Source organism: Ruficoccus sp. ZRK36 (assembly GCF_019603315.1).
Classification (GTDB): Bacteria; Verrucomicrobiota; Verrucomicrobiia; order Opitutales; family Cerasicoccaceae; genus Ruficoccus.
Map to the genome: position 1 here is coordinate 387501 of NZ_CP080649.1, position 56552 is coordinate 444052.

Below are 56552 nucleotides of genomic sequence, written 5' to 3' on the forward strand. Positions count from 1 at the left end.
TGACCGCGCTACTGGCCGTCCCGGCCTTTGGCATGAACGTCCTCAACTCGCTCGCCGAAACCGATCGCTATGCCTACTTCGCCGTGCCGATGGCCTTCGCCTTCTACACGCTGGTCAACATCAAGATCCTCCGCAGCGTCGTCACGGCAAAGGAAGTTAACTGGGACATCCTCTGCGGCGCGATCAGCGTGTACCTGCTACTGGGGATGAACTGGACGCTGATCTATACCTTTATAGATATGTTCGATGCCAACGCCTTCAGCATCCATAGCTCACTCGCTCCCGAGGAAAGCGTGATCGGCAACCGCGACTATTTCTTTTTCAGCTTCGTCACACTAACCACCCTCGGCTACGGCGACATCGTCCCACTGACCGTGCCCGCCCGTGTCTTTGCCGTCCTGGAGGCGATCACCGGGCAGCTCTACATCGCCGTCATCATCGGTAAGATCATTTCTGTCTCGCCCCTACGCAATGTCATGCCCGCCCCCATGGAGCGGCATAACAAATTCCATAAGACCGACGAGCACACCAACACCCCGACCGACGCCTCATGAAACGACTCCCTAAAGGTGCGCTGTCCTGGGCGCTCTACGACTGGGCCAATACCGGCTACGCTATGATCGGCCTGGCGCTGATCTTTCCGCGCCTTTATAAAACGTACTGGGGCAGCGGCCTGAGCGACGCCGACCAGACGTTCTGGTTTACGCTGACGGTCGGCGTGGCCAGCTTCTGCGTCTTCGTACTCGCCCCCATTCTGGGAAGTGTGGCCGAGCTGGGCGGCATCCGTAAAAAGCTCCTCCTGCGCTTTGCCACGGTCGGGATGGTGGCCTGCGCCGGGATGTACCTGATCGGCGAGGGCGACTATGTGCTGGCAACCCTTGTGTATCTAGTGGGCACGGTCTGCTTTTACAGCGGAAATATTTTCTTCGACTCGATGCTGGACCGCGTTTCCACCGTCGAGAACCGGCACACGATCAGCGGACTGGGTTTCTCCTTCGGATACGCGGCGGGCTTTGCCATCCTCCTGATGATTTTCGGGGTGACGACTTTTTATGAAAAGCTCGGCTTTTCAAATGTCGGCGATGCGAGTCGCTTCCTGTTTGTGCTGGCTGCCCTGTGGTGGGCGGTCTTCACCCTGCCGCTTGCCCTGTGCTTTCATGAGGAGCGCAAACACAACCCGCACAACCTCAAGCGGACGGCCGCCCTCGGACTGAAGGAGGCCTGGGCGACGCTCAAGGACATCATCCGCAACCGGAACATCCTCTGGTTTCTGATCGCCTATCAGTGCTACATCGACGGGGTGAACACCATCATCACCACCGCTGCCAACTACGGCAGCACCATCGGGTTTACCCAGAACCAGATCTACGCCGCCTTTTTCCTCGTGCAGATCGCAGGCGTGCCCTGCGCCCTTCTCTTTGGGGTGCTCGGCCAGAGGATAGGGCCGCGAAAGATGATCTTTGTCGCTATCCTGATCTATCTCGGGGTGAGCTTTTTCGGGGCATTTATCGACACCACGCCGATGGTCATCTTCGGGTTCAGTGTTTCGGAAATCTACATCCTGGCGGTGTTGATCGGGATGTGCCAGGGCGGCATCCAGGCACTGAGCCGCAGCTACTTCCTGAGCCTTGTCCCCCCGGACAAGGCGGTGGCGTACTTCGGGTTCTACTCCATGATCGGTAAAAGCGCGGCCATCCTTGGGCCGATGCTAATGGCGCTTTCGGCCCTGATTTTCAACAACCCGGAGCATCCGGTCCTGAGCACCCGCATCGGCATGGGCATGATTTCGATCCTGTTTTTCCTCGGAGCGGGCTTCCTCGCCATTGCCGGGCGCCGGTCAAAAGCTGCGGCATCCCAGCCTCTCTGATACCCGACCAGCAAGGGCTTTGAAAAGATCAGCCCAGCTCGAACGTCGTGACGCCGTAGATATTCTCCCAGGGCAGTGCCGGAGCCTCACCGAGGTACATGCGCGCACACCCGAAGACCTCCTTCAGGCCGTGACGCTCAGCCAGGGCGAGCGCGGCGGGATTGTTCTCAGGCGTATCGAGATAGACCGGGTACCCGCTGGCCCTGTCCGCCAATGCACGGTAAAGGTCATCCGCAATCTCTGAGGTCTCGGCAAAGAGCGGCCCGATCTTATAGCCCTCCCGGCACGGACGCACTACGCCGTACCCCGTGAGCCTCCCCTCACTCACCGCACCGAGAGCCAGACCGCCCGCGGGCTTGATCCAGCGCTCAAGAAATCTGCGGCGGGAAAACCCGAAGTGCCGAAAATCGCAGGCTTCCACCTCGCTGAAGGGCACGCGCGACAGTTCGCTCAAATATCCGGCGGGCGTCGCCGCTTGCCCAATCCCGGCCATGCGCAGATTTCGGTGCGAAAAGACAAAACCGTAGCGGGCATACGCCTCCTGAGCCGCGAAAACTCCGTCGATCCCGACCGGTGCCGACGGCTTCAGGCGCTTTCTGGCACTCTCCAGCAGAGCGCCACCCAGATGGGGAAAACCAATGCCCTCGTGACGCCGCCCCGGCTCGACGATAAAGAAACCGACAAAGCCGTAGTCACCGTCGTAGGAGACCATCGAGCCACACCCGACCATGCGACCATCGGCTTCGGCGGCGAGAAAGCCCTCAGGATCTGTCTCCCAGAACACATCGGCATCCCGCAGACCGGGGTTCCAGCCCTCACGGGCTGCCCACTCCACAGCAGTCTCGAGCTCGTCGCGGAGCATGGGCCGTACCGTCAGCTTATCCATGCCGGGAATCTAGCCCCGGTCTCCACCGACGGCAAGGCCCTTGGCGAATCAAAAAAGCAGACGACTTACAGTCCCAGAGCCTCGATAATTTCCTCGACCGGCTCAGTCCCGACGGACAGGCGGATCAGCTCGGGGTTCAGACCGCGAGCCTGCAGGTGACTGCGCCCCTCGGGCGTACTGACCAGATCGTAATGGGCCAGATACAGGAAGGGGCACATCATGGTGTAGCTGGTGCCAAAGCTCGGCCCCTTAACTACGCGCGCATGGTCATAAAAGTCCGCCAGAGGCCCGCTGAGATCAAAGGTCAGGATCGCACCGACTGAGGTATCGCTGCGGGCGATACGGCGGAAGTTCGCCGCCGATTTCCCCTCCAGCGGGGTAAAGAGCTTGGCCACTGCCGCCGAGCGGGAAAGGTGCTCAGCCAGAGCGAGGGCGTTGGCGTTGACTTGCGCAGCCACAGCAGGCATGTCCCCGATCTGCACGGCCAGCCGCGCGACGTCACCGGCATAGGGGGTCTCACACTCGACCGCTGCGCAGGCGCTCAACTCGTCATAAAAAGGGGACTCGGGGTTCAGGGCGAGCACGCCACTCATGACATCGCCCTCATGCGCGGCATACTTGGTCAGGCTCGTCACCAGCATGTCTGTATGCGGCAGCAGGTCGACATTGACCAGTCCGGCCAGACTCGGATCGTAGATGCGGATCACCCCGTGCTTTTCACAGAGCTCACCCAGCCGATCCACATCGAGCGTGTGCACAAGCGGATTCGTCGGCAGCTCGGTCACGACTCCCGCCAACCGGTCCCCGTGCTCGGCAAAAATTTTCTCAATCGCCGCCCCGTCAAAAACATCCGTCTGCACGATGACGTCCTCGTCCGGCCCGAGAAATTTCTCCAAGATCTTCATCGTGTCCAGGTAGAGCCAGCCGAGCTGGAGGTAGAGCCTGCGGCCACGCGGGGCCTGCACCTTTCGGGCTGCCTTGAGCGCCGCGTAAAAGGCGTTCATGCCGCTGCTGCACAGGTGCAGAGAAGGCGTGGGCAGATACTCCTGTAGTGTGGTGAGAACGGTTTCCTGAGCCCCGGCATCCTGGCGTACTTCAGGCTGAATCTTGTCGAGCAGACCTTCCTGCCGCAAGTACGCCTCGGACTGACGGGAGGAAATACTCGTCCCGGTGTGCTGGAGAAAGGCCTTGGCGGCATCGCAAGCGACGGGCGTATCCGGGAAGTGGATCAGGACAAAATCACCCTCCGGCACGATGGCAAACTCTGGCAGCTTCATCCAGGTGGCCATCTCGCGGGCAGACTGCTCGGAGGCGACCGCATAGACCGCTCGCCCGGCCAGCCCATGCTTTTTCGCCCCCTGTGCCGCGGCCTGCAGCACATAGTCGTGGAAGACAAAACGCGGGTACGCGAACTTGACCTCGGCCAGTGTCTCGGGGCGTTTTTCCTCGTAGCCCATGACGTCGCGCATCGTGGGCAGGCTCACGCAGACGGCGTGAACGCTGTCGGGGACGGGCTTACCGAGGGGATGGTGGGTCAGGTTGGACACGGGCTGGGAAGGGTTTTGGAAACGCAGACAGCGGAAACTCGTTCCGCCGCCGTATAGTTAGTTTATCTATGCAAGATAGTATAGAATAGAGAAACAGCGTAGGAAAAAGCCAGCCCGATGCGAGCCACAGCAGCACTTTTTTATCCGAAATACAGAGGCGGAAGCGGATAGATGTTGCCCGCACTTTTACTTTTTATCGGTAAAGCCCGAGTCCTTTTCAGGCGCGGACGGCAAAGTCTCGAAAGGATCGGGCACAGTCGGCCCGTGCGCGTCGCTGGTATTTGCCTGCGGCAGATAGGACTCGCGCGCCGCCGCCATTTCACCCTCGGCCAATTCGCGCACGGGCCACGTCTTCTGCTGATACCAGATACTCTCGCCCAGCGGAATAAACTCGAAGCTGGCCGGGTCGTTAAACATCGGGTCGCCCCAGGCCGAGTCCAGGTCCTGCCCACTCACCGCCTGCCAACCGGCGAAGTCGAGCGACGGCCGCCCCCGGTCGCCTGCCTTATCCGGGATAATATCCGCAAAAATAAACGGCTCATCCGAACCCCAGTAAAGATTACCCGAAATCTCCCCCAGCACGCCGAGATCGTCGATAGCCAGCAGCGGTATGTCCGCCTGTGTCGCGGATACGATGCAGTGCTTGAACGACAGCTTCGCCCCATCCATCGCCGCCAGTTGAGCTACATATACACCGGATTCCCGACCACCGTTTCCTGTAAAGATCGACCACATCGCAGTGCAGTCCGAGCCCATCGCCATAAGCCCGCCCGAGGAGTTAGCGGCGACGATAGTTTCCTTTAGAGTGACGTTCTTATCGTGGTAAAAAACCGCGCCAAGCCGGTTGTTGAGCAGCTTGCTGCTGCGCAGGCTCACCGTATCGGCATAGTACGCGCCCAGCCCGGCCCCCAGATTATCCGCTGCCTGAAAATTGCGCAGACTGAGTTCCTTGACCGACTGGCACTGCATGCCAAAGGCGTCAGCAGACATCATGTCCACGCCCGTGCGATAGCCATTGTTCGAAGTGGCCCCGCCGATCACGTCCATCGCGGCGACGTTGGCGGCTTTGATGCCCTCCTTGCCGTTGCGCAGGGCGTCGGCGTTGATGAGCTTCAGCTCGGTAATGTCCTCAAAACGATAGCCCGAAATGTGCTGATGTTCGCTGGTGGCGTGCTCGACACGCACCCGGCGGCAATCTTTCACAAGCACGCCAATCCCGCCGCCTTGCCGCAGGTACAGCCCGGAAAGCGTAACCGTATCCAAATCTCGAATACGCAAAATGCCGCCCGGAACTTCCGTCGCCACCTCGACCAGCCCGTCGGCCACCGTGGCATTCTCAGGCTGAATCATCTGCACCTGGTAACCTTCGAAGGGAGAGCCCTCTTGCACGACCCGGAACTGGCCCTGCCGCAGCCTGCGGTCCGCACGCACTTGCTCAACCCGCACGCTCTGCACGTACAGGCCGACCACACGTTCGCCCGCAGGGAAATCCATCTGAAAATAACCGCTGTCACCGACCTCCCAGCCGTCCACTACCCGACTGCCGCAGAGGATGGCGCGTCCCGGCTCCTCCGCCTCGATACTGATCGGTGCATACTCGTTTCCGGGCAACCCCTGCAATGAAAACTCCCCACGGTACATCCCCGGCCCAACGAGCACGCGCACGCTTTTTCCGGACTCGGCCTCCTGCACGGCACGGTCCAGCGCTGGCTGGAGCGCCGCATAATCCGCCTCAGCCTTTTCGAGGGACACGGTCAGCGTCAGCTCATAGTCCTCCGGCCACGGCTCGGGCGGCTGAGCCGCGTGCGCAAACGCCGCACACAGCATGGTCAGACTGACCAGCAGGAGCGCATGTTTAGCCAGGCGGCACACGCGCCGTGAGAAACGGTGAGAAAAGCAGGACACAGCCCTACCCTACAACACATCCGAGCCACGAATCACGCCCAAAGCAACGGTACTCACAAAAGGGCCGCCGAACGCGCCTACTCGTCCACTTCGTTTTGGAATATCTGGTCGAGCGTCTGGCGTTGGCGGATGAGCCGCACGGTGCCCTTGAGCCCGACAAGCACCTCCGGCGCTTCAGGGAAAGAGTTGTAGTTCTTCGCCGTCATAGCTGCGCAATATGCGCCCGCCCCCTCGACCACGCAGAGGTCGCCGGGCAGTGTCTCGGGCAGTGTGCGGGGCTGGAGAGCCTCCGGATCGTCGCTGCCCGTGGTCAGGATGTCCCCCGACTCGCAGCAGTGGCCGACCACGAGATAGTCCTGCTCAGGGCCAGCGGCACGCTCCTGCGCCGGGACGATGACGATCGGATGCTGCGCCGCGTAGAGCGAGGGCCGCAGGATCTCCGTCATCCCGGAGTCGAGCTTGAGGAAGTTCATGCCGTCGGGGCCGCCGGTGCGGACCACGTCGCGGACCGTCGCCAGCAGTGCCCCGGCATTAGCCATCAGGAACGTGCCGGGCTCGATCTCGAGCTTGAGCTTGCGGCCGGTTTCCTCCGCCAGCTTTTCAAACGCGGCCTTCACCGGTGCGCCGATCACCTGGAGGTCGGTAGCCTTTTCGGTCGCCATGCGGGCCACCTTGTAGCCGCCCCCGAGGTTGAGGGTCACGACATCGGGGAAACGCTTGACCGTCTCCAGGCTCATCAGCGCTACGCGCTCCCATACCTCCGGGTCGCTGCCCGACCCGATGTGCGTGTGGATGCGGATCACGCTCAGCCCGTACTTGGCGATGATCTTCTCGGCCTCGCCCAGCCACTCGTGCCAGATCCCGAAGCTCGAATTCGGGCCGCCGACGTTGGTCTTACCGGTACCACCGGAGCCGAGACCGGGGTTCACGCGCAGGCCACAGCGGCAGCCGGGGAAGAGCTGCCCGAAGCGCTCGAGCTGAGCCAGTGAGCAGGCGTTGAAGCGGATGCCGTGCTTGTAGAGCGGCGCAAAGTCTTCCGGGAACTCCTGCGTGCTGAGCGAAATGTGCTCGGCGGGGATGCCCGCGTGCAGCGCGCGGCGCACCTCGAAGCCGCTGGAGGCATCGATGTGCAGCCCGAGCCGGTGGAAGACACGCAGGATAGCAGCGTTCGGGGAGGCCTTCATGGCGAAGCGCACCGTCAGCCCAAAGGCATTCGGAAAGGCCAGCGCAGCCTCGGCATGGCGCTTGAGCGATGCCTCATCGTACACGTAAACGGGAGTGCCGTAGTCTGCCGCAATCTGGCGGGCGAGCTCCGGCGTCAAAAACTTCAGGGTCTCCATGACTACCCCGGAAAATGAACCACCCGCCGAAAAAACGAAAGCACAATCGGGAGGCGTAACTGCACAGGACGTTGATGGGACTCTACCAGGACAGAGTCCGAGGAATCATCAGCTTGCAGTAACCACCTCAAAAAGGCCGTCTGGCACGGTGGGGAGTTCCTGTTTCTGAACCTCGAAGACAAAATGCCGAGGGGCTCCGGCCCGGATCTGCTCAGCGGGATCGAGTCGGGCGGCAAACCCGTAGCGGAAATAAAAATCCGCCACCATGGCGTTTTTCTCCGTCGGGATATAGAGGCCGGTCACGCGGGTGACGCCGTTGTCCCGGGCGGCCCGCAAAAGCGTCGCCGCCATGTAGTCCGCAAGCCCGCGACCAATCACGCGGCAGCTCATTAAAAACGTATCGACCTCCCATACCTTCTCACCCCCCAGCGTGGCCACGACCACACCGACCAGGCCGCTGTCCCCGTAGGCATCCTTGAGCGAAAAAGCCTGCGTCCACGCCGTGGATGAGGACGCGAAACGCTCCAGCACCTCCATCGAGTGGCGACGCGTGGTCAGGTTAAACTGGTTGGTCTTGCCCACGAGCTGGGCGACGCGGGCGAGGTTATTTTCGTTAAACGGCCCGTGCGAGACGCGCATGCGCAGCTGGCGCAGAAAGGCGTTCACATCCGTGGCCGTGGAGGCGAGCTCACGGCGCGTGGCCTCGGCCCGGTAGGCGGCAGCGCGGGTGCGGTCCTCACCCGAAAGGCTAAGCGCCTCAAACCACCGCCCGCGATCAAGGATCTCGACGTAGCGCGCGGGGTCACTCCCCAGCTCCGGCACGGCGACCTCGGGCAACTCACGGCGCACGCGGGCGCGCTCCACCGGGCTATCATCGACAAAGACAAAACTCTCCAGCCCGAGGTTCAGCTCCTCAGCGATGCGGCGCAGGTTGGCGGGCTTATCCTCCCAGTTGGCGACAAAGGCCGCAAAATCGTCCAGCCCGAGCACCATGCCCTCGTGCTGCTCAAAAGGCAGGAGCGCGTCAGCCTCGTTGTTTTTCGAGCAGACGGCCAGCAGCACGCCGCGCTCCTTCAGCTCGCGGGCGTAGTACTGGAGCATGACAAAGGCTTCTCCATCGGCATGCGGCGGTCCCACACGAATGCCCGCCAGCCCGTCCTCCCCGATCACACCACCCCAGAGGGTATTGTCCAGATCGAGCACGAGCACTTTTTTGGCAGCACCCATTGCGGCCCTGATAAGGGACTGGCAAGCATCGGCGAGCGGCGGCAGCGCGGCCATCGCCGGATGCTGCTTGTGCATCAGCCACTGGCGCGCATCGCTCCACTTACCGGGCGCGGCAGCGGCAAGCGCCTCCAGATCCATCAGCGTGACGCCCGCCGGAGCTTCACGGCGGAGGGCTTCGTTTAACCCACGCAGGCGACGGATGCGCCCGGCTGGGTCGCTCGCACTGAGCGCACCGCCAGACTCGGGCACGGGCAGATCAAAGGCGAACTGCAACACCGTGCAGGGGCATCGCTCCAGCAGGAGGCTCCAGAGATTTTTAAAATCATCCACCAACTGCGCATCAGCCTCTACGGGCGCTTCCCCCTCTCCGGCAAAAGCCGGTAGCGCAGCATCCCGCCCATGCGTGGCGATCACCGTCACGTTGGGCTTAAACGCATACAGCCCCGAGTCGGGATCGAGTATCTCCTGCCGCCACGCGCCGTAGGGGCCTTCGTAGACCGTGGGTGCGAAACCATCCCGCACTGCTACCATGCGCAGGCAGGCTGCAAAAAACGTCGTCGTGGACGAGCCAACAACCGCGACCTTTAGAGGCTGACCCGGGGCCGGGTGTTTACGGGAGAGCCTTTGATAAAAACGATCTGCGCGGGTCCAGAAATCCACATCAGGTATGCCTAGGCGTAAGGCTTGCCGCAGAGACACATAGGCAGCATCCGGCTGCACCAAACGCCCCTGCACCCGAGCCAGCGCCAGCAGCGCCTCACCGGGCAGCCCGTAGCCGTCGGCCCCGGTAATCACTTCCCACACGGGGAGCGCAAGTGCGTCCTCGCCCAGATGCTCGCGGATGCAGGCCGTCAACCACAGCCCCATGGGCGTGGGGGCAGACTCCTTGGCCTGCTCGTCCAGCCAGGCGCGGTAAACCTCGTCCCCGCCGACATCGAGCGCATCAAAAAGCGCCTCGACCAACGGCAGGTCCACCGTCTCTCTCTCCGCGACAACCGGCCAGAGCGCCTTAAACGAGTCCGTCCCCGGCGCGGCACGCAGCAACGCGGTAAGCGCATCGGCATCGAGCTGGCGCAGGGCGGTTTCGGAGAGGTTTAACATGACGAGCGGTTTCTCTATTATAATAGACGCAGGATGTCGGCCACGGACTTAATCTCTGCGACCTCGGCCATCTCCAGCTCCACCCCAAACTCCTGCTCCACGGCCAGAACGATCTGGACCATGGCGACCGAGTCCCACTCGGGATGGTCTGCGGTGGAGTAGTCCTCCGTGAGCCGCAAGGCGGGCTCGTCGAGAACTTCACGAAAAATGCGCTGCAGGCGCGTCAGCTGGGCCGAAGACATGAAAGATGGAGTCAGAGGTGAACCGGGAATTGTTCCCTTCTATTAATAGAACCGTCCGCCACCGGGCAATGCCGGAAATGCAGGGCACCTGCACTAGAGCGCTTTCGGTTTAGCGCATCGCGGCGGCGCTACCGACGCCCGCCATCCGCAAGCGATGCCAGCGAGAGATCTCCCTCGCCTGCCTCGACCAGCTCGATGAGCAGACGGCGCTCATCCATAAACCACGCGATTTTGCGTCCGGAGAAGGCCGCCGCCGCGACAGGGGACGCCAGCGGAAACATCCCACCGGCCCGCAGGTGCGCACAGGCCGCCTCGATGTCGGCCACCTCGTAGCAGAGGTGGTGCAGGCCACCGCCTTTGGACAGGGCGTTGCTGAGTTTGCTCTTTTCCGAGGCGGGGCTGATCAGCTCCAGCCAGCTATCGGCTCCCGGCAGGCGCAGGAACTGGACGTGCGCGGTCTGCACCGGGTCCTCGATCACCGGGGACTCGATCCGGTAGCCCAGCAGCCCGGTGTAGCTGCTCGCGGCCTTCTCAATATCAGCCACCAGGTAGCCGGTATGGTGCAGGGTAAAGACAGGCGTGTCCATGGCCGGGGCGCTCATCGCTTTCAATCCTCGGGAGAATAGTCCACCGGCGCCGCCGAGCAATCAGCGAGGGAGTCCGGCAGGCGAATCAGCGCAGCCCCCCAGGACAGCCCGACCCCAAAGGCCGCCACTGCAATGAGGGTGCCGGGCTTGAGGCGGCCACTGCGCCAGGCTTCAGCCAGCGCCATCGGCGAGGACGCACCGCTCATATTGCCGACCTTCTCCATAAAGAAAAACTGCTGCTCCGGCCCGATACCCGCTTTCTTATAGATAAGGTCGAGCATCATCCGGTTGGCCTGGTGAAGGACGAGCAGGTCCAGCTCAGCGGGAGCGATTTGCCATTTCTCAAAGGCGCGCTTGAGGGCAGCCGGCACCTCGCGAATGGAAAACTGGAAAACGGCCGGGCCGTTCATATGCAGGTGCTCATCCGTCGTGACCGAGCCGGAGGTGTCCACGATTTCCCGCGAAGTCTCCGCCGTGCGCGGTCGACGCGCACCGGAAGCAGGGACCACCAGATGCTCGGCACCTGAGCCATCCGAGCCCAGCTCAAATCCGAGCAGCCCGTCCTCCCCGGTGGTCGGCTCCAGCAGGGCAGCCACGGCACCATCGCCGTGCAGCGGGACTAGCCCGCGATCCTGCGGGTGGATGATATGCGTCAGGGTATCGGCATTGATCAGGAGCACGCGCCCCTTTACTGTACCGGAGGCGATCAGGCCATTGGCCACGCTCAGGGCATAGGGAAAGGCCGAACACCCCAGGCCGATGTCGAAAGCACCACAAGTTTTCGGCAGGCCGAGACGACCGTGCAGCACGCAGGCCGAAGCCGGGAGCTGGTAATCCCCGGTCTGGCTGGCAAATATAATCATCTCGATGGTGTCCGGCTCGATAGCGTGGGCGGCCATCAGGCGTCGCGCCGCACACTCGGCCAGGTCAACGGAGGTCACATCCGGCTCGGCGATGCGGCGCTCGGTGATGCCGGAGAGCTTGGCAATGTCCGCGACCTGCTTCTCACCAAAGCGGGCCGCCAGCTCCTCCTGCCCCAAGACACGGGGAGGCAGGCAGTATTGCATCGCAGTGATGGTGGCACGGGGAGTGGTCATAGGATTAACCTCGCATAAAGGGTTTGGCCGGGACGCCGAGGACACGACTGTCGGCAGGCAGATGAGTAACCACCGCTGAGGCCGCCCCGATATTGGAACCAGCGCCGACCCTGCGGCCCGGAACGACTGTGGCGTGTGATCCCATAAAGACCCGCTCCCCCAGCTCAGCAAAACCGGTGATACCGCTGTAGGGGCTCAGCGTGGAGTAGTCGCCGATGCTGGCATCGTGGCCACAGCTGGCATAACAATTAAGAAAAACAAAATCCCCGACCTTGGCATCTGGAGCCACCAGAGAATACGGACCCAGCACCACTCCCTCGCCGACAGCAGCATTGTGCCCCACCATGGCAGTCGGGTGGGCCAGAGTCAGAAAGCGTGCGCCCCGCTCTTTCAGGACGGGACAAACCTTCGCCTTGATCGCGGGCGAGCCGATCGCGCAGACCAGCAGCTGGTGATCCGCAGGCTCATAGTCGGCGATGCTCCCGATAATGCCGCCCGGATAGTCATATCCGTCGAGCGCGTGGGGGTCGTCGTCCAGAAAGCCCTTGGGGCGGCAGGTCGCGGCAAAGTGCGCGTCCACCCGGCGCTTGTGCTCCAGATAGTCCCAGACTTCACGGCCCATGCCGCCAGCCCCGACGATCAATACATCTGTTTTTGAGTTACTCATGTCAGGGTATAGCCGCCGTCCACGACGATGTTCTGCCCGGTGATCCAGGAAGCGCCCTCGCCGAGTAAAAAGAGGACCGTCGCGGCGACTTGCTCAGGCGTCCCCTGCCCGAGCGGATAAAGAGATTCATTACGGGCCAGGACGTCGGCCGACAACTGGGCGGCATTAGCCTCAGTCATGGCGGTCTTGACCTGGCCGGGGGAGACGACATTAGCGCGGATACGCTGGCGGGCCAGCTCCAGCGCCAGCACACGCACACTGGAGACAAGCGCCCCCTTCGAGCCTGCGTACAGGGCATTACCCACGGTGGCCACATCCGCCGCAATCGACCCCAGGTAAACCAACGAGGCCCCGGCGGAAAGTTTCTTGGCCTTCAGCAGAGCGGTGGTCAGCAGGCAGGGAGCGCGGTGGTTGACGGCAAACGTTTCCTCCCACCCGGCATCATCGAGGAACTTGGCGGGCTTGATCCGGTGCAGGCCAGCGGCAAAGACCACCCCGTCGAGAGTGGGCACCGCATCGGCCAGAGAACGGCGCGCGTCAGCCTCGGTCAAGTCTCCGGCGAAGACCGTATGCCCCTCCCCCGGAAGCCCGGAGAGCGTCTGCTCCAGACGTGCCTGATCGCGGCCATTGAGCACCAGCGCCGCTCCCGCAGCGGCGGCGGCCTGCGCACAGGCCAAACCGAGGCCCGATGAGGCTCCGCAGATCAACAGGTGCTTTTGAGCGAGATCGGCCACGAGGAGGTTATTGTTTGGCTGCCACGGCTTCACTGAGCTTACCGAGCGTACCGGCAGCCAGAAGTTCGTCGCCGGGGATTTCTACGCCGTACTCACCATCGATCATGGCCAGAATGCTCAGGAACGCCAGGGAGTCCCACAGCTCAAGCTCACGGAAACGGGTTTCAGCGGTGAGCTGGGCGGCGTCCAGACCGTCAATGGCATCCGCGAAGTTCTGGATAAAGGCTTGGGTGTCCATAGTCTTAGAGATCAAATAGATAGCGGTATTTTAGGGGATAGCGCCTTATACCTTTTAAAGGAAACGAAAAAACGCCATACTTCAAGCACCGATCTGGGTGCTGACGCCACGGGCATATCAGGCCTCGCAAAAGCATTGCTTTGCGCAACAATAAGCCTCTCTTAAAGACGCAGCGGGCGACGCGTAAAGAGACTCAGTATCGAATGACTGGCACACCCCCTGCAATACACGGAGTCATAATTAAAGATGAACGCCGAGGACATCATCCGCACACTTGAGCTCGAACCGCTCCCCGACGAGGGCGGCTATTTCCGGCGTATTCATACTCACCCCGAGACGCTGCCCGGCAGCGATCGCCCACTTTCGACCTGCATCTATTATCTCATTACGCCCGAGACCTGCTCGCTCATGCACCGGATCGATGCGCTGGAAACTTACCATTTCCACGGGGGCGACCCGGTCGAGATGCTGCAGCTCCACCCGGACGGCTCTGGTGAAACCGTACGGCTCGGCTCCTCCCCCACAAACGGAGAGCGCCCCTTTGCCGCAGTCCCGCCCCATTCCTGGCAGGGCAGCCGTCTGGCCGAAGCTCCGCGCCAAGGCTACGCGCTATTTAGCGTGACCGTCACACCGGGGTTTGTATGGGAGGGCTTCGAGATGGGGCAACGAAGTGCTCTGATCCAGCAATGGCCTGCCTTTGCAGAGGATATCAATACTCTTACTTTAAATTAGGAAAACTAATCGTAGACACTTACGACTAAAATTTTGTTGAAATTAAGTCTCAATCGCCACAAGATACCAATGAACACCATGGCAAGCACCTGCATACTCTCAGAGATGAAGCCCGGAGAAGGCGGCATTCTCGACTCTTTCAATGCCCGCAACGGCACACTGCTGCGGCTGCACGAACTGGGGCTGACGCCAGGGCAAAACCTGAAGGTCGTCCGCATCTCCCCGCTGGGAGACCCTATCGAGATTAAACTGCCAGGTTTTCACCTTTGCCTGCGCAAAACAGAAGCGAGCGCCATCGAGGTTCGCCGCGCCTGAGGTCCTATGCCAACTGCTACCGTCCAGCCTGCCGCTGCCACCAAGACCGCGGCCGCGGAGAAAGTCTTCGTCGTCGTCGGTAATCCGAACTCCGGCAAGACCACGCTCTTTAACGGCCTGACCGGCCTGCGCCAGAAAGTCGGGAACTATCCGGGCGTGACCGTCGAGCGCAAGGAAGGCCTGTGCTACTCGCAGCATGGCAAGCCCATCCGCCTGATCGACCTGCCCGGAGCCTACACGATCACCGCGCACTCACCGGACGAAGCGATTACGCAGGACATTCTGATGGGCCGCCGCACGGACACCCCGCGCCCGAGCGGCATCATCTGCGTGGCCGATGCCACCAATCTGGAGCGCCACCTTTTTCTGACGACCCAGCTGCTTGAGCTGGGCCTGCCCGTCATTCTCGTCCTCAACATGATTGACGACGCCGACGCGGCCGGAGTTACCATCGACGCCAAAGTCCTTGAGGACGCCCTCGGCGTGACCGTCATCAAGACGCAGGCCCGTACCGGCAAGGGCCTGACCGAGCTGCGCCTGGCCATGAGCCGGGATAACCTCCCGCTGCCCAAGTGGCGCTTTGCCCTGCCGGAAGATTTTCAGGCGGCTCTGGACGAAACCGCCTCCCATCTCTGTCAAGCCTGCGACATGTCGCAGGCACAGGCCCGCGCCGAGGCCTGGCTCATGCTGACCGAGTCCACACCGGAGGAGCTTCACCGCAACGTCCTGGAGCTGCCCGCCGCCGCCCGCCAGTTCGCCGCAGAGCGTACAGCCCGTCTTTCAAAATCCGATCCGACCTGGAAGGAAAAACTCGTCGGTGAGCGCTATGTGCAGCTCGGCAAGATCGTCCAGGAGACGATTAAGCGCGGTCCTGAAAAGACCCCCACCCTGACTGACCGTATCGATGCGGTGCTTCTGCACCCGGTCGGTGGCTGGTTCTTCCTCGGCCTGATCATGGCCACGATTTTCTATACGATCTTCACCCTCTCCAGCATCCCCATGGACTGGATCGACGGGGCCTTTGGCTGGCTCGGGGGTGTCGTCCAGGAGCACATGCCCGCGGGCACCCTGCGCGACCTGATCGTAGACGGTATGATCGCCGGTGTGGGCGGCGTGGTGATCTTCCTGCCGCAGATTTTGATCCTGTTTTTCTTCGTAGCCCTGCTGGAAGGCACCGGCTACATGGCCCGAGCGGCCTTCCTGCTGGACCGAGTCATGCACAAGGTCGGGCTGCACGGTCAGTCCTTCATTCCGCTGCTGAGCGCCTACGCCTGCGCCATCCCCGGCATCATGGCCGCGCGCACGATCGACTCGCGCAAGGACCGGCTCGTGACCATCCTCGTCACCCCGTGGATGAGCTGTTCGGCCCGCCTGCCCGTTTACTTCCTGATGATCGCCGCGCTCGCCCCTGGAGCCCCATGGATCAAGACCGCGCTGATGTTCTTCGTCTATGCGCTCGGAACGGTGTCGGCCTTTGTCTTCGCCTGGATCTTCAAAAAGACCCTGATGCGTGGCGAGAGTCCGACCCTGATCATGGAAATGCCGCCCTACCGCCTGCCCACCACCCGCAGCGTGGTGATGGACATGCTGGAGCGCTCCAAGCTCTTCCTGCGCAAGGCCGGTACGATCATCCTCGGGGTCTCCATCCTGCTGTGGTTCTTCGTGTCGTACCCGAAAAACAGCGAGGGCGAAACCGAGATCGCGCAGAGCTACGCCGGCCAGGTCGGCCACATGCTCACTCCGGTCACCGATCCGCTCGGCTACGACTGGAAGATCAATATCGGCCTGCTGGCTTCCTTCGCCGCACGTGAAGTCTTCGTCAGCACGATGGCCATCATCTACAAGGTCGACGACGAGGATCCCGAAGAGGGCGGCCCGCTCGCCCAGGTGCTTCAGAACGAAAAGCGCGCAGACGGGGCCGCGGTCTTCACACCGTTAACCTGCCTCAGCCTGATGGTCTTCTACGTCTTTTCCCTCCAGTGTTTGAGTACGCTGGCGGTGGTCAAACGAGAGACCAACTCGTGGCGATGGGCGCTGTTCCAGCTCGGATACATGACAGCCGTCGCCTATATCGCCTCCCTAGTCGTCTATCAGGGCGGCCACCTGCTGGGCTTCAGCTAATTACCATACGACGCCTCCCGCGCACACATCTCTAAACGGACACCGACATGGACATCCTAGGCACGCATCTGGACACACAGGAACTCATCGCCCTGGGCATCGTGGGGGTGACGCTGATCATCTTCTGCTTCCTGGCGGTCCGCAAGCTCCGCTCCAAAGGCTGCTGCAGCTCGGACTGCGGCTGCCCGACGGTCAAGAAGGGCAAACTCGTCCCCAAGAAAAAGAGCTAGGTGCGTGACCGCACGGGACACTGATGGGGCTCTGCCCCATCGCTCACTGCGTTCACTGCCCCGGGAATAGATAACTCTGTTACTTGCAGAGTTTAGGGCACTTCGCTTTAGCGGAGGCATCACAGGTCCAGGATATGTCCTGGCCATGACTCAGTTTTGATGCCCAGCTCAAACTCTTCATACTAACGCACACGCGACAGCCGTTTATTGAGCTGGTCGAGATAGAGGGACTGCGGCTGCAGGAGGGCTCCCTCGCCAACGCCCTCGACATGGTCCACCGGGTCAGTCACGGACTGGCGCTCGGGGTACAGCACCTCTGTTTTCACTGCGCTGACCGGCCCCTGTGTGCCGATGACATAGCCGTAGTCGCCCTGATTGCTGTACACGACAAAGGATTCCAGTGAGTTCGAGAGGCCAGTCGTATTCCAGAAAACCGTATGGGCTGAGGTCGTACCATGCTTGGGCTTGGTCGGGCCGGGACCATAACGGTCACGCGCTTCGAACCAGCTGTTGTCGGCCACGCACCCGTCATAGAGATTGGAGTGGCTGAAGTACATATGACTGTCGCTACCGCGGGCGATACCACCCTCGTGTGGAGCGGCCTGGGTGGCCGTGTCCTTATCCGAGCAGCGCAGGAAGACATTTCCCGACGAGCCCATGCCAGAGATGGAGTAGCCATGGCGCGAGGCCTCGGCCTTGCAGTCGACGAAGAGGCATTCGTTCGCATCGTCGAGGCGGTACATGTAGCCATTACCGCCACCTCCGCCGTACAGCGCATGGGAGAAATCGCAATCGATGACCGAGATACCACGACACTCCTTGATGCGGATGCCGTTGGAGAGCAGATGGCTGCCGCGTGCGTTACCCTCGGCCTGGAACGTATGCACGTTCTCGATCCATCCGTCGATGACCTCGTTGAAGTAGATGGCGAAGGAGAAATACACGTGGTAGGCGTTTTTGATCTTCTTGGCCTCAGCCGGATCGAGGTTGTACTTGATGATGAGGTGCTTCGTATAGGCACTGTCCGGGGCCGTAAAATCAAGCGGCTCCCAGCCGTCCTCGCCGGGGTGCTCCACGTTACCGATGGAGAAGCCCTCGACGCCGACATTTTCCAGCAGGCCGGTCTTGGCGTAGACCTTGGCGTTGTCACGCGTCTTCAGCGTGTAGCGCGTGGGGATGTCGATAGTCAGCTCGTTGGTATCCGGGTCCACCTTCACGAGGCGGCGCAGGTACATGATGTTGCCGATCTTCTTCTCCACTCCGAGCCAGCTATCCTCCTCGCCACGCTCGACGATCCACTCCGGCGTAGTATCCTGGCCGACAACCACCGTGTCCCCGACCTTAAAGCCATCCGTACTCTCGACTGGGATCACCGTAGTGGGGCCAGTCAAATCGCGGGTGATCAGACTGACGGGCTGCTCCTCGTCCTTCCAGGAAGGGACCTTCACGGGGCTGACCTTGATGATCTGGCTGGCCCGCATCGAGATGGAGGTATTGAGAATAAAGGTCTTATCCGGCCCGGCTCCCCGCAAAACGGTGTTGCTGGAGTGAATGAGCAGGCAGCGAGTGGTCCCCTCCGGGCGGGAAACATGGTAAGTCCCCTCCGGCAGGTAAACGACGACAGGCTCCTCGAAGTTAGCGGCCTTGTGAAGTGCCTGCTGGATGGCCGTGGTGCTGTCTTTCTCACCCGTCGGGTCCGCTCCGAAGTCAACCACGTTGAGCACAGGGGCATTTTCCCAGCTCGGGACCGGCTTCTCACCACGCGCATAGCCCGCGTAGGAAAAGTCCTGGATCATCTTGTCCGCCGCATAAGTCTTCTCTGCGGGAGGCGTCCAGTCCTCACCGTAGAGCTCACTGCGCCAGGAACCTTCCGGAGCAGCAGGACTCACCTGCTGATTTGTTTCCGGCTGTTGATCAGTTTCTACAACCGGAGCAGGAGCACGGCAGCCCGCCAGGCCTACAAGCAGAGCCGACAGGCAGGCAGCGGCCTTAAAGTTAGCACGCTGTGCACGAGCATGCGGGGAAAGACTCTTAATAAAAGACATCATCAACGGGGTGTTTGAGGGGTTGGAGATAATAGCACCTTCATCGGGCGCGACATCGAGCCTCGCAGGACGAGGCGGATGAACCGGAAAAAGGGCCGAGTGCGAACAAAGTTATTCCATCCAGCGTGAAAAACAAGGCGTCTGACAGCCAGTCATGATTCACTAGACACGTTGATTTTTCACCGGGGTAGCAGAGATCGGGGATTCTTCTGTCGGCTTGCCACGGTCTGTAAGGATCTTCAAAGTCACCAGAATGGACCTGGCCGATATGCGCCGTAATTACACCCGCGACGGGCTCTCCGAGGAGAGTGCCAGCGCGGACCCTATCACGCAGTTCCGCACCTGGTTTGAGCAGGCGCTCAAGGCCGACCTGGCCGAGCCTAACGCCATGGCGCTGGCCACCGTGAGCCCTGAGGATAAACCGAGCCTGCGCACCGTTCTGCTCAAAGCCTATGACGCCAAGGGCTTCGTCTTTTATACCAACTACACCAGCGCCAAAGCCGACGACATCGAGCAAAACCCGCAAGTCTGCCTGCTCTTTACCTGGCTTGAGCTGGAGCGACAGATCAAGATCCAGGGGACTGCCGAAAAGATCGGAGCCGCCGAGTCCCTGCGCTACTTCGCCAGTCGACCCTTTGGCAGCCGCCTGGGCGCATGGGTATCCCATCAGAGCAGCGTCATCTCCTCGCGTAAATTACTGGAGATGAAACTCAGCGAGATGAAACGCAAATTTGCCGGCGGCGAGGTCCCCCTGCCCTCCTTCTGGGGCGGGTACCGCGTGCGTCCCGAGCTGTTTGAGTTCTGGCAGGGCCGCGAAAACCGCCTGCATGACCGGCTCCAGTACACGCCCGACGGTGAGCAGTGGAAAATCGAGCGCCTCGCCCCGTAGCAAACGTTCCTGCGCTTGATCTGAACTGAGAAGGCTTTGCCTGTCGGCATGGCGGGCACTCATATTGCTGTTCTTTTGCGCGGCCATTCTCTGCGTGCAAAAAAATAGAGGCCCCCATCCCTGGGGGCCTCCCGCCATCTCTACTGTTTTATCATTCCTTCGGTGTTAACCGGGAAAGTCTATGTCTAAAACTATGTAGAACCTATAAATCCAGAAGTTACAGAAATGCAACAACGAAAAGGTGATTTTTGTTAAAAGTCACTATCCGCAAAGGAGTTGCGTTAAATCTGCACCCTACAACAAAGCCCATTTTATCATAATATATAGCCGCTAAATCCCAAGTCCGAGATTGCGCAAGTCAGCGAGGCTGAGCATAATATATCTCTATGCGAGTGTATTTGATGCGCCACGCCGAAGCCGAGGACAGCTATCCCGATGAATCCCGTGAACTGACCTCAAAGGGCGAAAAAACAATCCGTAAACTCTGCCAGTCCCTCAAGGCCCGCGAGTTTGAAAATGTCCAGGCCCTGTGTCATAGCCCGCTCACCCGAGCCGTCCAGACGGCCACGCTCTTCAAGAAGTACCTGGAGCTGCCGCAACCCCTCCAGGAACGCTCCGGCCTGCGTCCCGGTGACAACCCCTTTGTGTGGCTGCGGGAGCTGGCCGAGGCCCAGACCGACAAGATGCTCATCGGGCACAATCCGCACCTATCCATCCTCGCAGACGCCCTCATGCTAAAATCTCGCGACGGAGGCCTCATTTCCTTCAAGAAAACCGGTTTACTTTGCCTGAGGCAGGTATGTCCGCCCTCCACGGCCCTGCCCTATGGAGAGTGGACACTGGAGTGGTTTTTGGTGCCCCGCATCCTCTAGCCCTTACGCTGCCCCCCTCCCGAAAGGGACTCTAACTAGCCTTGAAATGAGGCTTAATAAGGCCTTGAAGATAACAGTATCCTATGCATATAGGCGCTAGTCTTTTTTGGATTATAAAAAGTGTTCAAACGCATACAAAAAGTGAGAATGGGCACGACATTTGGTTATTTAGGGGATACATAAATAATAGATTGACGGCCTGTTCAGGCACTTGCATTATTCAAGTATTTATAATAATAATACTTACAAGATATTAATACATGGGGCATGCACGTCTTAGCTACACTGATGTCACAGGCTCCCGCAAAACCAAGGTGCAATCCTTTTCGACCATATGCCATCACCGGTCAGAGAAACTCGTCAACGAACAGCCATCCGCAACGCTTTAGAAACGCAAAGACGTCCCCTTAAACCCAAAGAAATTCTGGAGTACGCCCAGCTGGAATGCAAAGGGCTGGGCATCGCTACCGTCTATCGCAATCTGCATACCATGGTCGATGAAGGCACGCTGGAGGTCATCGACATCCCCGGCCTGACCACCTGCTACTGCATCCCCCGGAAAACCAAGCAACCCATCCTGGTCTGCCGCCAGACAGGTGAGATGCATTGGCTGGACAGCAAGCCCGTCAACGTCGAGCTCGACCACCTCCCGCCGCAATTCGAGTATGCCGGGCACGAAATCATCGTGTACGGACATTTCCGCAGCGAATAGCGTCCACACCGCTAAATAACTCGCGATAACCTTCCAAGGCATGGTGTGTCCACCCCTTGTGGGTAATTCATGCAAACAACTTGCGTTTAAGGCCTCAACATGCCATTTTGCGGCATGTCTATTTGGAAATATTTAGTGCTGGCCTTGGCCTGGGTTGCCCTGATCGGTCAAACGCATGCCGAAAAGCCGCACGTCGTCGCCAGCTTTGGGATACCCGCCGACTGGGTCAAGCAGGTGGCCGGCGACGAAGTAGAGCTGCAAGTCCTGGCTGGTAACGGGCAAGACATCCATGCCTTTGAGCCTGCCCCGCGCGACCTCGCCATGCTTGCCCAGGCCGATCTGGTTGTAGCAATCGGAGCCGACCTGGAATACTGGCTACCCGGCATGGTGAAGGCCTCGGGCTTCAAGGGACGCGTCCTCCCCCTCAGTGATGTCATTACCCTGCACAAGAATAACGGTGACGAACATCAGCATGAAGGCCACGAGCATGAGCACCATGAAAGCCATGAGCACGCCGCACATACCGATCACCATGACCATGATCGCCATGTTCATGGCGAGTACGACCCCCACATCTGGATGGACCCGGAGAACGTCAGCCGCATGAGCGAGTCACTGACCGAGGCCCTCTGCGAGCTCGACCCCTCGAGTGCCGAGACCTTCCGGGCCAATCAGGCCAAGTGGGCGCAGCGCCTCGATGAGCTGGATGCCTACGCAAAGAAACGCTTCTCGGCCATCCCTCCGGCCTCGCGTGCGATCATCACCTACCATGATAATTTAAGCTACTTCGCGGAGCGCTACGACATCTTCATCCCCGCCACCATCCTGGGCTCGACCAGCACCGATGGCGGCGAGCCCTCCGCCCGCCAGATGGCACAGCTCATCCAGCTGATTAAAAAGGACCACGTAGCCGCTGTATTCACCGACCCCGGCTCAAACCCCCGCCTGGCGCAGCAGGTATGCCGCGAGGCCGGGCTCCCCGCGCCGCAACCGCTGTACGTCGGCTCCTTTGCACGGGACAAAAACGGCCCCCAGGACTATGAAGCGCTCTTTATCTACACAGTGGACACGATCGCTGATTCGATGCAAACTCCGGCCCATTGAGTCATAGTTTTATCAACGACCTGCTCTCCTACCGGGGAAATTGCGGAGGATGCCACTATCCAGAAGCTTCGGCCATCAAGACCGTAGACGTGGTCGCCCGGTACGGATCTTCCGGGCCGCCGGCGCTCAATGGCGTATCGCTGAATGTCCGTCGCGGCGAGAGGCTCGCTCTGGTTGGGGACAATGGATCGGGTAAGTCCACCCTGCTCAAGTGCATCGCGGGCCTGCTCCCCTACGATGGCGAGATTCGCGTGCTCGGGCACCCACCCGGCATCTGCCGCCATGAGGCAGCTTACCTGCCACAGCGCAGCAGCCTGGACTGGGAGTTTCCCATCAGCCTGAGCCGCTTTGTCCTCACCGGCACGTATGTGCGTCTGGGCTGGTTTCGCCGTCCCGGGCGCCAACAGCGGACGATGGCCGCCGCCGCCCTGGATCAGCTCGGCCTCACCCCGTACGCCGGGCGACAGATCAACGGCCTGTCCGGCGGGCAACAGCAGCGCGCCCTGCTCGCCCGAACCCTCCTGCACGAGGGTGAACTGGTGCTGCTCGACGAGCCCTTTAACGCCGTGGACGAAACCAGTCGCACCCTCATCTGGGAAGCCCTTGACCGCCTGCGCGAGCGCGGCTGCACCGTGGTGATGGCCACCCATGACATCGCCCACTACATCCAGCATTTTGATCGCGTACTCACCCTCGAAAACGGTCGCGTCGATCCCGATTAATTTCCCGCTGCCATGGATTTTCTGACTGAACCGTTTTCCTACGCCTTTTTGCAGAAGGCACTTATCGCGGTGCTGCTAGCGGGCCTCAACTGCGCACTGGTGGGGACCTATGTGGTGCTGCGGCGCATGGCCTTCCTCGGTGGCGCCCTTGGGCACACGATTTTACCGGGTGTGGCCTTTGCTTTTCTAAAAGGCTTCAATCTGTTCTTCGGGGCGCTCGGTGCCAGCCTCGCCACCGCTCTGGGCGTAGCCGCCCTGTCCTCCCAGAAACGCATGCGCGAGGATACCGCCATCGGCGTTGTGCTGGCCGGTATGTTTGCGCTGGGCATCCTGCTGATGAGCATGGCCAGCTCCTACCGGGACTTTGAGGCGATCGTCTTCGGGAGTGTGCTCGGGGTAACCGGCGCTGATCTTGCCATCGTCGCCTCCGTGACCGTGATCATCTTAGTGATCCTGTGCCTCTGGCATAAAGAGCTGGAGCTCACCTCACTCGACCCCGAGTACGCGCGCGTGATCGGGATCGAGCCGAACCGCATGCGCCTGCTCGTGCTGTTGCTGGCCTCGCTGGCCGTCGTCTCCGCCGTGCAAGTCGTCGGTGCACTGCTGACCATCGCCCTGCTCATCACACCGGCCGCCTGCGCTACCCTGCTCATGCGCAGCGTATCCGGCATCATGATCCTGGCCTCGGTGGTCGCCGTGCTGTCCGGCTTCGTCGGGCTGCTGCTCTCGTACCATTTCGATCTTTCCTCCGGCGCTTGCATCGTGCTCGTGGCCACCGGCTGCTTCCTGCTGGTTTGGGTTTACCGCTTCATACGCCCACTCGGGCACTGATGCAGATCAGGGCTTACTGAATCCCTGTAAAAGCTACCCCAGTTCCACCACTTCGTCGGGGGCGATCTGGTGGCGAAACCACTTGCGCTGCTTGGCGACGAGACGGCGTGTGGCCTGATTGATGGCGGGCTCAAGTTCGGAGCCTGGCAACTCGCCGCGCAGGAACGCCAAAGCCTCCCGGGTACCGATGGACCCGGCAGCACTCGGATTATTCTCCAGCCCCTCGGCAAGCAGGCGTTCGGTTTCCTCGATCAGGCCGTCGGCCAGCATCTGCTGCGTGCGCGCAGCGATACGCGCGTGCAGGCTCTCCTCGGTGCGCTGGAGCAGGATGATATGCTTGGGAAAGGCATCGAAGACACCGGCCTTTTCCCGAAAGGCGCGCTCAAGCTCCGCCACAGTCTGCCCGGAGGCCAGACAACGTTCCAGCGCGCGCACCACACGGCGGGGATTCTGCACATCCAGCGAACCGGTGTCGGGGCTCACCTCACGCAGGCGCCGCAGCAGGCCCGGTAGCCCCTCAGCCGCATCGAGCACCCTTACCTCGGCTCGCACCTCATCGGAGATGGGGACATCGTCCGCCACCGCGGCGAAAAAGCCTTTTAAGTAAAACCCACTGCCTCCGGTCACGAGTACGCGCTTACCGCGGGCATGAATACCCGCCACCGCCGCGCGCGCCATCTCCAGGTAATCGACGACGGATAACTGGCAGGCGACCGGCACGACATCAATCAAGTGATGCGGCACTTGTGCCAGCTCCTCCTGGGTCGGCTTGGCCGTGGCAATGTCCAGCCCGCGATAGACCAGCGTGGAGTCGCACGAGACGATCTCGGCCTCATGCTCACGCGCCCACGCCAGCGCCAACGCGGTCTTACCGACGGCAGTCGGACCGGTCAGGATCGTGAGCGTATGCGGATCGTTGGCAGACATGAAAGGATGCCCATGATGCCACTGCGAGGAGCCGCTTTTGGCAATGGCAAAGCCCGCAGCTCGCAATCTCTTGCAACGAAAACGTCACAATAGAGCCATTGCTGTTTGTTACAAAGACGTTTTGATGCGCAGTCAATGGCCGGAAACATTCCCAGCGAACGGCGCCCGGCTCGCACCAACCCGGCTCTGCCTGATTCAGGCCAGAGTCTTTACCATCAGGAAACAGCCGCGTGAAAATCGCCCTTGTCACTGAGACCTTTCCACCCGAAGTCAACGGCGTGGCCATGACACTTCACCGGCTCGTCACCGGTATGAACGCCCGCGGGCACGCCATGAACGTCGTGCGCCCCCGCCAGAAGGCCGACTCCGAGGGTCCGATCCACGACTTCCCGGAGGATTTCGTGCGCGGCTATCCGATCCCCGGCTACGCGGGCCTGCAATTCGGCGGGCTGTGCACGGGACGCCTCAAGCGCCTCTGGAGAGAGCAACAGCCTGACTGCATCCACATCGCCACCGAGGGGCCGCTCGGCGTCGCCGCCCTGCGCGCGGCCAAGCAGTTGAGCATCCCCGCCGTCTCCAGCTACCATACGAATTTCCACTCCTACGGACGCCACTACGGCTACGGCTGGTTTCAAAAGCCCCTGATGGGTTTCTTCCGCTGGTTTCACAATGGCACCCGCGCCACCTTTGTTCCCTCCGAGGATGTGCAGAGCACGTTGGAGGGGGAAGGCTTTGCCAATGTTAAGATTTTCAGCCGCGGGGTGGATACGCAGCTTTTCGGGCCGCACCGTCGCAGCGAAGCCCTGCGTGAGAGCTGGAAGGTGAGCCCGGATACGCCCGTCGTCGCCTACGTCGGCCGCGTGGCTGCGGAGAAGAACATCCCCCTGACTATTCAGGCTTTTCTGCGCTTCCGCGAAAGGCATCCCGGCGCAAAGCTCCTCATCGTGGGCGATGGTCCCGAGCGCAAGAAACTGGAGCAGAAGCACCCCGAGTTTATCTTTGCAGGCATGCGGCGGGGCAAAGACCTGGCCGCGCACTACGCCTCGGCCGACCTGTTCTTTTTCGCCAGCACGACCGAAACCTTTGGCAATGTCATCACCGAGGCCATGGCGAGCCATCTCGTCGTATTGGCCTATGACTACGCTGCCGCGCTTCGGCATATCGAGGACGGGCAGAACGGGTTCAAGGCTACCTACGAAGACGAGGCTGCCTATCTCGCCGCTATAGATCGGCTCTGCGAAGAGCAAGGTCGCTGGCCGCAGATCGCCGATGAGGCCGTGCTCACGGCACAAGGACTCTCCTGGGATGCCATCCTCGCCCAATACGAGGCCGACGTCACGGACGCCATAAAAAGGTAAAATCAGCCTTAGACTATGTTCAACTTAACGATCCGGTCACGCGCTCGTTACGAAGAGGTTAATTCGCGGCTTATACACAGGTAACACTTTGACCTTGTGAATAACTGGCACTAATAAGGTTGTCCATAGTAAGCAATAGCGCCTGAGATGAAAAAGCCGGTCCTCAAGTTTAAGTCTGTCATCCTGTCGGACGTCCACCTGGGCACCCCCGATTGTAAAATCGATGAGGTGAACCACTTCCTGAAGCATACCCGCTGCGAGCGGCTCATCCTCAACGGCGACATCATTGACGGCTGGAGCCTGAAGCGAAAGCTGAGCTGGGAGAAGGGGCACACCAAGTTTGTACGCCGCATCCTGAAGATCGCCGAAAAGAAAGACACCGACGTCATCTACATCCGCGGTAACCACGACGACTTTCTGGCCAACTACCTGCCGCTGGTTTTCGACCGCATCCAGCTCGTCGAGGAGTACACGCTGAAGACCTCCGGCGGCGACTACCTGTGTATCCACGGGGACTGCTTCGACGCCATCACCACCCACTCGAAGTTTATCTCCATCCTCGGAGACATCGGCTACCAGAGCCTGCTCAAGTTCAACCGCTACTACAACAAGTACCGCTCCCTGCGCGGTAAGGAGTACTTCTCGGTCAGCAAGGCCATCAAGGCCAAGGTCAAAAACATCGTCAACCACATCAGCGACTTTGAAAAGCACCTGCAAAGCCTCGCTGAAAAACGCCAGTGCGTGGGCATCATCTGCGGCCACATCCACACCGCCGAGGACAAGATGATCGGCGACATCCGCTACCTCAACTCAGGCGACTGGGTCGAGTCGATGACCGCCATCGTCGAGCACTTCGACGGACGCTTTGAGCTGATCGACTACAAAGAATTTTGCGAGCGTCTGGAGGCCAAGAGCATTGCCCAGGCCCAGAAAAAAGCCGACCGTTTCGCGGCGGCAAATGCCGCGCAGGAGCAAGTCCTGTGGCTGAGCGAGGATGAACTCGCGCAGGCCTGATAAGCCCGTCTCGCATTAGTGAGGGCGGCGCATCCTATCAGTTGCTTTGACATCCGCCAAAGTCGTCCATGATAAAAGCTTACGACTTGAAACACTGTCTGGACGTGATATAGTAAGCGTCTATGGCTAAGAAAAAAACTAATACCTCTTCCGCCAATAAGAAGGTCGTCGAAGCCCTTCGTGTTGTGGTCGCTGACACATATGCATTGATGGGCCAAACCCATCTGTGCCACTGGAACGTCGAGGGGCCGAGCTTCTTCGCCCTCCACACTGCTTTCGAAGAGCAATATACCGAGCTCTTCACAGCCGTTGACGAAATCGCTGAGCGCATCCGTGCTCTCGACGCCTACTCTCCCGGTGGCCTCAAGTCCCTCTCGGACATCGCCGGCATGAACAACCTGCCCGAGAAGGTCGGCGCCGAAAAGATGGTGGCCAGCCTCGTCGAGGACCACGCCAAGCTGATCAAGGATGCCGGTAAGGCCCGCGATCTCGCCGGTGACGCTGATGACAACGAAACCGAAGACCTCATGATCGCCCGCATCCAGGTCCACGAAAAGACCGTGTGGATGCTCAAGAGCTTCCTCAAGTAGGCTCGGGGATATCCTCCTTTAACAAAGCGGCACAGGTTCGAAAACCTGTGCCGCTTTTTTGTCTCCGCAGAGCACTGAAATGTAACGCCGGTACTATTTCTTTTCCGGTACAACCGTCACCTTAAGGCCTTCGGTGTCGCCCAGGTATTCACGGGTCAGTTCATTGAGCTCATCCACGCTGATCGCGTTATAGTCACTGGAGATCGTGCGCGCCCACTCCAGCACCTGTGGCTTCTCCTGAGAGCGCAGCAGCACGCGGTTGAGCCAGTAGCCGTTGGTGCGCAGGTAGTCCTTCAGCATGTTGAGGATGGGCTTGATCGCCCGCTCGGTCTCATCCTCGGTGACGTTGCCCGTCCCCAGATCCTTACCGAGATTATCCAGCAGGACGGCCAGCTCCTGCGCCTTGTCCGGGGCGCAGATATTGAGCGCAAAGAGATAGCCGTAGTCCTTAAAGGTTTCGCTGCTGATATTTCGCGCATAGGGGCTGTAGCCCTCGCCGAGCTTCTCGCGCACTTCCACCCGCAGGCGATCCGCCAGCACATAGGAGAGCACATTCAGACGGCGCGTGCGCTCGATGTCCCAGAAATCCACGGTCGGCCAGTAGACGACCGCGGCGGCCCGGGGGATGTCTGTCGCGTAGGGGAAGTTTTTCTCCGTCACCCCTGTAGGGAATGCCACACTCTCGCGCTCGGCGATATCGGCAGCCGGTGCATCCGCACGCTTCGGCAAGGCCCCGAACGTAGCAGCCACAGCCTTCAGCGCCGTCTCGTAGTCGATGTCACCGACCACGGAGATCTCCAGATACGCATCAGCAAGCGGCTGGGCCAGCCAGGCCTTTACCTCTTCCATCGTCCGCGCATCGAATTGCTCCTTATCCGGCATCCCGAAGAAGCGGCTCCCATCGGCCAGAAAACGGCTCACCTGGTTCCCCATCACTCCCTCCATCGTATGGTCGAGCCGCAGGGCCACCTCGGCATATTGCTGGCGAGCGAGGCGGGCCGCCTCCTCCCGATAGCCGGGCTCCGTCAGGGCCGCTGCCAGCAGCTGCACCTGCGTCGTAAAATCCGCCGGGGAGCAATTACCGCTGAGCAGAAAGGCATCCGTATCGACATCAAAGCCCAGCCCCACGTCCTTACCGGCGAGGGTCTGCTGCAGCTCGTCCGCGCTGAGCTTTTCCAGACCACCGGCCGCGAACACCATCCCTGTAAATTCCGCCAAGCCCGGCTGGTCTGCCGGGGACGTCAGCTTGCCGCCACCGAAGCGTACGGCCACCGAGACGCTACCCGCCTCGAAGTCGGTTTGCTTGAAATTGAAGCGTACGTTGTTAGCGAAAACCACTTGATGGATATCTAGGTCTTCGACGGTGCGTTCCTTCACGACCTCACCCGCCGGGCCAAAGTCCGTGTACGGCCATGGCTTGGCCTCGACCATCTCCGGCGGCTGAACATCGGCAGCGGCGCTGGCCATGAAAACATCCTCGATTGTGGGGTCGTCCGCGCCAAGCTCGAGGTTGCCACTGACAAAGACGTAGCGGTTATCCACCGTCCACAGTAGTCGCAGGGCGGCGAGCGCCTCGGCTGGGCCAAAGTCCGCCATCGCGGCCTGCGCCAGCTCCAGGTCCGTCTGCGGCGAGGTGAAAACCTCGTCCCGCGAGAGTGAGCGCACAATCGCGCTGGAGAGCGAACGGTCAAGCCGCGTAGGAGCTTCCTGCACGGCACGCTCGTAGCCCTTGAGCAGATCGGCCTTGATCTCATCCACCTCAGCGGGGGTAAAGCCGTACTGGAGCGCGCGGCGCAGCTCCTGCTCAGCAACCGTGAGAGCAGCCTGCCACTGCTCCGGGCGGCACGTCATCTCCACGCCACCCAATTCAAAGAAATCCAGATAATCATAGGCGTAGGCGGCCCCCTCGGAGAAGGGAGCGTCCGGCTCCTTGGCCAGCTTCTCAAAGCGGCGGGTGAGAATGCGGCTGGCAGCTGCGGCCTGGATATCCCCGATGCGCACATCGGCGCTGTCCGCAGGCTTCGAGTAGGGGCGCAGGCTCTCAATGCTGATCACGGTCGCGGGAGCCTCCGGCTCACTGTGAAGCGTCGTGTGCAGGCCGGGCGCTCCCACCGTGCCCAGATCAGGTTCGCTGAGCGGCGTCTCCGGGTTTTTCAGCGGCCCAAAGGCGGCCTTGAGCAGCGGCTCGACTTGCTCCGGTGTCACGTCCCCGACCACGACGACAGCGAGGTTATCCGGGCGATACCAGTCCGTGTAAAAATCAACAAAAGCCGTGCGGGGGGCACCCTCGATGACCTTTTCCAGCCCGATGGGCAAGCGCTGTGGCAGCAGTGAGTCGGGGAAGAGGAACTCCCAGTTTGCAACAAACGTGCGGTAATCCACCGAATCGCGGGCACGCAGCTCACTGAGGATGACGCCGCGCTCGTGGTTGATCTCTTCTTCACCCAGCAAAAGCTCACCCGCGTAGTCGGAGAGCACCTGAAAGCCCTCCTTGAGCAGCGCGTCGGTGTTGCCGGGCAGCTCCAGCTTATAGACAGTCTCGTCAAAGCCGGTATGGGCGTTGGTGTCGGCCCCGAAGCTCATCCCGATGCGCTGGAGGTACTCCACCAGCGAGCCGGGCGGATAGTGCTTGCTGCCGTTAAAGGCCATGTGCTCCAGAAAGTGTGCCAGCCCTCGCTGGTCCTCCCGCTCCATGAGTGAGCCGGCCTTGACCAGCAGACGCAGGCTGACCTTACCGGGGGGCTCGGCATTGGGCATGATCGCGTAATCCAGGCCGTTATCGAGCTGCCCCCAGGTGACGGCAGGGTCGGGCTGCAGGTCGCTGGAGACCGGTTGCGCAGCCACCCACAGCGGCAGCAGACAGGCGAGAGAGAGGAGAGCGGAGTGTTTCATGGATACGAAAAATCCCAGCCTAGCAGCCTCCGCCGAGGCCGCAAGCGAGAGAATTGTGTTTCATTCGTCCGCTTATGGTGTCAAAAAGTTCCTTTTCCCATGATTTGGTTTTACCGGCTGCTCTTCCTGCCCGTGCTGCTCTTCGCCCTGCCCTACTACGGCTGGCGGATGTATCGGCGCGGCGGCTACCGCCACGACTTCCACCACCGCTTTGGGCTGATCGACCGCCCCCCCCCGAAACGCCCCGGTATCAAGCGCGTGTGGATTCAGGCCGTCAGCGTGGGCGAGATCCGCGCCCTCACCCCACTGGTGGATGCCCTGCACGCCCTGCCGGGCGTCGAGCTGATCATCACCACGACCACGAGCACCGGCTACAAGATCCTGCGCGAGGAGTTCGCCCCCAAGGTGCTGAAGGTGGGTATCTTTCCGCTGGATTTCTGCCCTTTCAGCCGCAACTCCTGGCGTCGTCTCGACCCGGACCTGGCCATCCTGATGGAGGCCGAGCTCTGGCCTGAACACCTTTACCAGGCCCACCGCCGAAAAGTGCCCGTACTGCTGATCAACGGCCGCATGTCCGACCGCTCATTCCGGCGCTACCAAAAGCTGCCCATCGTCAGCCGCCGCCTGATGAAGCGCCTCTCCGGGCTGCTCGCCGCCACCCCGAACGACGGCAAGCGCTTCCTCGCGCTCGGTGCGAATCCGGCCACTACCGCCGTCACCGGCAGCATGAAGCTCGACGTCGAGGTCGCCCCCGTGCTCAGCCCCGACGAGGTCACCACTCTGCACCGCGAGATGGGCTTTACGACGGAGGGTCAGCCCGCGCCGCTCGTCCTACTCGGCTCCAGCACCTGGCCCGGCGAAGAGAAACTGCTCGTCGAAACCCTCAAGGATGCGCTTACCGCCGGGATCGACGCGCGCCTGCTCATCATCCCCCGCCACGCAGAGCGACGGGGTGAAATCATCGAGCTGCTGGACAAGCAGCCCCTACCCTGGCATCTGCGTACCCGCGATAAGCAGGCCCCGGCTGCGACTAAAATTTACGTCGCCGACACCACCGGCGAGATGGTCCGCCTCAGCCAGGCCGGGACTCTGGCCTATATCGGGAAAAGCCTGCCCCCCAACGACGGCGGGCAAACCCCGGTCGAGGCCGCCGCACTCGGTCTGCCGCTGGTTTACGGACCTCACATGAGTAATTTCCGGCACATCTGCCGTCAGCTTGAGGAAGCCGGCGCCGCCCGCAAGTGCCCCGACGCTGCCACCGTCAAAGCCGTCCTGCTGGAGCTGTTGAAAAACTCAGCCCGCCGCGAGGAAATGGCCACCGCCGGTCGCGCCTGGCACGCCGCCAACCGCGGCGCTACCGCCCGCATCGTCGAACGCGTCCGCCAGCAACTGGGGAAGTAAAAGGGTATCGTTTTCTGGGGCTACGCGCCCCAGCCCCGCGGCAGCCGCAGGCTGCACTTTCGATGCTGCGCATCGTGTCAGCGATCAGAGCATCAAAACTGGATCGCCCCCATCATGGGACGCTTCATAAAGGTGGGCCAGGTCAAGGGAGACCTCAATAGCGGTCCAGCGTTTGGGCGAAGCCCGGACGCTGGACCGAAAGTGCAGGCTTCGCCTGCCGAGGGTGCAGGGCTGCGCAAGCCCTGCAAACAACAAACCATCCTCCCCTCCCCGCTACAGCAGGGCTGCGGCGGCTTCGTCCACGAGCCAGACGGTCTTGTCGGCGTGGGCGCGCAGGAGCTGGATCGGCTTATGCGTGGGGTTAAAGTCTTCCTTGAGGGCAGCCTTGAGGGGGCCGGCTTTATTCGCACCGGGGCAGCAGACCACGATGCGCTTGCACTTGGTCAAGCCGTGCGGGGTAAGCGTCACCCGCCAGCCGCGTGAAGGCCAGAGCGTGGCGGCAAAGCTCTCCGTGAGCCCGGCACCGATCAAGGGGCACTCCGGAAACAGCGAAAGGGTGTGGTTATCATCACCCATCCCGACGAAGCACACATCGTAGGCGCGCTCCTCGCCGACCTTGTCATTCCAGGCCTTGGTGTAGGCGTCGGCGCAGGCCGCAGGCTCCAGCTCCGTGGGCCACGGGAACTTGTTCTCCGCCGGCACGCCAAGCGGGGTCAGCATCTCGCGGTCGGCGTGGCCGAAGTTGCTGTCGTCATCCTCCTGGGGGACGCAGCGCTCATCACTGGTGGACCAGAGAACCTTTTTCGCCACCTCGGGCGAGAGGGTTTTGTTCTCCCCCACCCACTTGAAAAACGCCTTCGGGGTGGAGCCACCACTGAGCCCGACCGTCGCCAGCCCATCGCCAGCCTCATCCACCGCCTGGTGGATGTACTTAAGCATCTCGGCATAGAGTTCTTCTTCGGCCAATACGTGGACCTGTCCGTATTCAGTCGGGATGGTTTTCATCTAAAGTCGTCAATATTCGTGGTTCGCAATGCTCGGGCCGGATGACCCGGCTCAGTTAAAAAACAGCGCTTCGGCCAGGGCGTTAACCGGCTCCAAAAAGCCGACCTGCATCGGTGTGCTGACTCGGCCTGAGCCAAAGTCTGCCGTCACCCGTGCGTCCAGCCCCTTGTTTTCGTGGGTCCATAGGAAGTGCCGTGAGTCGTCGTAGGTCCACTCAATCTCCAGGCAGTTCGAGCACTCGCTCTTGTGCTGGGTAAACTCGGTATTGAGGTCGAGCTTGGCATCTTTGGCACATGCCTGCAGGCAGGACTCAGTCCACTTGAGCAGGTTGCGGGCTTCGCCCTCGCGACCGTCGGTGTAGCGCACCTGCACGCCTTGAAGGCCACCGGCGAGCTTGGCCGTCTCGTAACGGCTGAGGAACTGCCCCAGCGATTGGCGGATGGGAAGGATACGCGCGTGCGCGAGGTCGACAGCGGCCTCCGGACGCGGCCACTTCACCTTGAGAATATCCGCCTCCTCGATGTCCGAGTCGTAGATGACCCGGCGGCAGCGCTTGACGAAGTCCAGGTGCATGCCGGTGATGCGCTCGGCCGGGATGCGGTTAAACCAGTGGTAGGTCGGCAGGTCATTCTCCAGCCAGATCGAGACCTGATTAGCGAGAAAACCGGCCTCACGTGTCGGGTAGCCGAGCATGAGCGCCTCACAGCAGCACATGTCACGCATCGACGAGCCGACATAGCACTGGGCAAAGAGCTTACCCTGCAGCAGGCGGTCGCTGGACTCGCGCCCCATCGGGCACAGCACAACGATCCGGCACGGGTAGCGCTGGGCAAAAGCGATGGCGGTGTTGAAGCGGTCAAAGGCCTCGTCGGGCGAGGTTTTCAGCCCGAAGTGCAGCACGATATTCATCTGCGAGGCCCGAAACTCTGACGGTGCCTCCTGGTCGGGATTTACCGTGCCCGCCCACATCTGAGTGAGCGAATGCGTCACCTCGGAGACATCCATGAGCTGTCCCGGTAACGCGTCGAAAATGGTCATATCTTCTGTCATGACGGTACTCCTTTGTTCGGCGTTACGGGCCAGCGCGGCGCCATTCGTGATTACTGTCCCACAGCAGGCGGTCAGCCGAGAGCGGGCCCCAGGAGCCACAGGCGTAGGTATCCAGGCCCTTGCGGCCACACTTTTCCCAGTACTCCAGCAGCGGCGTGTAGAGCTTCCACGAGGTCTCCGTCTCATCCCCGCGGATGAACAGCGTGGAGTCGCCCACCATCGCATCGAGGATGAGTCGCTCGTAGGCCTCAGGCGTATTCGAGCCAAAGGTCGTGGCGTAGCGGAAGTGCATCTTCACCGGCTGGGTACGCGTCTCCAGACCGGGGATCTTCGAGTTCATGAGCAGCGTCGTGCCCTCGTCCGGCTGGATCTGGATGACCAGGGTGTTCGAGGCCATGTCGAAGCGCGAGGGGTCCGTAAAGAGCCCACCCGGGGGCTGCTTGAACTGGATGGCGATCTCGGAAACCCGGCGGGCAAGGCGCTTACCCGAGCGCAGGTAGAACGGTACCCCCTGCCAGCGCCAGTTGTTAATCGAGAACCGGATCGCGGCAAAGGTCTCAGTGGAGGACGTCGCAGGGATGTCCTTTTCGTCCATGTAAGCGGGAACCTTCTCGCCCCCGATCAGACCCTCGGAGTACTGCGCACGCACGGCGTCGCCTTCCTTGGGGTCGAGCTTGAGCGGGAGGATGGATTTGAGGAGCTTAACCTTCTCGTCGCGGATATCCTCGGCCCCGAGCGAAACCGGAGCCTCCATCGCGGTGAGAGCGAGCAACTGCATGGTGTGGTTTTGCAGCATATCGCGGGTCGCGCCGCTGGTGTCGTAGTAGCCGCCGCGCGTGCCCACGCCGAGGTCTTCCGCCACGGTGATCTGGACACAGTCCACGTAGCGGCGGTTCCAGATCGGCTCAAAAATCGTATTGGCGAAGCGCAGCACCATGAGGTCCTGCACGGTCTCCTTACCGAGGTAGTGGTCGATACGGTAGACCTGCTGCTCGTCAAATTGGTTGGCGATGATGCGGTTGAGCTCCTGAGCCGTGGCCAGGTCGCGCCCGAAGGGCTTCTCGATAATCATCTTCGAGGCCAGTGCGGTGCCCTTGCCATGAGCGGCCAGGCCGCTTGAGCCGAGGTTCTCCAGGATCGGCTTAAAGACGGTCGGAGGAGTGGAGATGTAGAACACGAACTGTAAGTCGCGGCCGGACTTATTTTCGATGTCGAGGCACTTTTCACGCAGTTCCTCGAAGGCTTTCGGGTCATCGTAACCGCCTGCGTGGTAGTGGATGTTACCCTTAATCTGGGGCCAGATATCGGTGTTGAGCGGACGGCGTGAGAACTTCTCGATGTCCTTCTCGGCATCGGCCTGAAACTCCTCGTCGGGGATCGGCTTGCGGCCGTAGCCGATGAGGTGGAAATCGCCCGGCAGCAGGTTGTCGAGGCCAAGGTTGTAGAGGGCGGGGATGAGCTTACGGGCGGTCAGGTCGCCGGATGCCCCGAAGATCACGATGATCGTGGGCGGCGCGCCGCGGTGCTTGCTCAGTCCCTGCAGGAACGGGTGACGGTCTTCGCTCATAAAAGGATGATTAGTCTGAAGTTACGGCCTCGTATGCACGCAGCAGCACAGCCAGCCCACAGACGCGACGCATCCGGGAGAACGGTTGAAGCAACCTTGCGAACATGAGAGAGAGTTGGGCCTAGTTAAACAGAGAAACGTTCGGGTGATGATATAGTGCGAAATCCCCGTCATGGCCAAGCCTAAGTTCGACAATATCAAAACGCGTGTGCACAGGCAAGCGCCCGAGGCTTTTTAAATACGCTTTGCAGACACGGCGCAGGCGGGTCTTTTTCTCCTCCGTCACCGAGTGAAAGCCGCCCACCAGCGCGGATTCGTCCCGCGAGCGTACCTCGACAAACACCAGGACCTGCCCGTCCTGGCAGACCAGGTCGATCTCGTCGTTACCGGCGCGCCAGTTACGCGCCAAGATGCGATAGCCCTGCTTGCGCAGATAGGACGCCGCCCGACGCTCGCCAAAACGCCCCCGCCCCGCACGGTCCGCTGGAGCCCGCAGGCCGAGTTTTTCCAGAATCAGTCGACGCCAGTCCATGAGAGGATGAGGCATCGCGCCCCACAGGCGGTTTATAGATCCACCGGGAGGGCGTCCTTCCAGAGGACTTCGAGCCGGTAGTTGTCGCGCACATCTGTCGTAAAGACATGCACCATAATGTCATAGGCATCGACGACGACCCAGCCACTTTCGGGATGGTTGTCCGTGCCGAGCACTTCGGACCCTTTGTCGGCGAAGGCTCTCTCGGCGGCCACACGCAGGGCCCGCAGGTGGGGCTGGGAGTTACCGGTGGCCAGGATCAGGAAGTCCGTGACCGATGACTGGCCGCGCACGTCCAGCACCTTGAGGTTTTCGGCCTTGCGGTCTTCCAGCGCGTCCAGGCAGTGCCGGATGCGCTCTTTATCCTGAGGGGAAATGGGCTGGGTGTCGGTGGTGGATTCAGTCACAATAAAGTCTGTGAGTTTCGATATAGGCCTCAACCGCACGCGGCAAGAAAAACCGCGCCCCCATTCCCTGGGAGATGCGCTTACGCAGTTCGCTGGAACTCACCTCAAAGGGGTGGCCGTGGACCAGATGAAAGCGCTCCGGGGGGAATCCCGCAGGCACGGTCAGGGCCTTTCCGGGGCGTCCCACCACGATCAACTCCGCCAGCTCAAGCAGCCGGTGGGGTTGGCGCCAACGGGCAAATTTTGTCACATGGTCGGCCCCGACGATCCAGAACAGCCGCGCATCACGGTACTTCACCCGCAGGCGCTCCAGCGTATCCACGGTATACGAGGGTGCAGGCAGGCGGATTTCACAGTCCTCCACGCGCATCTGCTTATCGCCCCGCAGCGCCAGATCCAGCATGGCTACCCGGTGGACGGCCTCGACGGCCGGGGCAGTCTCACGCAAGGGCGTATGCGGAGAGGGGACAAAGTAGACCTTGTCCAGTTCCAGCTGCTCAATCGCATCCTGTGCCACGAGCAGGTGGCCATTGTGAACCGGATCAAAACTACCGCCGAGAAAACCGATTCGAGAAGGAGATGGGGGGGCTTTCGCCTCAATCATAGATCTCCTGATAGACCGGCTTTAGCGCTGATTCAAGCTTCTGTAGGGCACGTTTTTCACGCATGCTCACCTGCTGGTGGGAAATACCAACCTCCGAGGCAATGCTGGCCAGGGTTCGCGGGTCGGTCCCCGGCTCCAGGCCGAAGCGCAGGGCGAGCACCTCACGCTGCTTGTCCGTCAGGCCGTTCAACACCTCCAGCAGGGTCCGGTAGAGATCCTTTTCACTCAGCGAGTCAGAGGGTGCAACCGCTTCTTCATCACTCAAATGGCGGGGTGCATTACCGTCCGAATCGTCCGCCATATCGTCCAGCGACAGGCGGGGCTTGAGCAGCCCCTCATACGGAGAAGGTTCTTTGTCCTTTTTATCTTCGGGCGGAGTGGGCTCGCCCTTACTGGACTCAGTCAGGATGCGAGAGGCCAGATTGATCGGGACATGCACCGGAAAGTGTTCCTCCATCAGGTAGTTACGGATATGCCGGGTGATCCAGGTACGGGCATAACTACCGAAGGATGCCTTGTTGTCCTCGACCTTGTCGATGGCATGGAGCAGGCCAAGGCTGGCCTCCTGAAACGCGTCGGGGCGCAGGTTGGGATCGAAAACCTGACGGTTGACCAGCTTGTGAGTCAGCGACTGGTAGCGGCGGAAGAGCACCGTCTGCGCCCGCTTGTAGCGGCGATGGCGCGTGCCGATGGAAAAAATCGCCTGATGCTGAAACTCGGCCCACTGCGTAGTGGTCAGGGATACGTCCAGCTCGTGACTGGTCCACAGATCCAGCCCGAAACGATCACTGAATGACAAGGCGATCTTGGCGGGAAAACGTTGGTCGTAGTGCTCCAGCAGCCATACGATGAGCCGCTGCTTGTTTTCGAGCAGGAGCGAGTCTACAACTGAGCGGAGGTTAATCCCGCGTCGCGGCTGAGGGAGACCCAGCTCTTTCAGTCCCTCTGCATCCAGCTTTTCCCACAGGGGCAATTGCAATACCCAGTCCAGTCTGCGACGGTACGCAGCAATGACTCCCCGACAGCCTCTTTCGCTCAAGGCACGGTCTTTACCGGTCATCCGGGGTAAGACCGAATCGCTATCAAATGGGGTAACTGGAGTGGCCTCAGCCATAAGTCAGGATTATATCATTCCGGTGCTTGGGCTAAAACTGTTAAACGTTTTTTTGCGAACGCGCAAAGGATTTTTTTGCAGAACATATGCAATATCGCATATTACAGCCCCTCAACCCTAACTGAGGATGAACTTTAGCGCGTTTTTTACGGGGGTAATACGCCACTGTCTTGTAAAATATCCCTTTTTTCACCAATTTTCAACGCCACCACCACTATGAGCCAACACAGCGCCGCGCATCACAGCCTTTCCGAAAGCCTTCGGTCCATCGTATCGGGCCAGAGCGAAAAAGTCAGCCTCGGGGAAATCGTCGATGCGATCGAGGACAAGCAGTTCGGCATGCTCCTGATCCTGCTGTCCATCCCCAGCGCGCTGCCAGTCCCCGCCGCCGGCTACAGCACCCCATTCGGGATAGCTATCCTCATCCTGGGGCTGCAGATGCTGGCCGGACGCCGTATCCCCTGGCTGCCGCAGAAGATGCGGGAGAAGAGCTTTAGCCGACAGAAGCTCTCAGGCATGATCGGCAAGGCCAGCGGTTTCTTTCGCTGGGTGGAGAAGCTCGTCCGCCCTCGGCTCAGCTGGCTCAGCGGGCGTGCAGGCTACCGCCTGATTGCCCTGCTGGTTATCTTCATGAGCCTCCTCATGTGCCTGCCCATCCCCAGCACCAACACCGCTCCCGCCATGGTCATCTTTCTGATCGGGATCGGTCTGTGCGAGGACGACGGGCTTTTCGCCCTGGGCGCCTGTGCACTGGGGATCGTAGCTGCCCTGCTCTATGTGGTCGTGATTTACTTTGCCATCGTTCTGATCCGTGAACACGGCTGGGACGGCATCAACCAGCTCAAGGAATTCATCAAGCAGAAGCTCGGGCTCGGTTAAGCCACGCTCCGCCAAGTCTATCGGACCACAGCCGTAGCGCACCGGAACCCCCTCTGGCCACCGACAGGCACCCTATTGCAACTTAATTGCACTTGACTCGCAGCCCCGTGCGGGCAACGTTTGCAAAACGCCCAAGCGTCCCACGTAGCCTAAATTGAAGCATGAGCTTTCTCCTCTGGAATCCTGACGAAGTCCCCTCTCTGAGACAGCGTACGCCCGTCACGGTCGTAAGCGGTTTCCTCGGGGCCGGTAAGACGACCCTTCTCAACCACATCCTCAAGCATTCCGCCACTGAGCAGCTTGCTGTCCTCGTCAACGACCTGGGCGAGGTAAACATCGACGCTTCGCTGATCCGCTCTCAAGTCGAAACGCTGCCCGGTGCGATCGGGGGCGTCGTCGAGCTGACCAGTGGCTGCATCTGCTGCTCGATCCAGACCGAGCTGATGGATGCCCTACTCTCGATCTACGAGCGCTACCGCCCTGCCCATATCATCATCGAGGCAACTGGCGTAGCCGAGCCCAAGTCGATCCTGGAAACTCTTTACGCCGGTAACTACCACGGGCGGCACGGCACGGACTTTCTGCGCGTGGCCAATATGGTAACGCTCGTCGACGCCTCCAATCTGGAGCAGTATTTAGCGCCCCCCGCAGAGGCAGACTCCGGCAAACGGACTCACCTGCTCTCCGCAGATCCCCGCAAGCCCCTGCAGGAGCTCCTGATGGAGCAGATCGAGTGCGCAGACGTACTGGTGATGAACAAGGCCGAGTGTTTGAACGAGTACGACCGCGACCGGCTCAGCGTCTATTTGAAAAAGCTGAATGCCCAGGCTGAGGTCTGGGAAGCCAGCTTCGGGGCTATCGACGTCGACGCACTCATGCTCGAATCGCGTTTCTCCGAGGAGCGCACCCTGACCGGCGCACTCTGGCGGCAGGAGCTTTTATCCAATACCCATGGCCGGCGGATGCATGAGCATGACCACGCCCATGATCACGATGAAAAGCACACGTGCTCATGCGGGGGTGACGGTCACTCCCATTCCAAGCATGAGCATGATTGCGGGCATACCCACGAAGACTTCCATCAGGACTACGGCCTTGAAACATTCGTCTTTAACGCGCGCCGCCCCTTCGACGAAGCACGCCTCTACAAGACCCTCCGCAACGGCCTGCCCGGTGTAATCCGCGCCAAGGGGTTCTACTGGGTCGAGCGCTGCTCTGATCGTGTGGGACTACTCTCCATCTGCGGAAAAATCCTGCGCACGGAGTTTCTCGGCGAGTGGTGGCATACCATGGTCGAGCAGGGGCGAGCCCCTGAGGACACGCTCCCCGTGGAAGTCCGGGAGGCCTGGCTGCCAGGTGTCGGAGACCGCAGACAGGAGATCGTCTTCATCGGCATCGACATGGACCGCTCCGCCATCACCAAGGCCCTCGCCAGCTGCTTTATTGATGAGCCCAAGGCATCCGCCTGAGCACAGCTTTTTGCTACCTGCAGGAGCCCTATACCTTAACAGGCTATGAAGCGCTGCTTCTGTATGACAATCTCGGACAACCTCCAGATTGACAGGTCTGCGGCAGCGTTGATACTCTCAGGAAAAGGAGCTTACCCGTCATCAAACACCCCGACTTAAACCACTCCGGCCACCCCTACTTGGCAACCCCCTCCCACCCCTCCGTGGTTAAGCGATGCCCTCGCTGCGGCCACGTCTTTGAATGTCGCTCCAACGACATCGCCCACTGTCAGTGCACACGCGTGCTGATGCCTCATGGGCTGCCCTCCTGGGTCAAGGAGCTCTACAACGAGTGTCTCTGTGAGGACTGCCTGCGGGCTCTGGCCAAGGAAGCCAGCGACGAAGCCGAGAGCTCGTCCAAGTCTTCCTGACCTGCAATATCCTCACCGCGCTCTTGACTTTGAGTGAGAGGGAGTGAATGATACTCGCAATGTAACCTAGGCTACATTGGTATTTTTTCCTCCACAACTGATGGCAGAACCTTCTCCACTCTCACAGTACCGATCCACTGACTCCCTCGACCGCGTCTGCACCGAGGACACCCTGAAGTATCTGCACGAGTGCGAATACGAGGGGGAGCAAAAGCTTGCCTCGATTGAAGGCGTCGCCGGGGTGCTCAACCGCTCGCTCAATGAGACCGTGGACCTGCTCAAGCGCATGCGACAGGCCGGGCTTGTCACGCTGCAGGGCTCCGGAGTCGCTATGACCGACGAGGGCCGCAACTACGCCCGTCAGGTCATCCGCGCCCACCGCTTGTTCGAGACCTACCTGGCCCGCATGACCCAGGAGCGCCCGACGCACTGGCACCGCAAGGCAGACGAGGCCGAGCACAAGATTTCTCCCGAAGATGTGGACGCGCTCTCCCAGCAGTTGGGACATCCGCGCTATGACCCGCATGGCGACCCGATCCCGACCCGCGCGGGTGAACTGCCGGAGCTGACCGGGGTCGCCCTCGACAGGGTGCCCGACGGCACCATCGTGCAGGTTGTCCACGTCGGCGATGAGCCGGAAGCATTGGGCCACCTTTTGGTCGAGCTGGGTCTCGCGCCCGGCATGCTGCTCAAGGTCATGGCCCACGAGGCCGATATGCTGAGCGTCTGGGTCGAGGGTCGCGAGTGCTTGCTCGACCGTGCGGCAGCCGCCTTGGTCCGCGTCGTAGAAACCGACAGCAAGGAGCTTCCCCGCGTCACCCGTCTGTCCAGCCTGGCCGAGGGTGAGTCCGCCACCGTTTCCCGGCTCCTGGCATCCTGCACCGGGTCCGAGCGCACACGCATGCTCGACCTGGGCTTCGTCCCCCCGAGCCGCGTCAGCGTGGAGCTGAAAAGCCCGATGGGCAGCCCCATCGCCTACCGCATCCGAAACACCCTCGTGGCGCTACGCCCCGAGCAGGCCGATCAGGTCGTCATCGATATACCAGAAGAGGAGGCCCGCTCATGAAGTGCTCCCAGTGCGCATCCACTTCCTGCCATTGCCCGACGACAGCGACGCCGCGCCCCCTGGGGCTGCGCGCCGAAAACTGCGACGCGGTCATCGCGCTGGCGGGTAACCCCAACACCGGCAAGAGCACCGTCTTTAACCGCCTGACCGGCCTGCACCAGCACACCGGCAACTGGCCCGGCAAGACCATCGCCCGCGCCGAGGGAGCTTTTTCCTATGAGGATAAAACGTACCGGCTGGTGGACCTGCCCGGCACCTATTCGCTGCTCTCAGCCTCACCGGACGAGGAGGTCGCCCGCGACTTTGTGCTCTTCGGCCGCCCGGACGTAACGCTCGTCGTGGTGGACAGCACCGCAGTCGAGCGCAACCTCAACCTCGTCCTGCAAATCCTCCAGATCACCCAGCGCGTGGTCGTCTGCTTAAACCTGATGGACGAGGCCCGCGCGCACCAGATCGAGATCGACGTGCCCGCACTGGAGGCCGAGCTCGGCGTCCCCGTCGTTCCCTGCTCCGCCCGTCGCGGCGAAGGCATGGACGAGCTACTGAAGGCCATCTCCCGCGTCGCCGGAGGTGAACGCCCCGAGGGTCGCCGCCTGCCGCTCGACATCCCGGAGATCCAGCAGCCCCTCGCTTCACTTTCCGAGGCCATCCGCGAGGCCTTCCCCACCCTGCGCCACGTACCCTGGATCGCCCTGCGTCTGCTCTGCGCCGACGAAACCGTGACCGTCTCCATGCGCTCCGGCGAAATTGGCCAACTGGCCGCCGACCACGCCGCCTCCAGCGGTAAAGCCGATGACCACGAAAACAGCGAACGCGACCGCGAGGCCGGGGAGCACATCTGCAAGCTGGCCGAGTCTTTCCGCTGGCACACACCGGTCAACCTGCACGACCGCCTGACTGAGCAGATATACGCCGAGTCGGCCCAGATATTTACGGCCAGCGTTAAACAGGCTTCCGACTCGCCCCGCGCACGCTGGCAGGCAAGGCTCGACCGCGTCCTGACCCACCCGCTGATCGGCTATCCGGTCATGCTGCTGATCTTCGCGGTCATCCTATGGCTGACCATCGTGGGCGCGAACTACCCCAGCAGCATGCTCGCCAGCATCCTGCTGGACTGGGGGCATCCCCATCTGCGCGAGCTGACGGTGAGCCTCGGTTTCCCCTCCTGGCTGACGGGGCTCACGGTGGACGGCATGTACCTGTCCTGCGCATGGGTGATCAGCGTGATGCTGCCGCCGATGGCGATCTTTTTCCCCATGTTTACCCTGTTGGAAGACCTCGGCTACCTGCCGCGCGTGGCCTTCAACCTGGACCGCATCTTCCAGGCCGTGGGGGCGCACGGCAAGCAGGCGCTGACCATGTCAATGGGGCTGGGCTGTAATGCCGCGGGGATCATCGCCTGCCGTGTCATCGACTCGCCCCGTGAGCGGCTGATCGCGATGATCACGAATAACTTCGCGGTCTGCAACGGCCGCTGGCCGACCCTGATCCTGATCGCCACGATCTTCTTTGGGTCGCTTGTTTCACCGCAGTTCTCGACCTTTGCGGCCACGGGTGTGGTCTTCGGGGTCGTCACGCTGGGCTTCGGGCTAACCTTCCTCAGCTCCTGGATACTCAGCCGCACCGTACTGCGCGGCGAGGCCTCAACATTTAGCCTGGAGCTGCCTCCCTACCGTCCGCCGAACTTCTGGAAGACCCTCTACACCTCGCTGATAGATCGCACCCTGTTTGTGCTGTGGCGGGCTATCGTCTTCGCGGTACCGGCTGGAGCCATCATCTGGCTCGTCGCCAATGTCCATGTCGACGGAGAAGCCCTGGCCACGATCTTCAGCGGCTGGCTGCAACCGCTGGGCTGGGCCATGGGGCTGAGCGGGCTGATCCTGCTGGCCTACATCATCGCCATCCCGGCCAACGAGATCGTGATCCCGACCATCCTCATGCTCACCGTGCTACAGACCGGCATGACCGACCTGGGGGCGGGCGCGGGTGTGATGTTCGAGGCCGACGACGGCATCGTCCACCAGATCCTCATTGCCGGAGGCTGGAGTACCATGACTGCCGTGTGCCTGCTGCTATTCTGCCTCTGCCACAACCCATGCAGCACCACGATCTACACCATTTACAAGGAGACGCGTAGCGCCGGCTGGACCGCCCTGGCCGTCCTCCTGCCTTTTGCCTTTGGGGTGCCCCTGTGCATAGCAGTCGCCTTCATCTGGAGGTACGTCGTCTAATTAATCCCCACCATCGCGCGTGAAGCCGACTAGGATCTTGTCAACCGCCGCAGCCGCGCTTTTCCTATAAAACATGCCGCCAGAACACACCGCCCAACGGCACGAACGCGTCCGCCGACAACACTCCGATGAGCTGGCGCAGGACTACGTGGAGGCCATCCACGAACTTCGCGAGGAAACGGGTGTGGCGCGGGTTGTTGACCTGACGAAAATTTTCGGCGTCTCCCACGTCTCGGTCATCCGCGCGCTGGCCCGACTGGAAAAGCGCGGCCTCGTCAGTCGCTGCCCGGATGAAGGGATTGTGTTAACCGAGGAGGGCACCGAGTGGGCCATCGCCTCGGCTGCCCGGCACACCCTGGTGGTCCGTTTTCTGTGCGGGATCGGTGTCTCCGAAGCCCAGGCCAACGCCGACGCCGAAGGGATCGAACACCACCTCAGCACCGAATCCCTCAAGGCCATCAAGCAGTTCCTTAAGAACAACCCGCAGCACTAGACGCTCACTCGTCGAGCCCGCTCAAAATACGTAAAACAGCCGCGCCCTTACCCGGCCTTTTGGGGCACCCGCTTGACATCAGTGCTGGCCCATCCATCCTTACTGCGAAAGCCTCGTCAGAGAACCTATTCCCATGCATCCGCCCTCTCACCCATCCGCGTCTACCCGTCGTCACTTCCTGCGATGGGCACTGGGTATCGGCGCGGCGCTCACCCTCCCGGCGGTTAGTTCACTGGGGGCAAGCTCTTCCCAGCGCACCTACCGCGTGCAGCGCGGAGATACCCTGAGCGAAATTGCCCGGCGCTTTGGCGTAAAGGTCCGCGACATTCAACAGGCTAACCGCCTGAAAGGCGACCGCATCCTGGCCGGGCAGTCCCTGATCATACCGGGCACAGGTCCGCAGACAGATGCACTCGCGCCGGTCATCGCGGCCACCCAGAGACTCTCAGTAGACCGATCCCGCTGGCAGTACATCGTCGCGCACCATAGCGCGATCGAGCAGGGCAATGCCGAGATCTACGGCTCCACCCACACGCGCCGTGGCATGGAAAACGGCCTCGCCTACCACTTTGTCATCGGTAACGGCATCGACTCCGGCGACGGCGAAATCGAGATCGGCCCGCGCTGGTACAAGCAGCTGCGCGGCGGCCATGTCCGCAGCACACACGTCAACGACGTGGGCATCGGCATCTGCATGGTCGGCAACTTTGAGAACCACCCGCCGACCGACCGCCAGCACGCTTCCTTTGTCCAGCTCGTGGACTACCTGAGCAAGCACTGCGTCGCCCCCGACTACACCTTTACCGTGCACAAGTGGGTGGACCGCAACCACACGCTCTGCCCCGGTAAGCACTTCCCCTATCAGGAGATGAGCCGCCGCTACCGCGCGTAATCCATGAGGACTGCCGTGGTCCGCAGGGATGAGCTATCGCACTGCATCGCCACTTCACAGCAGACAAGCTCTCGCCGCCCAGAAGGTTAAGACCGTCAGGTATCCGTTTTTAAGGATTGCCCGCTGCAGGCAATTCCCCAATCTTCACGGCTTTCCCACTTGCCCGGGTGGCGGAATTGGCAGACGCGACGGACTCAAAATCCGTTTCCTTCGGGAGTGCGGGTTCGACCCCCGCCCCGGGTACCAATTTTTAAAAAACCCGCAGCGATCACTGCGGTTTTTTTAATGTGCTACGCTGAGATAGGTACGACTCTCGCGAGTCGGGCACTCACTGGCACAGCGCTTGCCGCAGGGCCCGAATATCAATCTTCCCCCTCCCGGTTCGGGGGATTACATCCAGCCGCCGCACATGCAGGCGCCGACTCAATCGCGGAAACGCTGCGCTCAGGCAACTCGCTATCTGCTCGACCTCCAGGCCCCCCTCATAGGCCAGGTAGACCCGCTCGCCAGCAGGCTCATAAAAGGCCGCTACCTGCCGCACATGAGCTTCGCGGGCGGCCACCTGCTCCAGACGAGCCAGATCGAGCCGCACCCCCGCGCACTTGACGATCCGGTCGGCACGCCCGCGGATCACCAGCCCACCCTCGTCCGTAAAGCTAACCCGATCGGCGAGCGCAATGCTTGCGGCTCCGCATTTCTCACGCCCACGGCCATATCCGCTAACCGCACGAGACGTAACCTTCAGCCGTCCGTCAGCAGTTTGCCCCAACCGAACGCCGTCCATCACCGTGCCCACAGAGTCACCCCGCAGCCCCGCCTGAGCATCCCGGTCATAGGCGATGCCGCCGGTCTCACTGGAGCCATAAAAATTATGCACGAGCAGACCTGTCGTTTCGTGGAACCGGCGAGCCAACTCCGGGCTCAATGCCGCAGCCGCCGAGATGACGAGTCGCAGGGGTTTGAGAGAAAGTGCGCCTGTTCGCGCGATACCTTCCAACACCGCAGGCACCGTCGGCAAAACCGTCGCGCCCGTCCGGGCAACTTCCTCCGCAATCACATGCGGGAAGGCAGCGCTCCCGATCACCACAGGCACGCCATACGCCAGCAACGGCAGGACGAGATTTCCCAGCGCGTAGGAATGCGCAAAGGGCAGCAAGGCAAAATTCCGGTCACGCGCATCGAAGGCCATCGTCGAGAGAATGTTCTCGGCATCTGCGCACAGCTCGGCCTCGGCAAAAGGAATTGGCTTGGGAGCTCCAGTCGAGCCCGAGGTCAGCTTTATCAGGGCCACATCCGACTTCCAGCGCCGCGATCCAGGCTGAGCGACAATCCCTGCGCTCGTTATCTGCAGGACCGTGCCGAGCAGTTCAGCGGCCGTCTCCAGCTCCGAGTCCGGCGCGCCATTATCCAGCGGCACCACGACTGCGCCCACTCTGCGCAGAGCCAGAAATGCAGCCAGCCAATCCGCACCATTGGGAAGGCGGAGCGTGACTGCGCGGCGGCGCAGCGCGTAGCCCCGCAGCCGCTCTTCCCATTCGCGGGCGAGTTGTTCCAGCCCGGCAAAGCTCACCGTCTCTCCGCCAGCCGCATCGATCACCGCAGGTTTATCCTTAAACTGCCGACAGAAGCGCTCCCATGCCAGCTGCATGGGCTCCCTTTCCATTGCGTGCGTCATGAGGCGTAAATCGTCAACTGCCCCCCTGCGAGCAGGTTCCCGGCAGCATCCTCCAGGTGCCCATTAAAGCGAAAAACGCCCGCCTCACTCCACGTATCCAGTTTTGAATACACGCGCATCATTTCTCCACACGGGAGTGGTCGAGGCCCCATCGTCCATCGTGTTGCTTTAATCAGACGACCCGAGCGCCAACCCCGCTCGCGATGATGCCAGCCGACAAAAACACCGGCAGCCTGCGCCACGACTTCAAGCGACCATGCCTGAGAGGCCACCATCGTGGCCGGGGCCCCTGAGTCCGGGACAAACACTGCCTCAGCCTGCACAAGATCATCTCCCATCTCGACAATCCGCCGCAGCAGGCACATCGGTCCGCGGTGCGGGATTAATTCTTCAATAGGTGGAAAAGCGTCAGACATCGTTTCGACTATCTTGTGTGGATGAATCCCCTTGTGTCCAACCTATCAGCTCCGCACCCATCCAGGCAAAGAAAACAGACACGGAGACCACGATACCCAGATCACTCAGTGCCTTGATATCACTCATACCCAGCAGGGCAAAGGCGCTTGCCGTGGTCAGCGCAGAGACGCGAACGGATACCGGCGCCTGACCGCGAAAATGCACCGCAAAGGCTCCGTAGTCCAAGCCGAGGCAATAGGCGAGAATCGCCCCGATAACCGCCAGCAGACTTAGTCCGCCACCAGTCAGCGTAGCCACAGCCAGCCCGAAGGTCACTGCGAAGGCAGGCAGCAATGCGACCGTCACCCCATCACGCCAGCCGAACACCGCGACCAAAACAACGACTACCGCCAGAAAGCCGATAGCCGCATTTTTCAGAACAGCCCGGCGGGCCGTCTCCAGGATGTGGTTGATGGCGACCCGCCCGTCGACCACATGCGTCGTCGACTCCAGTGACGCCGGGACCTCGACACGATCCCGTACCCCAAACGTCCCGACCCACTCCGCACCGTCCTCCATCAGGGCAGCTCGCATGGGACCGCGCAGACGGGCTGCCAGCTCGCGGATCGCCTCGCCCGCGGCCGGATCAGCCACGGCCTCGGGCATATCGTCGAGGCTATCCACAAACCCCTCGAAGGCGGAGGAGTCAAAGCCCTGCGACTCGAATTCCTTCAGCAGTGCCTCCCCGTAGGCTTCCCGCTGTTGACTGAAAACTTCCCATGCCTCGCTGCCATCCGCTCTCCCGAGCAGTGAGGCCGGGCCCGCCAGCTCCACCCCGCTTGAGCGAACATCGTTTAGCTGTTGAAGCAGCGTCACCGGGCTCTCGGCGACGGTGAACCACTGGCTCTTGATCTGAGACTGCGTCTGCCCAAACTCTTTTAGTAATGCCTCATAGCGATCCATCGTCGCCCCCACAGGGATCTGGTAGCTTTTGATCTCGTCGTCGAAGCGATGCTGAACGAGCAGAGCAGTCAGCGCACCGGCCCAGAGCAAACCTGGCACCACCAGCCAGGCACGGGGGAGCGGCCTTCTAAATTTGAGATATAGCGGTTTCCGTAGAGGTGAGCCGTCGCCGCTTGGAGCCATGTATGGCAGGATCCACCGCACCGCAGCCAGCGCCCCCAGCAGGCCAGCGGGCACCATCACCCCTGCCTGCTGAATGGCGGGCAAAGGCGCCAACCAGAGAAACGCCAACCCCAGGCACGAGGACAAGCAACCGGCCAGTAGTGGTTTTCGGATACACTTCCACGATCTAAGCAGACTCCCGCTATCGCGGTTTGCCACCAGATGCACGGCATAGTCCACGGCCAGACCGAGAACCACACTGGCGATCCCCAGCGCGAGCACGTGGATTTTCCCAAAAACAAGCAACCCCACCACCACCGATGCCAGTACAGACACCAGCAGCGGCACAAGCGCCAGCAGCAGATCTGCGAAGCGGCGCACGAGCAGCACCAGCAGGATTACCACCACCGCAAACATGGCGACATTCAGCACCGTGACCTCATGCCGAGTCAGTTCCTCGCTCAGCTCGGCGATTTCGTAAACACCGCCACTTTCTATCTGCGCATCCGGCCAGCGCTCGGCGAGGGAGGCGCACACAGCATCCACCGCCTCAGCGATTTTTCGCTGTCCGGCAGGGCTGAGCGAATCCGCCTCCACGGGCAGCCAGGCCAGGACCGCACCGCTATCCCCCACCGCGGTCCCTGGCAGAGCCTCACGGGCACGCGGGATCAGCAGCCACGGATCTTTCGGCACTAGATCCGTGTAGGCGGTGGCCTCGGATCGGTTCAAAAAGCTATCCAGCTCGGCCACCGTTTCCTGAGCCAACCATTGGTTGAAGGCCTCAGGCGGTTGCCCTGTTTCCTGAAAGCGTGACCAGTGCGTCTGCAGCCAGCCGGGCGCGAAGAGCGTTTCCCGGTGCTCGTAGATAAAGCGCCCCAGCTCCTTCATCGGCTCAGGGTCGTCAGGGAAAAATACCTCTCCGAAAACTGGCTGCGCACCGGCCGCCTCTCGTATGGTCACGCGAACCTCTTCCGCATCGGCTGACGGGGCCACAACCTTCAGCAGGACACTGTCGGTGGCCATCGACTGGAGCTTATCCCGGATCTCGTGCGTCCGGGCAGACTCCACCAGCTCGGGCAGCGAGCTGCGGATATCCTCATTGAGAACCTCTTCCCAATCACGCGTCAGCAGGTACGCCAGGGGCAGCCCGATCAGCGCCAGCACCGTCACCATCAGCGTGAATACCCGGCGGTGCACACTAAGCCTCTCCGCACTCATAGCTGCGCGGGAGGCTGTCCGAACTGCTCACGGGGCACCCATGTCAGCTCTTCAAAAAAGTAGCGGCGCACCACCCCGTCACTGAGATATACTTTGACCGCGGCCACCCGCCCCTTTTCCACAGTGACCTCGACGCGCTTGAGGGATCGCTCCAGCTCAGGAGCTTGCGGGTAGAGCACAAAGCCGTCCGCTTGTGGCTCGATCCGCCAATCCCTGCGCAGCGCCTCCTGATCCCCGCCGATCAGATCCCGCAGCACGCGCACATACCCGGCCTCTGCGGGCAGACGCTGCCGGTGCCCCCCGGAGTCCTCAAAGTATATGCCGTCCTCCAGCAGGAGCAGGCGCTCCAAGCTGGACCCCGTATAGCACAGGATCAGCTCCCCATTTGGGGCACGATCAATGGTGCCACTGAAACGCTTGGGAAACCGTCGAAAGGGAAATTGCCGCTCCTCGCTGAAGGCAACCCGCGCGACCTGCTCTCCCTCCGGCCAGGCCAAGGCCTCAAGCTCGGGCGCAGCAGCGGTCGTCTCCGCCTCCGCAGAAGCGTCATCGGCCGCGGTCAGATTTTTCTGCGCATGAAGCGGACAGGCAGCCAGCAGCAGTAGCATCAGCAGCAGGCATCCGCGCCGCCGTTCCTGAGACGGCGAAAACGGCGACTGAGTCGGGCGACAGAAAGACATCTTGGTAAAAAAGCGAGCAGGAGCCTGATATGGAGCCAGACCATAAAGACATTGTCACGCAGATAGTGAAAGTGGCTCACCCCGCCCTCTTCGGCGGAGACATAGCGCACGGGCACGCGATGCTTCACGGGTGGTACTCCAGCCCAGAACAACCGCACCGCGACCTCCGGGTCGAAATCATAGCGCCGGGCAAACTGCGTCTGCGCCATCACCTGCCGCAGGGCGGCTACCGGGTAGACCCGCATACCGAAAAGCGGATCTGCCAGACCTCCCCAGAGGGTCTCGAACTGTGTCAGCCCGATGCTCAGCTGCCGCCCGGCCAGCCGCACCCATGGCGCGTCCGGGCCAAAGTCCGGCTGCCCCATGACAACTGCCTCAAGCTGCCCGCAAGATTGCTCCATCAGCTCGGGCACAGACTCCGCCGGGTGCTGCCCGTCGGCATCCATCAGTAGCAGGTGTGTAAACCCCGCCTGTGCGGCCTCATCCGCAGCCCTGGCCGCCGTGCCGCCCTTACCGCGGTTTTCCTCACTGACAAAGACGCGCAGCCCTGGCCAGTCCTCCGGGTGCTCCAGGAAACACGCATGTGCCCCGTCCGTGGACCCATCGATGAAGAGCCAGACCGGCTGCCAGCAGGCCAGCGCCGCCTCGACCGTCCGCCTCAGGATGGGGCCGGTATTATAGGAGGGCAGGACAAGCACGTGGGTCGAGGAGCTATTCATGCGGCACCCAAAGCATATCCGCATATACCCCCTCAGCGTCAACCACCTGTGCACGCCAGCCGCGTTTATCCGGCCTCAGGTTCAGCTCGACCGTGCGGCCCGGCTTCAGCTCACGCAGAAATTTCCCCTGCCGCAGCTCCCAGCTCTCGGCACCCTTAATCTGGCGCTCCAGCGCAGCCAGCGCCCACTGCACCTGCACAGCCGCAGGCACGAGCGGATACCCCGGGAAGTGGCCCTCGCAGCAGCCATTGGTCTCGGTCACCTCGATGCGCTCTGTTATTACTTCGGCCATTGGGCAAAGTCCTCCGACGTAAACTGCTCACGGTAGAAGCTCTCCAGCCTGCGGGCGAATACGGCTGGCTGCTCATCCTCTACCGGCTGAAAAGCTTTCAGATAGCTGTACTCACAGTGGAAGGGTAAAGCGTAGCGGCCGAAGAGCCCTCCCCGCTTACTCAGCAAACCGGAGGGGTTGCGGATGATCAATGCACAGACAGGTGCGTGCGTCCGCTTAGCCACCCAGGCAAACCCGGCCTTGAACCGGTTGAGAGGAGGCACCTCGGTGCGCGTGCCCTCTGGAAAGACTAACACCTGACGGCCGTCGTTAAGCGCCTTCTCCATCGCATGCAGCGACTCCATACCGTCGTCGTTGGCGATAAATCCCCCCTGCCTGATCATGTAGCGGAAAAACGGATTACGGCTCAGTCCGGCCTTAAAGACGCAGACGACCTCGGGGATCTCAATCAACAAGAAGAGCGCATCCAGCAGCCCCGTATGGTTGGCCACGATCAGGCACGGCCCCTTCGGCAAGCGATCCATATCGCGAAATCGCACACGCCCGACGCCCGTGATTTCAAGCAGGCGCGTGTATCGCCTCATCGAGTCTGCCAGGATACGCCGGACAAGACCGGGGTGGCGCTTCTCGACGCCTAGAGGTAGCAGCACCGCGCAAAGCACATTCAGGGCGAACGCCCACAGCCCAAACAGGAGCACGATCGCGACATACCGTAGATAGCTAAAGGTCGAGGATGCTTTTTGCGGTGACGGGCCGGACATGACAATAACCATTAAACCTCCTAGGAGTCGGAGGGGTTGAGCGGGAGAAAATTAAACCACTGGAGTGGTTGCTGGCGCAAGAGCGCTTCCAGCCAATGCAAGACCTCCTGAAAATGCTCGTACCCGCTGCGAATATCCTCCCGGTGATTTTTCCCTGAGGGCACAAAGGGGTGGCATGCATGCACCTCGTACCCCTTAGCCGCCGGAAGCGCCAGGCAGAACTGCACGGGCCGCTGATAGAGAGCCGCCAGGCGGTAAATCGTAACGGGAAAAAGCCGCCGCTCCCCCAGGAAATCGAAGGCCGCAGTCTTCGAGGTATGCTCCAGTCGATCGCACTGCAGGGCCAGAGTCTTACCCGCCTCCAGCGCGTCACGCAGGCTAAAGATCACCTCGCGCGGATCGTTGACCCACATAATTTCGACCTGACTGGACGCCTGCCGCATCAGCCGATCAATGTCTGCCGAGTTACGCACGCGCTGCCTCACCATGCAGATGGGGCGGTTGAACTGCCCCAGCCCAAAGCCCAGCAGATCCGAGGCGCCGACGTGAAAGGTCCCGACCAGGATGGGTTCGCTCCCGAGAATTAAGCTGCCCCGCTGTCGGCTGTCCTCATCCGCCCACTCCATGGGGACAGATTCGCCACGCCCGGCGCGCAGCTTAACCAGAAGCATGTCAGCCAAAGCTCGAAAATGCCGGAACGAGTCCCGCCAGCTCACAGGCCGATCCATCATCAACTCCAGATACTGCCGGGAGTACAGGCGCTGTTTCTTCATCAGGCAAAAGGCGATGAAGGTCCCCGTCTGCATCATCGCCTCAAACAGCCAGCCCGGCAGCCAGCGGTCGAACGCATACATAAAGAAATAGCCACCCCAGGGGCCGGGGTTTCTGGGTTCTTTTACGTCCATGTGAGGCGAAAGACTCCGCGTTCGGGCTGGTAAAAATCTAAAGGCTGACGGTCAGACAGCGCAGTGTGAAAAGCGGGTAACTCCGGTACGGGCGCATCGTTGTGCTCATCCGGGGTTAGGCTCAGCTCGCCCAACGCACCGGAGGACACCCCGGCCTCCAGACGCAGGTAAAAGGCAAAGGTTGTCTCTCCACCCCAGCCCTGCCCGGAAGACCACGGCTCGAACTCGTCACCACCCACCACATGCACAACGGTATCAGCGGGCACAAGAAGCGCAGCCAGCAGGGCATCTGCGACCAGTGAATCCAGCCCGCACAGCGGTGTAAGCATACCCGAGCGACGCCGCCGCGCCACGCTGACGAGGTCAAAAGCGCCGGGATGGATCGAGTTCTGAAAATGCAAGGGGCTGGGCGTGGGAAAGCTCCCCAGGTAACGCTCCAGGCTCTGAGTCCCCCCAAAGCGCGAGGCGTAAACCCACTCGTCGTGCTTGCCGCCCTCGACACCATCCGTCACCTCCCCGATCATCAGAGACAGGTCACTCATGCGCCGGACTGCCAGCGGATTAAACAGTTTACGCAGGCTCTTGCGCCGCTCCGGATCAAGTTCACGGGACGGCTCAGCAACGGCCAAATGAGTGATGGAACGCTTAATCACGGGTAACGAGATGGGCGGCTTGAGCGCCGCCAAATGCGCTGCTTAAGAGAACCACACCGCCAAAATCCTTGGCAGAGAAATTCTCCCGGTGAACATTTGAGGTAAAATAAGGCGGCTCGGCGCCGACATTACCGGGGACTTCGCCTGTGCGCATGGCCTCCAGTACGATAGCCAGCTCTACCAGCCCGCACGAGCCCAGGGTATGGCCCAGAGCCCCCTTCCAGGAGACCAGAGGGCTATCCGGCAGTTGCCACGCCACGGCCTCCGCCTCCAGACGGCCTGCCTCCAGCGTGCCCGTCCCGTGCCCCTTGACCCAGACTCCCTGCCGGGGGAATGAATCAGCGAGCGGCGCAAGCACACCTCGAAAACCAGCCCCCGAGGAATCGTTGGCCGTCATGTGGAAATTCTCCGACAGGCAGGCAGCCGCCGCGATCCGATACGGGGCAGGGTTCCGGCTGAGGACCGCAAAGGCGGCTCCGTCGCCGAGCCCGATCGAGCCGGTCTCACGATCCGCGTAGGGCTGTGGGAAGTCTGAGTTCAGAATTTTCAGGGCATAAAAGCCGCCCACCACAAAGGGGCTGAGAAAGTCGAACGAAAAGACCAGAACCCGCTCGGCCAGCGACGACTCCAGCAGCCGCTGGGCCTGAATCATCGCGAGCTGTGCGGATACGCACGCATTGGAGACGATGAAGCGGTTCGGCCCCCACCCGCATGCCTCGGCCAGTGTTTGGACCGCATGGGCAGGCGTTGCGCTGCCATGATAGCGTTCCTCGCCCGTCGTGTAAGCCGCCAGCATCTGGTCGATGCCGAAGTTACTGCTGGAGATAACGACAGGGTACTTCGCCGTCCCCCAAGGCTCATCGGGGGCCTTTTTCAGCAGTTCGAGGGAGGGCTTCAGCCAGCGGGGGGGCGTCGTAGGCTCGAGCGTCCCCGTTAGAGCCAGCGGCACCGGCTCAGAATCGTTTTCGAGGGCAGGATGGGGCTTCAGGGCCACTTCACCCTTTTTCAATCGCTCACAGGTACTCGCGGCATCGCCGAGGGCGGTCAGGCAGTCGCAGGCATCGATCGAAACCTGGGTACTCCCTGCATGACTCACCATAAAACAGAAATAAGCTTATCGCGCAGAAAGCTCAAGCTGAAGCTGCCTGGCGCTCGCGGATAAATTGCGCCAGCGTGTCAATACTGCGCAGGGCGGATCGCGCCTCTTCGCTGTTCTTGATCTTGATCGAGAACTCCTTCTCGACGCTCACGACCAGCTCAAGCGCATCAATGGAATCGAGCCCCAGCCCGGATTCCATCAAAGGGGTATCATCGGCCAAATCATCCGGCTCCACGTCCTCCAGAGACAACGCCTCGATGATCAGCGTTTTTAAACGGTTTTTAAAGTCATCGCCCATAAGCAACCGCTAGAAATAGCGAACACACAAATAGCCACAAGTCAAATACGCCTCCCGCGCCAACGTCGCCACGCTAAGCGAAGGCTGACAATCACGACCAGTACCGCCAAACCGCCCCAAAAGGCCTGGGTAGAATCCCGGCCCATCACCCCCCGTGTAGTCAGGACGACCCCGGTCAGAAAGAGGAACTGGACGCCCCAGGAAATCCCCAAATACAGGTAAAATGGCACTGCGAGCACCCCGAGCAGGTAATTCTGGGCGGCATAGGGGACCCCCGGCACCGCCCGCACCAGCAGTGTCACCTGGGCACTGGCATTACGGTCCAGGGTGAAGAGGTGGGGCCAGCGGGCCTCCAGCCGTCGCTTCAGAGGCTCACGCCAGACAGTCCGGGCCAGCCAATACCCGAGCACCATATTTACCGCGAGGGCCACGCCCCCAGAGCCCAAAGCATAGGGCACGCTGAACGTCAGCCCCGCAAAGACATAAAAGGCCGAAATCGGGAACCCCGCCAGCGGGAGCAGAATCATCAATACACAAAAGATCAACACACCAGCGTGGGGATGCCCCTCGATCCAGCCTCGCCAGTCCACTCCGCTTAAAGCAAGCACCCAGCACAGGGCGACGACAACCAGCAGCACCAGGCTCCAGAGCTTCCAGCGAGTCGATGGTCGTCCCTCGTCCACTGTCTGCCTCAGAGTTTGACCGGCGGCACCATCGGCAGGTGCCGATTCAGGCGGCATACGAGCAGAAACAGCAGATAACGCCAGCGGAGCCCAAAGCTCATCTGCGTATTTCCCCCCACCACGGCATTGACCGCCG

General features: G+C 61.2%; 57 protein-coding genes and 1 tRNA gene (2 of these 58 cut by a window edge). 24 read left to right on the forward strand and 34 right to left on the reverse strand.

What is annotated here, in order from left to right:
- Positions 1-554, forward strand: the 3' portion of a protein-coding gene (locus K0V07_RS01630) for a potassium channel family protein (protein ID WP_220622786.1). 211 nt of this gene lie to the left of the window's left edge; the window shows 554 of its 765 coding nt (coding positions 212-765); its start codon lies off the left edge, out of view; the stop codon is at positions 552-554.
- Entirely contained in the window at positions 551-1867 is a 1317-nt protein-coding gene (locus K0V07_RS01635; protein WP_220622787.1) for an MFS transporter, read from the forward strand. The genes K0V07_RS01630 and K0V07_RS01635 overlap by 4 nt, the downstream gene beginning before the upstream one ends.
- Positions 1868-1895: 28 nt before the next feature.
- On the opposite strand, the gene K0V07_RS01640 is transcribed toward K0V07_RS01635, so the two are convergent.
- The 11 genes from K0V07_RS01640 to K0V07_RS01690 all read right to left on the reverse strand — a co-directional run bounded on the left by K0V07_RS01640 (position 1896) and on the right by K0V07_RS01690 (position 13438).
- On the reverse strand, positions 1896-2753 hold the full coding sequence (locus tag K0V07_RS01640; protein WP_220622788.1) for a GNAT family N-acetyltransferase: 858 nt from the start codon (positions 2751-2753) through the stop codon (positions 1896-1898).
- 65 nt (positions 2754-2818) lie between these two features.
- Complete coding sequence (locus tag K0V07_RS01645) at positions 2819-4300, reverse strand: PLP-dependent transferase (RefSeq protein WP_220622789.1); 1482 nt, start codon at positions 4298-4300, stop codon at positions 2819-2821.
- Between the two features lie 186 nt (positions 4301-4486).
- Entirely contained in the window at positions 4487-6205 is a 1719-nt protein-coding gene (locus tag K0V07_RS01650; protein WP_220622790.1) for a right-handed parallel beta-helix repeat-containing protein, read from the reverse strand.
- A gap of 77 nt (positions 6206-6282) precedes the next feature.
- Positions 6283-7545 carry a diaminopimelate decarboxylase gene (locus K0V07_RS01655; RefSeq protein ID WP_220622791.1) on the reverse strand — a complete coding sequence of 421 codons (1263 nt, stop codon included), beginning with the start codon at positions 7543-7545 and terminating at the stop codon, positions 6283-6285.
- Between the two features lie 108 nt (positions 7546-7653).
- Complete coding sequence (locus K0V07_RS01660; RefSeq protein ID WP_220622792.1) at positions 7654-9873, reverse strand: HAD-IIIC family phosphatase; 2220 nt, start codon at positions 9871-9873, stop codon at positions 7654-7656.
- A gap of 17 nt (positions 9874-9890) precedes the next feature.
- On the reverse strand, positions 9891-10115 hold the full coding sequence (locus tag K0V07_RS01665; protein ID WP_220622793.1) for an acyl carrier protein: 225 nt from the start codon (positions 10113-10115) through the stop codon (positions 9891-9893).
- A gap of 128 nt (positions 10116-10243) precedes the next feature.
- Positions 10244-10717, reverse strand: coding sequence for a VOC family protein (locus K0V07_RS01670; protein WP_220622794.1), 474 nt, complete (start codon positions 10715-10717; stop codon positions 10244-10246).
- Between the two features lie 5 nt (positions 10718-10722).
- Positions 10723-11799, reverse strand: coding sequence for a ketoacyl-ACP synthase III (locus K0V07_RS01675; protein ID WP_220622795.1), 1077 nt, complete (start codon positions 11797-11799; stop codon positions 10723-10725).
- Between the two features lie 4 nt (positions 11800-11803).
- Positions 11804-12466 (reverse strand): acetyltransferase, encoded by a 663-nt coding sequence (locus K0V07_RS01680; RefSeq protein ID WP_220622796.1) that lies wholly within the window; start codon positions 12464-12466, stop codon positions 11804-11806.
- A complete protein-coding gene (locus K0V07_RS01685) occupies positions 12463-13200 on the reverse strand; it encodes an SDR family oxidoreductase (RefSeq protein WP_220622797.1) in 738 nt (245 codons plus the stop codon). The genes K0V07_RS01680 and K0V07_RS01685 overlap by 4 nt, the downstream gene beginning before the upstream one ends.
- Positions 13201-13207: 7 nt before the next feature.
- The gene (locus tag K0V07_RS01690; RefSeq protein WP_220622798.1) at positions 13208-13438 is read right to left on the reverse strand and encodes an acyl carrier protein; all 231 of its coding nucleotides are present in this window, start codon (positions 13436-13438) and stop codon (positions 13208-13210) included.
- Between the two features lie 246 nt (positions 13439-13684).
- Here K0V07_RS01690 and K0V07_RS01695 point away from each other — a divergent pair, with 246 nt between their 5' ends.
- From K0V07_RS01695 to K0V07_RS01710, 4 genes are all read left to right on the forward strand, one after another.
- Entirely contained in the window at positions 13685-14170 is a 486-nt protein-coding gene (locus K0V07_RS01695; RefSeq protein ID WP_220622799.1) for a cupin domain-containing protein, read from the forward strand.
- 69 nt (positions 14171-14239) lie between these two features.
- On the forward strand, positions 14240-14485 hold the full coding sequence (locus K0V07_RS01700) for a FeoA family protein (protein ID WP_220622800.1): 246 nt from the start codon (positions 14240-14242) through the stop codon (positions 14483-14485).
- Between the two features lie 6 nt (positions 14486-14491).
- Entirely contained in the window at positions 14492-16606 is a 2115-nt protein-coding gene (gene feoB / locus K0V07_RS01705) for a ferrous iron transport protein B (RefSeq protein WP_220622801.1), read from the forward strand.
- A 47-nt stretch (positions 16607-16653) separates the two neighbouring features.
- Positions 16654-16836, forward strand: a complete 183-nt coding sequence (locus tag K0V07_RS01710) for a hypothetical protein (RefSeq protein ID WP_220622802.1) — start codon at positions 16654-16656, stop codon at positions 16834-16836.
- 182 nt (positions 16837-17018) lie between these two features.
- Here K0V07_RS01710 and K0V07_RS01715 read toward each other — a convergent pair whose 3' ends face one another.
- Positions 17019-18884: a glycoside hydrolase family 55 protein gene (locus K0V07_RS01715; RefSeq protein ID WP_220622803.1), complete on the reverse strand. Its 1866-nt coding sequence runs from the start codon at positions 18882-18884 to the stop codon at positions 17019-17021.
- Between the two features lie 250 nt (positions 18885-19134).
- On the opposite strand from K0V07_RS01715, the gene pdxH reads away from it, so the two are divergent.
- The 6 genes from pdxH to K0V07_RS01745 all read left to right on the forward strand — a co-directional run bounded on the left by pdxH (position 19135) and on the right by K0V07_RS01745 (position 24011).
- Entirely contained in the window at positions 19135-19770 is a 636-nt protein-coding gene (gene pdxH / locus K0V07_RS01720; RefSeq protein WP_220622804.1) for a pyridoxamine 5'-phosphate oxidase, read from the forward strand.
- 386 nt (positions 19771-20156) lie between these two features.
- Complete coding sequence (gene sixA, locus K0V07_RS01725) at positions 20157-20642, forward strand: phosphohistidine phosphatase SixA (protein WP_220622805.1); 486 nt, start codon at positions 20157-20159, stop codon at positions 20640-20642.
- 334 nt (positions 20643-20976) lie between these two features.
- Positions 20977-21354, forward strand: coding sequence for a transcriptional repressor (locus K0V07_RS01730; RefSeq protein ID WP_220622806.1), 378 nt, complete (start codon positions 20977-20979; stop codon positions 21352-21354).
- A 114-nt stretch (positions 21355-21468) separates the two neighbouring features.
- The gene (locus tag K0V07_RS01735) at positions 21469-22458 is read left to right on the forward strand and encodes a metal ABC transporter substrate-binding protein (RefSeq protein ID WP_220622807.1); all 990 of its coding nucleotides are present in this window, start codon (positions 21469-21471) and stop codon (positions 22456-22458) included.
- The gene (locus tag K0V07_RS01740; protein ID WP_220622808.1) at positions 22455-23180 is read left to right on the forward strand and encodes an ABC transporter ATP-binding protein; all 726 of its coding nucleotides are present in this window, start codon (positions 22455-22457) and stop codon (positions 23178-23180) included. Before K0V07_RS01735 ends, K0V07_RS01740 begins: the two co-directional genes overlap by 4 nt.
- Positions 23181-23192: 12 nt before the next feature.
- Entirely contained in the window at positions 23193-24011 is an 819-nt protein-coding gene (locus K0V07_RS01745; RefSeq protein WP_220622809.1) for a metal ABC transporter permease, read from the forward strand.
- Between the two features lie 33 nt (positions 24012-24044).
- Here K0V07_RS01745 and miaA read toward each other — a convergent pair whose 3' ends face one another.
- Positions 24045-24938, reverse strand: a complete 894-nt coding sequence (gene miaA / locus K0V07_RS01750) for a tRNA (adenosine(37)-N6)-dimethylallyltransferase MiaA (protein WP_220622810.1) — start codon at positions 24936-24938, stop codon at positions 24045-24047.
- Between the two features lie 230 nt (positions 24939-25168).
- Between miaA and K0V07_RS01755 the strand changes: the two genes are divergently transcribed.
- From K0V07_RS01755 to K0V07_RS01765, 3 genes are all read left to right on the forward strand, one after another.
- Positions 25169-26296 (forward strand): glycosyltransferase family 1 protein, encoded by a 1128-nt coding sequence (locus K0V07_RS01755; protein ID WP_220622811.1) that lies wholly within the window; start codon positions 25169-25171, stop codon positions 26294-26296.
- A 147-nt stretch (positions 26297-26443) separates the two neighbouring features.
- Entirely contained in the window at positions 26444-27310 is an 867-nt protein-coding gene (locus K0V07_RS01760; protein ID WP_220622812.1) for a UDP-2,3-diacylglucosamine diphosphatase, read from the forward strand.
- Between the two features lie 122 nt (positions 27311-27432).
- Positions 27433-27900: a DNA starvation/stationary phase protection protein gene (locus K0V07_RS01765; RefSeq protein ID WP_220622813.1), complete on the forward strand. Its 468-nt coding sequence runs from the start codon at positions 27433-27435 to the stop codon at positions 27898-27900.
- A 93-nt stretch (positions 27901-27993) separates the two neighbouring features.
- On the opposite strand, the gene K0V07_RS01770 is transcribed toward K0V07_RS01765, so the two are convergent.
- Positions 27994-30792, reverse strand: coding sequence for a M16 family metallopeptidase (locus K0V07_RS01770; RefSeq protein ID WP_220622814.1), 2799 nt, complete (start codon positions 30790-30792; stop codon positions 27994-27996).
- Positions 30793-30891: 99 nt separating this feature from the next.
- Here K0V07_RS01770 and K0V07_RS01775 point away from each other — a divergent pair, with 99 nt between their 5' ends.
- Complete coding sequence (locus K0V07_RS01775) at positions 30892-32193, forward strand: 3-deoxy-D-manno-octulosonic acid transferase (protein WP_220622815.1); 1302 nt, start codon at positions 30892-30894, stop codon at positions 32191-32193.
- 273 nt (positions 32194-32466) lie between these two features.
- Here K0V07_RS01775 and K0V07_RS01780 read toward each other — a convergent pair whose 3' ends face one another.
- The 7 genes from K0V07_RS01780 to K0V07_RS01810 all read right to left on the reverse strand — a co-directional run bounded on the left by K0V07_RS01780 (position 32467) and on the right by K0V07_RS01810 (position 38418).
- Positions 32467-33198 carry a 6-phosphogluconolactonase gene (locus K0V07_RS01780; RefSeq protein ID WP_220622816.1) on the reverse strand — a complete coding sequence of 244 codons (732 nt, stop codon included), beginning with the start codon at positions 33196-33198 and terminating at the stop codon, positions 32467-32469.
- 51 nt (positions 33199-33249) lie between these two features.
- Positions 33250-34248 carry a glucose-6-phosphate dehydrogenase assembly protein OpcA gene (locus tag K0V07_RS01785; protein ID WP_220622817.1) on the reverse strand — a complete coding sequence of 333 codons (999 nt, stop codon included), beginning with the start codon at positions 34246-34248 and terminating at the stop codon, positions 33250-33252.
- A 22-nt stretch (positions 34249-34270) separates the two neighbouring features.
- On the reverse strand, positions 34271-35815 hold the full coding sequence (gene zwf / locus K0V07_RS01790; RefSeq protein ID WP_220622818.1) for a glucose-6-phosphate dehydrogenase: 1545 nt from the start codon (positions 35813-35815) through the stop codon (positions 34271-34273).
- Positions 35816-35936: 121 nt separating this feature from the next.
- The gene (locus K0V07_RS01795; protein WP_220622819.1) at positions 35937-36362 is read right to left on the reverse strand and encodes a YraN family protein; all 426 of its coding nucleotides are present in this window, start codon (positions 36360-36362) and stop codon (positions 35937-35939) included.
- A 17-nt stretch (positions 36363-36379) separates the two neighbouring features.
- On the reverse strand, positions 36380-36754 hold the full coding sequence (rsfS, locus tag K0V07_RS01800; protein WP_255568072.1) for a ribosome silencing factor: 375 nt from the start codon (positions 36752-36754) through the stop codon (positions 36380-36382).
- Entirely contained in the window at positions 36747-37358 is a 612-nt protein-coding gene (gene nadD, locus K0V07_RS01805) for a nicotinate (nicotinamide) nucleotide adenylyltransferase (RefSeq protein ID WP_220622820.1), read from the reverse strand. The genes rsfS and nadD overlap by 8 nt, the downstream gene beginning before the upstream one ends.
- A complete protein-coding gene (locus tag K0V07_RS01810) occupies positions 37351-38418 on the reverse strand; it encodes a sigma-70 family RNA polymerase sigma factor (RefSeq protein ID WP_220622821.1) in 1068 nt (355 codons plus the stop codon). Before K0V07_RS01810 ends, nadD begins: the two co-directional genes overlap by 8 nt.
- A gap of 270 nt (positions 38419-38688) precedes the next feature.
- On the opposite strand from K0V07_RS01810, the gene K0V07_RS01815 reads away from it, so the two are divergent.
- From K0V07_RS01815 to K0V07_RS01850, 8 genes are all read left to right on the forward strand, one after another.
- Positions 38689-39351: an exopolysaccharide biosynthesis protein gene (locus K0V07_RS01815; protein ID WP_220622822.1), complete on the forward strand. Its 663-nt coding sequence runs from the start codon at positions 38689-38691 to the stop codon at positions 39349-39351.
- A gap of 161 nt (positions 39352-39512) precedes the next feature.
- Positions 39513-40820 (forward strand): GTP-binding protein, encoded by a 1308-nt coding sequence (locus K0V07_RS01820; RefSeq protein WP_220622823.1) that lies wholly within the window; start codon positions 39513-39515, stop codon positions 40818-40820.
- 203 nt (positions 40821-41023) lie between these two features.
- Entirely contained in the window at positions 41024-41230 is a 207-nt protein-coding gene (locus K0V07_RS01825) for a cysteine-rich CWC family protein (protein ID WP_220622824.1), read from the forward strand.
- Between the two features lie 100 nt (positions 41231-41330).
- The gene (locus K0V07_RS01830; RefSeq protein WP_220622825.1) at positions 41331-42296 is read left to right on the forward strand and encodes a metal-dependent transcriptional regulator; all 966 of its coding nucleotides are present in this window, start codon (positions 41331-41333) and stop codon (positions 42294-42296) included.
- Complete coding sequence (gene feoB / locus K0V07_RS01835; RefSeq protein ID WP_220622826.1) at positions 42293-44527, forward strand: ferrous iron transport protein B; 2235 nt, start codon at positions 42293-42295, stop codon at positions 44525-44527. The genes K0V07_RS01830 and feoB (K0V07_RS01835) overlap by 4 nt, the downstream gene beginning before the upstream one ends.
- Positions 44528-44600: 73 nt before the next feature.
- Positions 44601-45020, forward strand: a complete 420-nt coding sequence (locus K0V07_RS01840) for an iron dependent repressor, metal binding and dimerization domain protein (protein WP_220622827.1) — start codon at positions 44601-44603, stop codon at positions 45018-45020.
- A gap of 133 nt (positions 45021-45153) precedes the next feature.
- Complete coding sequence (locus K0V07_RS01845) at positions 45154-45912, forward strand: N-acetylmuramoyl-L-alanine amidase (RefSeq protein ID WP_220622828.1); 759 nt, start codon at positions 45154-45156, stop codon at positions 45910-45912.
- Positions 45913-46073: 161 nt separating this feature from the next.
- Positions 46074-46158: transfer RNA gene (locus K0V07_RS01850), tRNA-Leu, on the forward strand.
- An 82-nt stretch (positions 46159-46240) separates the two neighbouring features.
- Here the strand turns inward: K0V07_RS01850 and K0V07_RS01855 are convergent.
- The 13 genes in view from K0V07_RS01855 to K0V07_RS01915 are tightly spaced (at most 41 nt apart) and all read right to left on the reverse strand, a layout consistent with a single transcriptional unit that may run on beyond the window.
- On the reverse strand, positions 46241-47587 hold the full coding sequence (locus K0V07_RS01855; RefSeq protein WP_220622829.1) for a class I adenylate-forming enzyme family protein: 1347 nt from the start codon (positions 47585-47587) through the stop codon (positions 46241-46243).
- Complete coding sequence (locus K0V07_RS01860) at positions 47584-48003, reverse strand: hypothetical protein (protein WP_220622830.1); 420 nt, start codon at positions 48001-48003, stop codon at positions 47584-47586. Before K0V07_RS01860 ends, K0V07_RS01855 begins: the two co-directional genes overlap by 4 nt.
- Positions 47996-50326 carry an MMPL family transporter gene (locus K0V07_RS01865; RefSeq protein ID WP_220622831.1) on the reverse strand — a complete coding sequence of 777 codons (2331 nt, stop codon included), beginning with the start codon at positions 50324-50326 and terminating at the stop codon, positions 47996-47998. The genes K0V07_RS01860 and K0V07_RS01865 overlap by 8 nt, the downstream gene beginning before the upstream one ends.
- The gene (locus K0V07_RS01870) at positions 50323-50934 is read right to left on the reverse strand and encodes a hypothetical protein (RefSeq protein ID WP_220622832.1); all 612 of its coding nucleotides are present in this window, start codon (positions 50932-50934) and stop codon (positions 50323-50325) included. The genes K0V07_RS01865 and K0V07_RS01870 overlap by 4 nt, the downstream gene beginning before the upstream one ends.
- The gene (locus K0V07_RS01875) at positions 50934-51725 is read right to left on the reverse strand and encodes a glycosyltransferase family 2 protein (RefSeq protein WP_220622833.1); all 792 of its coding nucleotides are present in this window, start codon (positions 51723-51725) and stop codon (positions 50934-50936) included. Before K0V07_RS01875 ends, K0V07_RS01870 begins: the two co-directional genes overlap by 1 nt.
- Positions 51718-52017, reverse strand: coding sequence for a hypothetical protein (locus tag K0V07_RS01880; protein ID WP_220622834.1), 300 nt, complete (start codon positions 52015-52017; stop codon positions 51718-51720). Before K0V07_RS01880 ends, K0V07_RS01875 begins: the two co-directional genes overlap by 8 nt.
- Complete coding sequence (locus K0V07_RS01885; protein WP_220622835.1) at positions 52005-52778, reverse strand: lysophospholipid acyltransferase family protein; 774 nt, start codon at positions 52776-52778, stop codon at positions 52005-52007. Before K0V07_RS01885 ends, K0V07_RS01880 begins: the two co-directional genes overlap by 13 nt.
- Before the next feature lie 20 nt (positions 52779-52798).
- The gene (locus tag K0V07_RS01890; protein WP_220622836.1) at positions 52799-53683 is read right to left on the reverse strand and encodes a hypothetical protein; all 885 of its coding nucleotides are present in this window, start codon (positions 53681-53683) and stop codon (positions 52799-52801) included.
- Entirely contained in the window at positions 53674-54336 is a 663-nt protein-coding gene (locus tag K0V07_RS01895; protein WP_220622837.1) for a beta-ketoacyl synthase chain length factor, read from the reverse strand. The genes K0V07_RS01890 and K0V07_RS01895 overlap by 10 nt, the downstream gene beginning before the upstream one ends.
- Positions 54329-55435: a hypothetical protein gene (locus K0V07_RS01900; protein ID WP_220622838.1), complete on the reverse strand. Its 1107-nt coding sequence runs from the start codon at positions 55433-55435 to the stop codon at positions 54329-54331. Before K0V07_RS01900 ends, K0V07_RS01895 begins: the two co-directional genes overlap by 8 nt.
- A gap of 31 nt (positions 55436-55466) precedes the next feature.
- Complete coding sequence (locus K0V07_RS01905; protein ID WP_220622839.1) at positions 55467-55733, reverse strand: phosphopantetheine-binding protein; 267 nt, start codon at positions 55731-55733, stop codon at positions 55467-55469.
- Positions 55734-55774: 41 nt separating this feature from the next.
- Complete coding sequence (locus tag K0V07_RS01910) at positions 55775-56473, reverse strand: VTT domain-containing protein (RefSeq protein ID WP_220622840.1); 699 nt, start codon at positions 56471-56473, stop codon at positions 55775-55777.
- A protein-coding gene (locus K0V07_RS01915; protein WP_220622841.1) for a tryptophan 7-halogenase crosses the window boundary here: on the reverse strand, positions 56425-56552 show its 3' portion. It continues 1111 nt past the right edge of the window; only the last 128 of its 1239 coding nucleotides appear in the window; the start codon falls outside the window, past its right edge; its stop codon occupies positions 56425-56427. The genes K0V07_RS01910 and K0V07_RS01915 overlap by 49 nt, the downstream gene beginning before the upstream one ends.

Bases quoted from the DNA above. Each gene is read 5' to 3' on its own strand.
- K0V07_RS01635 (WP_220622787.1), top strand. From the start codon at position 551: ATGAAACGACTCCCTAAAGGTGCGCTGTCCTGGGCGCTCTACGACTGG.
- K0V07_RS01640 (WP_220622788.1), bottom strand. From the start codon at position 2,753: ATGGATAAGCTGACGGTACGGCCCATGCTCCGCGACGAGCTCGAGACT.
- K0V07_RS01655 (WP_220622791.1), bottom strand. From the start codon at position 7,545: ATGGAGACCCTGAAGTTTTTGACGCCGGAGCTCGCCCGCCAGATTGCG.
- K0V07_RS01660 (WP_220622792.1), bottom strand. From the start codon at position 9,873: ATGTTAAACCTCTCCGAAACCGCCCTGCGCCAGCTCGATGCCGATGCG.
- K0V07_RS01665 (WP_220622793.1), bottom strand. From the start codon at position 10,115: ATGTCTTCGGCCCAGCTGACGCGCCTGCAGCGCATTTTTCGTGAAGTT.
- K0V07_RS01670 (WP_220622794.1), bottom strand. From the start codon at position 10,717: ATGAGCGCCCCGGCCATGGACACGCCTGTCTTTACCCTGCACCATACC.
- K0V07_RS01675 (WP_220622795.1), bottom strand. From the start codon at position 11,799: ATGACCACTCCCCGTGCCACCATCACTGCGATGCAATACTGCCTGCCT.
- K0V07_RS01680 (WP_220622796.1), bottom strand. From the start codon at position 12,466: ATGAGTAACTCAAAAACAGATGTATTGATCGTCGGGGCTGGCGGCATG.
- K0V07_RS01690 (WP_220622798.1), bottom strand. From the start codon at position 13,438: ATGGACACCCAAGCCTTTATCCAGAACTTCGCGGATGCCATTGACGGT.
- K0V07_RS01695 (WP_220622799.1), top strand. From the start codon at position 13,685: ATGAACGCCGAGGACATCATCCGCACACTTGAGCTCGAACCGCTCCCC.
- K0V07_RS01700 (WP_220622800.1), top strand. From the start codon at position 14,240: ATGAACACCATGGCAAGCACCTGCATACTCTCAGAGATGAAGCCCGGA.
- feoB (WP_220622801.1), top strand. From the start codon at position 14,492: ATGCCAACTGCTACCGTCCAGCCTGCCGCTGCCACCAAGACCGCGGCC.
- K0V07_RS01710 (WP_220622802.1), top strand. From the start codon at position 16,654: ATGGACATCCTAGGCACGCATCTGGACACACAGGAACTCATCGCCCTG.
- K0V07_RS01715 (WP_220622803.1), bottom strand. From the start codon at position 18,884: ATGATGTCTTTTATTAAGAGTCTTTCCCCGCATGCTCGTGCACAGCGT.
- pdxH (WP_220622804.1), top strand. From the start codon at position 19,135: ATGGACCTGGCCGATATGCGCCGTAATTACACCCGCGACGGGCTCTCC.
- sixA (WP_220622805.1), top strand. From the start codon at position 20,157: ATGCGAGTGTATTTGATGCGCCACGCCGAAGCCGAGGACAGCTATCCC.
- K0V07_RS01730 (WP_220622806.1), top strand. From the start codon at position 20,977: ATGCCATCACCGGTCAGAGAAACTCGTCAACGAACAGCCATCCGCAAC.
- K0V07_RS01735 (WP_220622807.1), top strand. From the start codon at position 21,469: ATGTCTATTTGGAAATATTTAGTGCTGGCCTTGGCCTGGGTTGCCCTG.
- K0V07_RS01745 (WP_220622809.1), top strand. From the start codon at position 23,193: ATGGATTTTCTGACTGAACCGTTTTCCTACGCCTTTTTGCAGAAGGCA.
- miaA (WP_220622810.1), bottom strand. From the start codon at position 24,938: ATGTCTGCCAACGATCCGCATACGCTCACGATCCTGACCGGTCCGACT.
- K0V07_RS01760 (WP_220622812.1), top strand. From the start codon at position 26,444: ATGAAAAAGCCGGTCCTCAAGTTTAAGTCTGTCATCCTGTCGGACGTC.
- K0V07_RS01765 (WP_220622813.1), top strand. From the start codon at position 27,433: ATGGCTAAGAAAAAAACTAATACCTCTTCCGCCAATAAGAAGGTCGTC.
- K0V07_RS01770 (WP_220622814.1), bottom strand. From the start codon at position 30,792: ATGAAACACTCCGCTCTCCTCTCTCTCGCCTGTCTGCTGCCGCTGTGG.
- K0V07_RS01775 (WP_220622815.1), top strand. From the start codon at position 30,892: ATGATTTGGTTTTACCGGCTGCTCTTCCTGCCCGTGCTGCTCTTCGCC.
- K0V07_RS01780 (WP_220622816.1), bottom strand. From the start codon at position 33,198: ATGAAAACCATCCCGACTGAATACGGACAGGTCCACGTATTGGCCGAA.
- K0V07_RS01785 (WP_220622817.1), bottom strand. From the start codon at position 34,248: ATGACAGAAGATATGACCATTTTCGACGCGTTACCGGGACAGCTCATG.
- zwf (WP_220622818.1), bottom strand. From the start codon at position 35,815: ATGAGCGAAGACCGTCACCCGTTCCTGCAGGGACTGAGCAAGCACCGC.
- K0V07_RS01795 (WP_220622819.1), bottom strand. From the start codon at position 36,362: ATGCCTCATCCTCTCATGGACTGGCGTCGACTGATTCTGGAAAAACTC.
- nadD (WP_220622820.1), bottom strand. From the start codon at position 37,358: ATGATTGAGGCGAAAGCCCCCCCATCTCCTTCTCGAATCGGTTTTCTC.
- K0V07_RS01810 (WP_220622821.1), bottom strand. From the start codon at position 38,418: ATGACCGGTAAAGACCGTGCCTTGAGCGAAAGAGGCTGTCGGGGAGTC.
- K0V07_RS01815 (WP_220622822.1), top strand. From the start codon at position 38,689: ATGAGCCAACACAGCGCCGCGCATCACAGCCTTTCCGAAAGCCTTCGG.
- K0V07_RS01820 (WP_220622823.1), top strand. From the start codon at position 39,513: ATGAGCTTTCTCCTCTGGAATCCTGACGAAGTCCCCTCTCTGAGACAG.
- K0V07_RS01830 (WP_220622825.1), top strand. From the start codon at position 41,331: ATGGCAGAACCTTCTCCACTCTCACAGTACCGATCCACTGACTCCCTC.
- feoB (WP_220622826.1), top strand. From the start codon at position 42,293: ATGAAGTGCTCCCAGTGCGCATCCACTTCCTGCCATTGCCCGACGACA.
- K0V07_RS01840 (WP_220622827.1), top strand. From the start codon at position 44,601: ATGCCGCCAGAACACACCGCCCAACGGCACGAACGCGTCCGCCGACAA.
- K0V07_RS01845 (WP_220622828.1), top strand. From the start codon at position 45,154: ATGCATCCGCCCTCTCACCCATCCGCGTCTACCCGTCGTCACTTCCTG.
- K0V07_RS01855 (WP_220622829.1), bottom strand. From the start codon at position 47,587: ATGACGCACGCAATGGAAAGGGAGCCCATGCAGCTGGCATGGGAGCGC.
- K0V07_RS01860 (WP_220622830.1), bottom strand. From the start codon at position 48,003: ATGTCTGACGCTTTTCCACCTATTGAAGAATTAATCCCGCACCGCGGA.
- K0V07_RS01865 (WP_220622831.1), bottom strand. From the start codon at position 50,326: ATGAGTGCGGAGAGGCTTAGTGTGCACCGCCGGGTATTCACGCTGATG.
- K0V07_RS01870 (WP_220622832.1), bottom strand. From the start codon at position 50,934: ATGCTACTGCTGCTGGCTGCCTGTCCGCTTCATGCGCAGAAAAATCTG.
- K0V07_RS01875 (WP_220622833.1), bottom strand. From the start codon at position 51,725: ATGAATAGCTCCTCGACCCACGTGCTTGTCCTGCCCTCCTATAATACC.
- K0V07_RS01880 (WP_220622834.1), bottom strand. From the start codon at position 52,017: ATGGCCGAAGTAATAACAGAGCGCATCGAGGTGACCGAGACCAATGGC.
- K0V07_RS01885 (WP_220622835.1), bottom strand. From the start codon at position 52,778: ATGTCCGGCCCGTCACCGCAAAAAGCATCCTCGACCTTTAGCTATCTA.
- K0V07_RS01890 (WP_220622836.1), bottom strand. From the start codon at position 53,683: ATGGACGTAAAAGAACCCAGAAACCCCGGCCCCTGGGGTGGCTATTTC.
- K0V07_RS01900 (WP_220622838.1), bottom strand. From the start codon at position 55,435: ATGGTGAGTCATGCAGGGAGTACCCAGGTTTCGATCGATGCCTGCGAC.
- K0V07_RS01905 (WP_220622839.1), bottom strand. From the start codon at position 55,733: ATGGGCGATGACTTTAAAAACCGTTTAAAAACGCTGATCATCGAGGCG.
- K0V07_RS01910 (WP_220622840.1), bottom strand. From the start codon at position 56,473: ATGCCGCCTGAATCGGCACCTGCCGATGGTGCCGCCGGTCAAACTCTG.